We start from the raw sequence: 49,457 nt of genomic DNA on the forward strand, positions 1-49,457 counted from the left end.
AAGATCATCCTCAACGGCCGCGCCCTGCTCGGCTCGGACGTCTCCATCCGCCGTGGTCACCTGCGCCTTCCCGACGGCCACGTGTACCAGCTCGTTCCCGGCGAGTCGCAGCGCTTCAAGGCCTACCGCGTCCAGCACAACCAGGCCCGCGGCCCCTACAAGGGTGGCATCCGCTATCACCGCGAGGTCTCCCTGGATCTCTTCAAAGCGCTCGCCGCGGAGATGACCTGGAAGACCGCCATCTCCGAGGTCCCCTTCGGCGGTGGCAAGGGTGGCATCCAGATCGACCCCCGCGCCTACGGCAAGGAGGAGCTGGAGAACATCACCCTGCGCTTCATGTACAAGCTCAAGGGACTCATCGGCCCCAACATCGACATCCCCGCTCCCGACGTGGGGACGAATGGGGACATCATGGCCCTCATGTACCGCCAGTACTCGGACGGCGAGCGCGAGCGGCACAACCTGCGCGGCATCGTCACCGGCAAGGACGTGCGCATCGGCGGCTCCGAGGGCCGTGCGGCCGCCACCGGCCAGGGCGTGGCCTTCTGCATCGAGGACTACTACGCCGAGAAGGGTGAGACCCTCAAGGGCAAGAGCTTCATCCTCCAGGGCTTCGGCAACGTGGGCAGCCACGGCGCCGCCATCCTCCAGAAGATGGGCGCCCGCCTGCTCGCGGTCAACGACGCCGACGGCACCATCTACAACGGCGACGGCATCGACGTGCCCGCGCTGCTCGCCTACGTCAATGATCCGAAGAACCTGCGCCGCAGCGTGCTCGGGTTCCCCGGCGCCCAGAAGATCGACAAGAAGGACTTCTGGGAGGTCCAGGCGGACATCTGCTTCCCGGCGGCCCTCGGTGGCGAGATCACCGCGGACATCGCCGAGCGTCTCAAGGTGAAGCTGGTGGCCGAGGGCGCCAACGGCCCCACCACCCCCGAGGCCGACCGCGTCCTTCAGAAGCGCGGCATCGACATGATCCCCGACATCATCGCCAACGCCGGTGGCGTGACGGTGAGCTACTACGAGTGGATCCAGAACAAGCGCATGGAGCGCTGGAGCGAGGCCGAGGTCAACCAGCGCCTCGAGCACGCGATGAAGCGCAACTACCGCATCATCCGCGACATCTCCCGCAACCAGTCGCGCCGCACGGACTCGCATGACAGCCGTCCGTTCTGCATCGGCAAGGAAGTGGATCCGCGCTGCGCCGCGATGATCCTCGCCCTCAAGCGCATCGAGGCCCACTACCTCCTCGAGGGCTTCTCGCAGTAACTCCCGGTCAGCGCCGGAAGCACGAAGGGCACGGCTGCTCCTGGCGGCCGTGCCCTTTCGCTTTCGCACCGCCCTCCCCCACCGCCTCAGTGCATGACGCGCTCGCGCGCCACCAGCAGCAGCGGTGCGTCCTCCTGCACCTCGTACGCGACGATCCTCAGCCCCACGCCCCGGGTGTTCCCCTCGCGTCCGTCCTTGCGCCCGTACGCCAGCGCCACCTGGTAGCGCACCTCGCACAGGCACGTGATCTCCGTGCCGTCCTCGCCCGCGAACGTCACCTTCACCCGCTCGCCCAGCGACAGTTGCTCCCGCGTCTCCACGAACATGCCCTGGGCGCTGATGTTGCGTCCGATGCCTCGGCTCAATCCCCCCTCCGTGGAGAGGTAGATGGTGAAGACCTTGTCGAACCGCAGGTGCGTGCGCCGCTCTCGGACCTGAACTTCCGCCAAAGGGTGCCTCCGGGTAGGTGGACGGTGACGCAGAAACTACATGGTGCGGACATGTAGGCAAATTATCCACCACGCCATACCACCACGTACCGCTACGTACCCGCATCCGAAGTGCCCGGAGACGTGACGGGGTGGCACCATCGGCCCCGTCCCTACCCCTCCATCAGGAGCATCCCCCTCGTGAGAAGACTCTTCCTGGCCGCCCTCCTCCTTGTGCCCGCGCTCGCCCTGGCGGACGTGGATGCGCGCTTCGCCCGCCTGAGAGATCAGGCCGAGCCCCTGGGCAGCCTCACGTCCTTCCTGGAGAAGTACATCGGCGAGTGCTCCAGCATGTTCTCCGGCCCCAACTGCCGGGCCAGCTCCGAGGAGTTTCGCGGGAAATACGAAGGCAAGAAGCTCTACATGATCATCGGAGAGGAGGCGGCGACCATGCTCAGCCCGGGGCCGTACCAGCCCGGCTCGGGCAACTACACCATCCAGGTCGTCCCCTACTTCCCCGGGGGCTCCTACGCCCTCACCCAGGGCCTGCCCACGCAGACGGACGCGGACGGCAACCCGCTGCTGCCGCTCATCCGCATCGCCGGCACCACCCCCGAGGGGTGGACGGCCATGGACTTCATGCGCCTCTTCTCCTCGCGGCAGGTGCGCGCCCAGCTCATCTTCACGCCGCAAGGGGTGTGGAGCCTGCCGCGCAAGCGGGGGGTGGGGAAGACGACCGGAGTGGCCGCCCGCCTGGAGGCCATCCTCCTCACGCACGCGCGCACCGGCGACACGCTCGGCCTGTGGTTCGCCGAGGAGCCGCCCGCCGCCACCGGGGGCGCGAAGAAGCCCGCCAGGAAGAAGTAGCCGGGGGGCTCAGGGCTCCAGCACGACGTACTGCTGCACGTCCCCACGCTGCACCCGCAGGAGCACCGTCGAGCCCGCGCCCTTCTCCAGCGCGCCCTTCACCGCCGCGATGTCCTTCACCTTGCGGCGGTTGACCTCGGTCACCACGTCCCGGGCCCTCAGCCCCGCGCGCGCCGCCGGGCTGCGTGGTGTCACTCCCGACACCAGCACCCCCTCGTAGGGCTCCAGCCCCATGGGCGCCGCCACCTCGGGGGAGAGATCCCTCAGGAGCAGCCCGAGCTCCCCGAGGTTGCCCGGGCTGGCCAGCGCCGCCAGCACCTCCTGCGCGGGACGGGCGGCCAGCTTCAGCGTCACCTCCTGCTGGGCGCCTCCGCGCACCAGCGTCAGCTTCGCCTCCGTGCCCGGCGCCAGCATCGCCACCTTGCGCAGCAGCTGCTGGTACGAGTCCACCTGCCTGCCGTTCACCGCCACCACCTGATCCCCCACGCGCATCCCCGCCTGTGCCGCCGGACTGCTGGGGTACACCTCCTTCACCACCGCGGCACGCTGCTGCGGAGTGCCTACCTGGGAGCGCTCGTCGATCACCACGCCCATCCAGCCCCGCTGCAGCTGGCCGTTCTTGCGCAGGTTGGGCAGCAGATCCTTCACCATGTTGATGGGCACCGCGAAGCCGATGCCCTGCCCCTGGCTGATGATGGCCGTGTTCACCCCCACCACCTCGCCCCGCATGTTGAAGAGCGGCCCGCCCGAGTTGCCCGGGTTGATGAGCGCGTCCGTCTGGATGAAGTCGTCGTACGGCCCCACGCCGATCACCCGCTCCTTGGCGGAGATCATCCCGTGCGACACCGAGTGGTCCAGCTCGAACGGGCTGCCGATGGCCACCACCCAGTCGCCCACCTCCAGCCGGTCCGAGTCTCCCAGGTACACCGCCGGCAGGCCCGTCAGCCCCTGGCCCATCAGCCGCAGCAGCGCCACGTCCGTGGAGGAGTCCCGGCCCACCACCTCGGCGGGGAACTCGCGCCCGTCCGCCAGGCGCACGACGATCTCCCCCGCCACCGAGTCCCCACGCGCCACCACGTGGTTGTTCGTCACCACCAGCCCGTCCGGTGTCAGGAGGAAGCCCGAGCCCGTGTTGCTCATGCGGGCCAGCCCCCGCAGGGGATCCTGCGTCGTGCCCTCGGCCTTGATGTTCACCACCCCCGCCTCCACCGCCCGGATCAGCGGCGCCAGCGAGGTGGGCGGCACGAAGCCCGGCAGCATCGGCTCCTTGGAGACCCACTCGCGCCACAGCCCCATCGGACCACTGCGCACCCGAGTGGAGTCCTCCACCCAGGACGCGTGCTCCCGCGCACGCGCCTCGAGCCATGGGGCGAGCGGCCCCTGCTGCTGCGCGCCCGCCCGGAGAGCGGGCACCAGCGCCAGCAGCGCGAAGAGGAAGAGGAGGGGAAGGGAACGGCGGATGGGGGCCATGGCGAAGGGTCGAACAGTCACTCCCTCCGCCTATTTCCCGGAGTGTCCGGGTTCACGTTCCTGGTACGGAGGGGCGAGGGGGTAGACCCTCACCCTAGCCCTCTCCCAGAGGGAGAGGGAACAAACACGGATCAGGCCTGCGCGGGGGCGACGTACTTGGCCACCTTCACCCGCGCCGGACGGATGATCCGGTCCTTCAGCCGGTATCCCGCCCGGGCCTCCGCCACCACCTTCTGGTCCTCGTCCGGATTGGGGGTGAGCTCCATGTCCGTGGCCTCCGCCGTGTTCGGATCATACGGCAGGCCCACCACCTGGATGCGCTCGATGCCCGTCTGCTGCAGCTTCGACAGCAGCCCGTCCCGGATCATCTTCACGCCCTGCGCCAGCGGCGAGGACGTATCCTCTCCGCTCATGGCCAGGCAGCGATCCAGCTCGTCCACCGCCTCCAGCAGCGTCGTGGCCACGTTGCCGCGCTCCACGTCCATCATCCGCTCGCGCTCGCGTGTGAGGCGCTGCTTGAACTCCTCGCGATCCTTCATCAACTCCTGGTAGGCGCGCGCCAGTTGGTCCACGCGCTTGCGGGTCGCGTCGAGCTCCGCCTCCAGCCGCTGCCGCTCCGCGTCCACCGCCGGAGCGGCAGCCTGGGCCGACTGCTGCTCGGTGGACGTCTCGGGCGTCGCGGTGGCCGCGGCGGCCTCCTGTCCCTGTTCCTCCTGGGGCGGACCGTCAGTCCGGGGATTGCCATTCATGCGCCGAACGTAACCAGCCCCGGAGGTGTGTCAACGTACGGACTGCGGCGCTAGTGCTCGGCGGGTGCGGAGGGTGGCTCGGACATGAAGCCGTGATCCACCTGGCCCGTCACCTCGTCGACGATCTCCACCTGGGCCGCCCGGAGCGAGTAGTACAGCAGCCACCTCTCGGCCGCCGTGAGGGTACCGGCGGGCAGTGCCTTCTCGATCTCCTGCACCGTGAGACGCCCCTCGCGCAGCCCCTTCGCGAAGAGTGCCTTACGCGCCGTATAGCTCTTGCCGATTCTATTCTCCACGGCCACTCCCTCCTTCCCGGCCAAGATAATTTCGCCCTTCCAACACCGCAGAACATGCAGCGTGGAAGGGCGATGGCAAGGCCGGAGGGCAGGCGGCCAGGCGCCTGCTGGGACTCAGGCGCTCGGCGGCTTCCCGTCGGTGTGCTGGATGCCGGGAGGAGGCGGCTCCTCACCGCCAGCCGGGTGCGCGGAGATGACCTGGCGGGCCTCGGGGTGCAGCAGGCCCCTCACCGCGACGGCCTTGGGGCCGAGCAGCTTGGTGATCTCCTCCTCCTCCACCACCTCGACGGCGAGCAGCCGGGCGGCGAGCGCCTCCACCTTGTCCCGGTGCAGGGTGAGCACCCGGCGGGCCCGGTCGAGCGCCTCGGAGACCATCTTGCGGATCTCCTCGTCCACCATGCGCGCCGTCTGCTCCGAGTACGTGCGCACCTCCGGACCCAGGGCCGAGCGCAGGAAGGCGTTCTGCTGGTCCGCCCCCAGGGCCACCGGCCCCAGCGAGCTCATGCCGTAGTCGCGCACCATCATCCGGGCGATCTCCGTGGCCTGCTTCAGGTCGTTGGAGGCACCCGTGGACACCTCGCCGATGAAGATCTCCTCCGCGGCGCGCCCGCCCATCATCGAGGCCATCTTGTCGCGCAGCTCGTCCAGCGACATGAGGTACCTGTCCTCGAGTGGCATCGACATGGTGTAGCCCAGCGCGGCGATGCCGCGGGGGATGATGGAGATCTTCGTCACCCGCTCGGCGTGCGGCAGCATCCAGCCCACCACCGCATGACCAGCCTCGTGGTGCGCGACGATCTCCTTCTCGCGCTCGTTCATCCGGCGGTTCTTCTTCTCGAGCCCCGCCACCACGCGCTCGATGGCCTCCTCGAACTCGGCCCGGGTGACGTTGTCGCGGTTGCGGCGCGCGGCCAGCAGGGCCGCCTCGTTCACCACGTTGGCCAGATCCGCGCCCGCGAAGCCCGGGGTGCGCGAGGCGATGGACTTGAGGTCCACGTCCGGTCCCAGCTTCACGCCCCGCGAGTGGATCTCCAGCACCCGCTCGCGGCCGCGCTTGTCCGGCCGATCCACCAGCACCTGCCGGTCGAAGCGGCCCGGGCGCATGAGCGCGCTGTCGAGGATCTCCGGACGGTTGGTGGCCGCCAGGATGATGAGGCCGGCACGGCTGTCGAAGCCGTCCATCTCCGCCAGGAGCTGGTTGAGCGTCTGCTCGCGCTCGTCATGGCCGCCGGCCACGCCCGCGTTGCGGCTCTTGCCGATGGCGTCCAGCTCGTCGATGAAGATGATGCACGGCGCCTTGGCGGTGGCCTGGGCGAAGAGATCCCTCACCCGGGCGGCGCCCACGCCGACGAACATCTCCACGAACTCGGAGCCGGAGAGGCTGAAGAAGGGAACCCCGGCCTCCCCCGCCACCGCGCGCGCCAGCAGCGTCTTGCCCGTTCCCGGCGGACCCACCAGCAGCACACCCTTGGGGATGCGGCCGCCCAGCCGGCGGAACTTCTCCGGCGTCTTGAGGAACTCGACGATCTCCCGCAGCTCGTCCACGGCCTCGTCCACACCGGCGACGTCCTTGAAGCCCACGCCGGTGTCGGCCTCGGCCTGCACCTTGGCGCGTGTCTTGCCAAAGCTCATGACGCTCTGCGGACCCTGGCCAATGCCTCCGGCCATCCGCCGCATCATGAAGCTCCAGAACAAGAAGGCCAGGCCCAGGGGCAGCAGCCAGATCCACAACACTTCGGAGAAGCTGGACTGGGGCACGGCTTCGTACTGGACCCCCTGCTGCTCCAGCAGCGGGACCAGCTCCTCGTCGCCCTGGACGCGGTAGGCCAGCCATGGCAGGGCGCTGGGCTCGCTGCGCAGCGGCCCGGCACCGGTGGAGGTCTGACTGTCGGCCGGAGGCTGGGTGGAGTCCTTGAGGATCCCCTTGACCCACTCCTGCGACAGCTGCACCCGAGAGAACTTCCCCTCCGTGATGGCTTCACGGAAACGGCTGTAGCTCACCCGCTGTACACCGGCGTCCTGGAAGACGTTGCGGAACAAAAAGAAGCCCAGGACGAGCAATACGATGTATCCAAGCGGAGAGCCGAACCTGAAGCCCTTGGTGGGAGGTGGTGGCTTTTCCTGCTTCTTTCCGCGAGGGCTGATCCCCGGCGGTAGCGTGTTCTGAGGCTTCATCGTCTGCGCACTCCCCCTCCCCCATTCCACGCACCCCAGGTGGTACGTGGTACGACGGCCCTGCGGGCAAAAGATGTTCACACTCGCCCGTCGGTCAACCCGATATGCAATGCCCATCCGGGTATTTGGGGTAACGCTGGAACAGCCCTCGTCCATCCGGCCAGCAGCACTGCCCACCAGCCAACACCCTCTCCACGGAAGCACCGCTCAGCGGCAGTCCACCCGGTACAGGAGTTGGCCAGCGAACTCGGAGCCGAGCACGAAGGAGCGGCCACCGGGCAGGTAGGTGATGGCCTCGGATTGAGCCTGGCTGGGGCCGGGCACCTCCGCTATCTGTCCCTGGACGAGCTCCTCCAGGCCGTTGGCGCCGGGACGGCGCACCTCCCACACGCGGGTGTAGGTGCGCAGCACCAGGCGCTGCCCCGACTCGTGCAGGTCCGCCGCGGTGGTCCGGAAGTCGACGTTTCCCGGCGAGCGCAGCTCGCCCAGGCGCGTGGCCTTGGCCACCGTGCCCGGCGCGAGCCCGTCCAGGGCGAAGACCACTCCCAGTGAATCGCGCGCCTTGGTGATGACGGCCAGCCGGGCGGTACGCGCCTCCAGGACGAGCGCCTCGGCGTCGTGGGGCTTGTCCGGATAGGTGAAGGGCAGCGTCTCCACGGGGACGGTGGCGTCGGCCACCTCCTCCGGCTCGGGGAAGCGGAAGACGCGCACCTGCGCGCGGCGCTCGAAGTTGTCGCCGGTATCCGCCAGGTAGATGCACGAGCGCTGCTCGCCCGGGGCGCACGGCCCCACGGCGATGTCCTCGAGATCCATCCGGGGAACGTCCCCGGGCTCCACACCGGTGAGCGTCAGGGTGGCGCGCACCGTGCCCAGCTCATCCAGGGCGAAGACCTGGAAGGCGTTGCCGGAATCATTGTGCGTCCACAGCACGCCCGGGTGGCGGGAGCTGGCGGCGAGGCCGGACATCTCGGCCAGCACCAGGGGGACGCGGCCCGCGTTGGGGGGCTGGCCCGTGACATGGGGCTCCCCATAGAGCCGGCAACCGGGCAGGCCCTCCGCGGGTGGGTAGCGAGAGTCGGGGGTGTCGAGGGCCGCCTCGGGGCTGGACGACTTCTTCGTCGTACAGGCCCCCAGCAGCAGCCCCGCGAGCACCAGGGCACGGCGGCCCACGTCAGGCTTCCAGGCCCAGCAGCTTGGCCAGCGTCTTCGCATCCGCGTCGGGGAACTGGTACTTCGACATCTCATCCAGCGCCACCCAACGGTGGTCATGCACGCGCAGGTGCTGGATGGCGGATTCGGGGCTGGTGAGCCGGCAGTGGTAGACGCGGAAGTCGATGTCGTACGTGGGGTACTCGTGATGGGTGTGGAGGGCCTGCTCCCCCACCTCCACCTCCACCCCCATCTCCTCACGAATCTCCCGGGCGAGCGCCTGCGGATCCGATTCCCCTTCCTCCACACGGCCTCCAGGGAACTCCCACAGCAGGGGCAACGTCGCCTTGGGAGGGCGCTGGGTGATGAGGTAGCGGCCCTCGGCATTCTGAAGCATCGCGCCGACGACGCGGATGTGACGGCGAGCCATCTCCGGACTCCTTCTCGCGGAAGCGGGAAGGCGGCGGACTAACACGGCCCGGGGTCCGAGGCCAAGCCTCAGGGCTCCCTACCAGGCCCCCCGCGACGTCCCCGGGATGAACCCTTGCCCCGTTTCGAGCGGCTGGAGTCCTCCAGATCCCCCAGGGAGGCGGCACGCAGGGCGGACACCTCCGCCGCCAGCTCGGCGCGCCCGAACCGGTACCCGGAGCGCCACAGGTAATCGCGGAGCGTCTGGCCCACCTCCGCCGCCGTTTCATAACGGTCCTCCCGCCGCCGCGCGAGCATGCGGTGGAGGATGGAGCGCAACCCCTCGGGCAGCGAGGCCGTCGCCGCCTCCACCTCCGGCCTGTCCAGCTGGCGCAGCCGCTTCATCAGCTCGCCGGTCCGCGAGGGACCCAGCTCCTCGATGGTCGCCACGCGGCTCGCGCCGGCATCCCCGCGCGTGCGCAGCATGCGGCCGAGCAGCTCCGCCTCGTGGCGCGCGGTGGCGTCCAGCAGGTGCCTCCCGGTGAGCAGCTGCAGGAAGACGAGGCCCAGGGAGAACAGATCCGACCGCCCGTCGAGCGGCTCCATCATGGCGCGCTCCGGGGAGCTGTAGGCCAGCTCGCCGATGTCGCTGTCGCCCTCGGTGGAGATGCGCCCGTCGAGGCGGGACCAGGCCGCCCCGAAGTCCATCAGCTTCACCTCGCCGTGCTGGCCCAGGATGATGGACTGGGGTGACACGTCCCGGTGGACGATTCCCAGGTGCGCCCCCTCCTCGTCGAGGAGCGTGTGCGCGTATTGGAGCGCATCCGCCACCTCCGAGGTCACGTGGCAGCAGAAGGCCTCGGAGAAGGAACGGCCCGATTTCGCCGCCAGACGCAACAGGTCACCCAGCGGCTCGCCCTCGACGTACTCCATGAGGAGGAGCGGCTCCGCCGGGGGACCGGCCAGCAGCTGGACGGCGGTGATGTTGGGGTGGCGCAGCTTGCCGCCCAACCGCGCTTCCTCCACCAGACGCTGGTAGTCCTCCTGCCGCACGACGCGGTTGAGGCGTTTCAGGACGGTGAAACCACCCGTGCCTTGGAGGTAGCGCTGGCGCGCCAGCACCAGTTCTCCGTGATGGCCCTGGCCCAGCGAGCGTACGTATTCGTAACTCGCCAGCCCAGCGGCCAACACCACCGGAGAAGTGGTGCGCTGAGGGTTCTCATGGGACGACCGGATCGACATACGTGGAACTCCTTGAGGGGGTGTCGGAGAGATGACCCGGAAGGTAAACCCAGACCCCTGCGGTCACCAAGAACGATGACGCGGGGGGTGCGGAAAAGTTGGGCTCTGACCTCGAAAGTCGGGTCTACCTCGCAGATGACTCTTGAAGTCACCACTTTTCCGGTTATCTTTGAAGTCAGGTCGGTCCGGATGATCCGGGCCACGCACCTCTTTCCATCAACACCTACTTCAGGACTGTACGGTATGGCTCTCCCACGAGGACTGGCGGCCACCATAGGGACCGCGGCGCGGGCGGCACGAATTCGAGCCAATCTCACCCAGGAGGACGTGGCCGAGCGCGTGGGGCTGGCCACGGAGGTCTACGGACGGCTGGAACGCGGCGGAATGCTGCCCAGCGTGCCCACGCTCAAGAAGCTGTGCGAGACCCTGAGCATCCCCTCGGATGTGTTGTTGGGGTTGCAGCCAGCCCAGGAGAACTTCTGGACCAAGGAGGCTCCGGCCCGTCCGGTCGAGGAGCCCGCGGAGATCCGCCGGCTGGTGCGGACGGTGAAGAAGCTGGAACCCGCCGAGTTCCGCCTGCTCAGTCTCATGGCCACCGGCCTGGTGAGACTGAGACATATGAGACAGAGCCGGGGACAGGAGGGTGCCTCGCCCTCCCAGTAGGCCTCCCTCTCACCCCGGGCGGCGGGCGGACGGGCGATGAAGTCGCCCCCCTGCCCTCGGGTTTCCCTGGGCAACACCCGGCTTCTGACGATAGGTAGGCCGGACCCCGGGTAACCCATGACCGCCGCCCTTCTCTCATTGACGCTCTTTCTCGCCTCGGGCCAGTTCGCGCCCCAGCAGGCTGGGAGTGAACCCCTCGCGCCGCCCTTGGAGATGCGGGTGCAGAAGCTCGGCAAGGAGCTGCGCTGCGCCGTGTGCCAGGGCCTCTCCGTGGCCGACAGCCCTTCCTCCATGGCTCGCGCCCAGCTGGACAAGATCCGCGAGCTGGTGGCCCAGGGCCAATCGGACCAGGAGGTCCGTGACTACTTCGTGGCCCGCTACGGCGAGTGGGTGCTGCTGCAGCCCACGGCCGAGGGCGTCAACCTGCTCGTGTGGGTGGGCCCGGTGCTGCTGCTGCTGGGCGGCGCCTACGTCATCTTCCGGCAGGTGAAGCGTGGAGAGCCGTCCGCCCCGGCGGCCGCGACGCCCGCGCAGCCCGCGCCCCACACCGAGGACACCGTGGACCCATACCTTCAGGCCGTGCGCCGGGAGTTGGATCAATGAACCCGCAGACTCCCACCAACTGGCTCCCCGGACTCATCGTGCTCGCGGTGGGCTTCGTCGCCGCGGCGCTCTTCCTCCTCACTCAGCGCCGCAAGGGCGGGACCGCGCAGGAGCCCGCGAGGGATGGAGCGCTCGAGGATCTGGATCGGCGCTACCAGTCGTTGATCGAGCAGCTCAAGGAGCTGGCGGCGGACAAGCACACGCTGGCGCCGGAGCGTTACGAGGCGGAGCGGACGCGGCTGGAGCAGGAGGCGGTGGCGGCGCTGCGCGCCAGGGACGAGCACCAGAAGAAGCAGGGCGCGAAGACGTCCGAGCCGCGGACGGCGCCGGTGTCCACGGGCTTCCTGTCGCCCCAGCTCAAGGGAGCGCTGTGGGGCGGAGGCATCGTGCTGTTCTTCGGGACGCTGGGCTACACGCTGGTGTCCGAGCAGCGCACGCGAGGCGAGGACGACGCGGCGACGGGCCGGGTGCCACCGGGGATGGGAGCGAACGCGCAGCAGCAGCAGCCGCAAGAGGACGCGGAGCTGACGCAGGCGTGGGAGCGGCTGAAGGAGAACCCCTCGGACCTGGAGGCGGCGGCGCTGCTGAGCCACGAGTTGATCCGCCGGCAGATGTACGAGGACGCGGAGAAGGTGACGCAGCGAGGGTTGGCGGTGGATCCGTTCAACGTGGAGCTGCGGGTGCACCAGGGGGTGCTGAGGGCGGTGCGAGGGGACGAAGCGGGAGCGGAGAAGGAGCTGCTGACGCTGGTGGACATGTACCCGGACGCGCAGGAGTCATTGCTCTTCCTGGGAGCGCTGGCGATGAAGCAGGGGAACAAGGAGAAGGCGCTGGAGTACTTCGAGCGCTTCGCGGTGGAGGTCCCCGCGAACCTGCAGCCGCCGCCGTTGCTGGCGGCGATCCAGCAACTGCGAGGAGAGCTGGGAAGATAACCCTCTCCATCTGGGAGGGGGACGGGGTGAGGGTATCGAGAATCCCAGGTTGATCCCGTGAATGCCCCCTCTCCCTCTGGGAGAGGGCTGGGGTGAGGGTCTACGAACCCGGCCCCGAGCTGTCATCCCCTGGACCTGGAGTGGCACGATGGAACCCGTGCTGGCGAAGTCCTACAGGTCGCTGCGGAAGCTGTCGGAGGGAGGAATGGGAGAGGTGTTCCTCGCCCTGACGACCAACCCGCTCCGCAAGCACATCGTCCTCAAGAAGCTCAAGCTGGACCCAGAGGATCCGTACGCGAGGGAGCGCTTCCTGGACGAGGCGCGGATCACCTGTGCGCTCCGCCACCGGAACATCGTGGAGGTGTACGACGCCTTCGAGAACGGGGGCGAGCTGTACCTGGAGATGGAGTGGATCCGCGGGAGGAGCGTGCGGCAGGTGCTGGACATGCAGCGCCAGCAGCCGGTGCCGCCGCGCGTCGCGGGGGCGATCATCCACGACGTGTGCCGGGCCCTGGACGCGGCCTACCGGACGGAGGGGCGGGACGGACGGCCGTTGGCGGTCATCCACCGGGACATCACACCCAACAACGTGATGGTCAGCTTCGAGGGCGTGGTGAAGGTCATCGACTTCGGCCTGGCGAGGGCGGCCAGCACGCTCTCGGGGACGGCGGGGGTCGAGCGAGGGACACCCGAGTACCTGTCTCCGGAGCGAGCGGAGGAGATCCTCCGATACACGGATCCCCAGGGCGAGCTGGCCTCGAGAGGAGCACGGGAACCAGAGCCGCTCGATGGGCGGAGCGATCTCTTCTGCGCGGGCCTGTTGCTCCACGAGCTGCTCACGGGCAGGTCCCTGTTCGGCGGACAGCCGCCACGAGGGGACCTGTCCCCCGAGGAGATGAGGGTCTGGCAGAACGCGGCGCTGCACCGGATCGTCCGGTGCGAGGAGCCGCTGGTGGGACTCCCCCCGGAGCTGGAGCCCATCGTCCGCAAGGCGCTCGCGAAGCAGAGGGAGGAGCGCTACGCGACAGGCCAGGAGATGGCGGACGCGCTGCGCGAGGCGGTGGGAGGGGTGGAGGCCGCGGAGCTGGCGGGCTTCCTGCGCCAGAGCTTCCCGGATGGCCCGGAGAAGCTCGCGGCGCTGGAGGCGGCGATCGAGGCGGAGCCCCTGCGCCTCGTCCCGGTGACTCCGGCGCCCCCGGTGCCGGAAGTAGCGCCAGTCCCAACGGCGCCACCCAGAACACCCGAGCCGCCGCCCAGGCCGGCCCGTTCACGAGGCTGGCTGCTCGCGCTTCCCGTGCTGCTGGCCCTGCTCGCGGGCGTGGCGTGGTGGCTCTGGCAGGGCGTCCAGCCGAGCGCGCGGCATTCCACGGTGGATGTGGTGGTGGCCGACCCGCGCAACCTCGTGGGGAGCAAGGTCACGGTCATCGTGGGGGTGAATGACGCCAAGGGCCGGCCGCTCCCGGAGCAGCAGGTGTGGCTCACGGTGGTGGGCGCGTCCGGGACCTCGAAGCGACTCCAGGGAGTCAGCGAAGGCACGGGCACGGCCCGGTTCGAGTTCTCCTGGCTGGCACCGGAGAAGGTGACGCTCTCGGTGCTCCTCAACCCGGGCTCTCGCGAGGTGCCGTTGGAGGCGCGGCCGGTGACCTTCACGGCCGGCCTTCCGGACGCGGAGAACTCCTCCTTCATCGAGGTCTCCAAGAAGGCGCCCGTTGGAGAGGAGGCCGTCTTCAAGGTGGCGCTCCGGGATGCGGGGAACCACCCGACGGCCGGCTGGGAGGTGACCTTCACCGTCAAGGGCGGCGACGACGCGCGGGAGACCCAGGTGAAGGCGGATGAGCGGGGCATCGCGGAGCTCCGCTACCGGACGAAGTGGGCGGGCTCCCGGAAGGTGGGGGCGAGCGTCGTCACGGAAGGCGGGCGGAGGGAGCTGCAACCGGTGGAGGTGCTCTTCGAGGCCGGGCCACCGCACGCACGGGAGTCCACCCTCGAGGTGCGCGTCCCGCCGAAACCCGCCGGGCGCGAGCAGCTACCGGTCGCGGACGGGCAGGAGCCGGTCGAGTTGGAGGTGACGGCGCGGGACGAGTACGGCAACGCCGTGTCCGGCTGGCCGGTGCGGCTCGAGGTCCCCGAGACGGAGGGGTACACCGTGGAGCAGCCCGTGGCCACGGATGAGCAGGGCCGCGCGAGGGGCATCCTCCGCGCGACCCGGACGAAGCCGGTCCATGTCCGGGTGCTGCTCTCCGAGGGCCCCCGGCCCGTGGAGCTGGGAACGGATGTGACGTTCGCCCCCGGAGCTCCCAGCCAGAAGCACTCCGGCTTGTTGGCGAAGCCAGCGAAGGTCACCCTGAGCGGGAAGAACCGCGCGGTGCTCACGGCCACGGTGCAGGATGCGAACGGCAACCCCATCCCGGGGCTGGTGGTGCGCTTCGAGGCCAGGGGAACGAGCAGCCGGGTCGAACCGAAGGAGACGTCCTCCGACGAGGAGGGACGCGCCTCCATCAATCTCTGGTCCACGCGCATCGGCAAGAAGTCCGTGATCGCGACCATCCACCGCCCCGGGCGGCGTGAGGTGCTGTTCCCGTTGCAGACGGAGGTCCTCTTCGAGGCGAGCGCGCCCGGCGCGGACAAATCGACCCTGAGCGCCAGCACGGAGACGGCCACGGCGGACGGGAAGGAAGCCATCACCGTGACCGCGGTGGTGCGGGATGCGAACGCCCATCCCGTGCAGGGCCGGTACGTCCTCCTCTCCTCCAGTGATGCCGAGGGCCAGTTCGATCGGCGTCTGGGCCCCACGAATGCGCAAGGGCTCGTCACCACGAGCCTCACGTCCACTCGCGCCAAGGAGATCACCTTCTCGGCGGTGATCGAACCCCTGCGTCCCGAGGAGCAGGCGATGCCCCTCGGCGATCAGGTGACGGTGCGGTTCGTCTCCAGCCCCCCCGACGCGAACGCCAGCCGCCTGACGGCCTCGAAGAGCTCACTGACGGCGGGAGACACCTCCACGCTCCAGTTCGAGGTGATGGACGCCAAGGGCCGCCCCATCCCCGGCGCGAAGGTGCAGTGGAAGGCCTCGGATGCGAAGGCGCGCTTCCAACAGCGCGACCTCTCCACGGATGAACAGGGGCTCGCGAGCGCGATCGTCCTGCTCACGAACGCCGGGAAGACGCGCATCACGGCCACCGCCGAGCTCGAGGGCCGCACCGCGACGAAGGACGTGGAGCTCACGGTGGGCAGCGGGCCCGTGGACTCGGTGGCCCTGACGACGGATGCGTCCGGGCTGCCCGCGGATGGGCTCGCCACCGCGACCCTCACGCTCCTGGCGAAGGACCGCTACGGCAACCCGGTGGAGAACCAGGAGATCGTGGCCTGGGAGGGAGTGGAACCGGAGGATGGGTTCGAACCCGCCTCGTCCACGACCAACGCGGCGGGCGTGGTGACCGCGACGCTCGCCACGAGCAAGGCCGGCCGGAGGTCCCTCAAGGCCGTGGTGGGCCGGGGTGACCAGGCCCTGTCGGCGGAGTGCTCTCTGACCTTCGAGGAGCCGGAGAAGCCCGCCACTCCCAGCCAGGACCCCGCGCCTCCCGCACCGGAAGGCACGTCCCCGGAAGAGGAGGAATCGGAGGCGAGCAACGCCCCCGTGCCCTAACCGCGCACCGCGGCCTTCCTGCGCCGCCACCGGCGCACCCGCTCGACCATGTCCTGGGGCAGCACGCGCTTGGCCACGTCCCGCACCTGCTTCATGGCCTCCTCGCGCCGCACGAGCCACTCCCCTCCCCCGCCCGGCGACAGCACCCGCACGGACACCGTGCGCCGCTGCTGCGTCGTCCAGTCGGACTTGTAGGACTCGGTGCCTCGGAGGAAGTCGTACTCGGTGAGCCCGGACTCGATGGCGTCGCGGAACGTCTCTCCCACGAGCACCAGCCCCACGCTGCGGTTGCGCCAGGCCGGGTCATACCCGGACTGGAAGTAGATGAACGAATCCCGGTGGAGGATGCCGTACACCGAGGCCACCGCCTGGCCGCCCACCTTCATCGTATAGAGCCGCAGCCGGCCCCGCTCCGCCAGCAGCTGCGTGGCATCGCGGTGGAAGGACTCGACGCCACTCCCCTTGATGCCCTGCGAGCCCCCGTCCGACGCCCACCGCATCGCGTGCAGCCGGAAGAAGTCCGTCAACGGCCCGGCCAGCTCACCCGGCGCCTCCGTCTTCTCGATGCGGTAGCCCTCCTGCTTCTCCAGCCACTTCTTCCGGCGCAGGTAGTTGTCCCGCCGGCTCGTACGCCGCAGGAAGGCATCGAAGGACTCGCCCTTCGGCAGCGGCTCGTACGGGCACACGTATCGCGTCGACAGGCTCAGCTCCGCCCGCGTCTTCTCGAACGTCTCCCGCAGCACCCGCACCGTCACCGAGTCCTCTCGCAGGTCCGTCAGGTCCAGCACGTCCCACTGATCCCTCAGCTCCCACAGCGCCGTGGCGAAGAGGCGCGCCACTTCTTCCTCGCGCCCCCTCCTCGCGACCACGTCCAGGTAGTCGCTGCCCACGTGCGTCTCGCCCAGGAACGACAGCCGCCGCACCGGACGCCCCAGCACCCACTGGTACTCGAAGCCCAGTGGCATCAGCCCCACCAGCGCCCCCGTCCGATCCTTCGCCTGCAGGATGAAGGGCTTCCGGTCCGGTGCGATGCGCCGGCACCACGGGTACAGCCACTCCCACGCGTTGAAGGGGCCCGCGTTGCTCCCGTCGAGCAGCGCGTTCCAGGCCCGCCTCAGGCCCGCGATCTGTGACACCTCCCGCACCGCTCCAACGTCCAGCCACTGCGCCGGGCTCGGTGTGGGGGACAGTTCCGCTTCGTGAATCACGGTCTCGACCTCGTGTTTCGAGATACCCTCACCCCAGCCCTCTCCCAGAGGGAGAGGGCGGGTGTCTCCGTCTCAAGCTCAGCCCGCGTGCTTGCGGTTGCGGCGATCCTGCGTCAGCGCGCCTCGCACCACCCCGGCCACATCCGCCATCACCTCCGGCGAGAGATCCTGGTGACACGGAATCTCCACGATGCTCCGCCTCAGCTGCGCCACCTCCGGGAACGCCGACGCGTCGCACGCCGGGTGGAAGTGCCGCCAGAAGTCGATCGCCTCGATGCCCTTCGCGTGCAGCCTCGCCAGCACCTCCGCCTTGTCCTCCACCACCAGCGGGTAGAAGAGCGGGCTCACCCCCGCCGGCAGCTGGTTGAACAGCGGTTGTGATACGTCGCGCAGCCGCCCCAGCAGGAAGAAGTAGTTGCGCCGCCTCCGCTCGACGATGGCCTCCAGATCCTGCGCCTGGGCGATCCGCTTCGCGAACGGGCTCATCCCCAGGTCCACGTGCCGCCGATCGAAGTGCTGCGTCCCCGTCGCCACGCGCTCGATGTCCGCCGCCTTCACCGCCCCCTTGCCGAGGCTCCGGATGAAGCGCCGCAGACCACGGCCGAACGAGCCTCCGCGCAGCTCCAGGTTCTGCAGCAGCGCCGACACCGTGTGGCTCAGCGTGGACGTGAGGGGCGGCCTGGGCGGCTCGGGCAGGCTGTACTGCCGGGGGCCATTGACGGTGAGCGCCCCGCCATGCGGCAGCGGCAGCGTCTTGTAGAGGCAGAAGATGCCGATGTCTCCCGTCGTCCCCAGCGGCACCGAGCCGTCCGCGCTCAGCAGCGACAACGCGCAGTCCTCGATGAGCGGCAGGCCGTGCTTGTCCGCCAGCCGGCGCATGTCGTCCACGGGGCCGGGGAAGCCCGCGTAGTGGGTGAGGTAGAGCGCCTTCGTCTTCGGCCCGATGCGCCGCTCCACGTCCTCCACGTCCACGTCCCAGCGGCTGCCCACCCGGTAGAAGCGCGGCGTGGCGCCCGCGTCCGCCACGGCCTCCACCTCCACTCCGTGGTGGTAGGCCGGCATCAGCACCTCGCCCTTGTCCAACCCCAGCATCTTCACCGTCGTCCAGACGGCGTTGCGGGCGAAGTAGAACCAGCGGACGTTGGACGCGTGGAAGGGCATGAAGCCGCTCGGCTCCCGGTGGCCGAACAGCATGCCCGGCCAGAGCGTGGGCAGAGCGGGGACGAACAACCTCGAGTTCTTCACTTCTTCCATCGCGCCACCACCTCCCTGGCCACGGGGGCCCACCGGAACTTCGCCGCGCACAGCGCGCGGCCATATGCCGTATCGTTGAAGACGTAGAGCCAGGTGTGCCGGCGGACCTCGTCCGTCCAGTCCCGCTTCCACACCATGTCCGGCCCCAGGAAATCGAACTCGCGCAGGCCCCGCGCGATGCACTCGCGCAGCACCTCTTCCATCAGCAGCTGGCCCGGGCTGCAGTCGCTCAGCGACTCGTCGTAGCCGGGCTTGAGCAGGAAGTAGCGCCCGCCGTACTCCAGCCCGTACTGGAAGGCCACCGCGCGCCCGTCCAGCCGCAGGTAGTACAGCGCCAGCCGGCCCGCGTACCCCGCCTCGCGCGCCAGCTCCGAGTAGAAGCCCCGGGTGCGCCCATCCTGCGCCATGGCCGTGCCGCGCCGGCCCTTCCACCCGCTGGCCTCCAGCTCGAAGCCCTCCTCCAGCTTCACCTCCAGATCCAGCCCGCCTTCCACGCGCTCCACCGTGACGCGGCCCTTCTCCTCCAGCTTGCGGCGCCGGCGGCGGCAGTTGGCCTTGAACTTGGACTGCAGCGTCTGCTGGTACGCCTCCCACGAGCCCGGCAGCGGGATGTAAGGCGATTGCAGCGACTCCCACGTCCCCACGGGGAACCCCGCCGCGCCCGCCGCCTCGTGCAGCTTCCAGCCCGTGCCTCCCTCCGGCACGTCCGTGAGCAGCAGAACGTCCCAGCTCTTGTCCTGACGCAGGTGCTCGAAGAACGCCGCCGCGGCGGCCTCGGGCTCGCGCGCAACCAGATCGAAGCGGCACGAGTGCGGGTTGGCCGTGGCGGACAGCTGCCGCACCGGCACCCCGTACATCGAGGCCTTCCCGGCCATCAGCGGCAGGGCCGCGGTGAGGCGCCCCTCCTCGTCGCGCCGCGTCAACACGCGCAGCCGGGACTCCGGGGCGAAGTTGTCCACCCAGATCCGGAAGAACTCATGACGGTAGAAGGGCTCGTTGGCCGTGGACTCCACGAGCGCGTTCCACTCCGGCTCCAGCCCCATGAAGGCGGTCCGGTCCGTCGCCTCGACGACGCGCGGCGCGGGAGTGAGCTGTCTGGCTTCCATGTGTTGTGTCCGGCTCCTGACGGCGCGGGGCCCCCGAGGTCCCGCGTGGGCCGCAAGGTGGTAACGGACGTGGCCGCCAACAACCCGCGCGCGTCGTTTCGCCCGGAGCAGCCACCGAGCGGACAAGCGGGTCCCCTCTTCTGTCGGACAGCCGAAACTCGGAGGCGGTACGTGCCGGGTTACCCGATTCGACTCCACGGCGGAGGTCGCCTAGAATCCCGGTACCTCTTCCCAGTGCTGAGGATCACATGAGCACTCCGGACTCCCGTTCCTCCACGCCGGCCGGCGGGCACGCCGTCGTCTACGGAGGCAGCATGGCCGGGCTGGTCGCGGCGGGCGTGCTGTCCCGTCACTTCGAGCGCGTCACGCTGGTGGAGCGGGACCGCTTCGAGGACGGGCCCCAGCCGCGCAAGGGCGTCCCCCAGGGGATGCACGTCCACGGGCTGCTCACGCGCGGAATGAACATCCTCCGTGACGTCTTCCCCGGCTTCCGGGAGGATCTCGAGGCCGCCGGGTCCCGGTGCCTGGACATGACCGGGGATCACGCCTGGTACATGTCCGGCATCTGGCGCCCGCGCTTCCAGAGCGGCATCTCCTTCCATGCGCAGAGCCGGCCCCTGCTGGAGTGGGTGACACGCAAGCGGCTCCTGGCCCTGTCCAACGTGCGCCTCGTCGAGGGCCGCGAGGTGACCGGCTTCCTGACGAGCGCGGCGCACTCCCGCGTCACTGGCATCCAGCTCCGGGCCCCGGGTGGCGGCGAGGAGGAGACGCTCGAGGGCGAGCTGGTGGTGGATGCCAGTGGCCGCGGCTCGCGCACCCCCCAGTGGCTGGAGGCGCTGGGCTACCCCCGGGTGGAGGAGACGCGCATCCACGTCGACGTGGTCTACGCCAGCCGGCTCGTCCGGATGCCTCCGGGCTTCAATCCCGGCTGGAAGATGCTGAACATCGCGCCCGAGCTGCCCAGGGAGCGGCGGCTGGGCTCGTTCGTGAACATCGAGGGAGACCGCTGGCTGATCTCCATGTGCGGCTGGCTGGGCGATCACCCGGCCCTGGACGACGCCGGCTACCTCGAGTTCGCCCGGAGCCTGCGCGATCCCTACCTCCATGAGGTGTTGCGGCACACCGAGCCGCTCTCCCCCATCACCGTCTTCCGCTTCTCCCACAACCAGCGGCGCCACTACGAGCGGATGCCGCGCTTCCCCGAGGGCCTGGCGCTGGTGGGAGATGCGTCCTGCTCGTTCAACCCCGTCTACGGCCAGGGCATGACCACGGCCGCGCTGCAGGCCCAGGTGCTGGGCGAGTGCCTGCGTCAGGGTCTGGGCGGCGCCTCTCAACGCCACCGGCAGCGGGTGGGCCAGCTCCTCGAGGTGCCCTGGTCGCTCGCCACCAGTGGAGATCTCCGCTTCCCGGAGGTGGAGGGCACACGCTCGCCCGTGAGCGGACCGCTGAACTGGCTCGGAGATCGGCTCCACCGGCTCGCGAGCCACGACGAGGAAGCACTCCGCGTCTTCCTCCGGGTGATGCACATGCTCGAATCACCCGCGGCCCTCTTCTCCCCGCGGATGGTGCTCAAGGCGCTCACCACCCGGCCCGACGCCGCCGCCCTGAAGCGGAGGCCGGAGCCGGTCTCCGTCTCCCAGTCCCGGGCGGCGTGAGGGGCCCCGGAGCCGGGGCCCCACCCCACTACAGGCCGCTGCGCGCCATCTTCATCAGGCAGCGCGCCACCTTGCCGCTGTCGTGCCGGATGCGAGGGCCCTCCTTGAGGAGGTCCGCCTCCACCGGCACGACGCCCGCGCTGAGCAGGGCGCGGCGATCCACCCGGACCGGAAACGAGCCCTTGAGCGCATAGCGGCGGGCGGCCTCCTCGGAGGGCGCGGTGCCGTTGAGCAGCACCGCGTCCAGCACCGGGCCCACGTGGTCGATGACGGCGCGCACGTGGTCCAGACAGTCCATGCCGTCCGTCTCGCCCGGCTGCGTCATCAGGTTGGCCACCATCACCTTGAGCGCCCGCGTCTCGCACAGCGCCCGGGCCACCCCGTCCACCAGCAGGTTGGGCATCAGGCTCGAGTACAACGAGCCCGGGCCGATGGCGATGAGGTCCGCCGTGTAGATGGCCTCCAGCAGCCCGTCCACCGGCGGCGGCGAGCGGGGGCTGAGCAGCACCTTGCGGATGCGGCCATGGGCGCGGCTGATGTTGCGCTCGCCCACCACCTCGGTGGAGTCCTCCATCTGCGCCACCAGCTGCACCGGCGACGTGGTGCTGGGCAGCACCCGGCCCTTCACCCCCAGCAGCTCCCCGGAGACGCGCACCGCCTCCAGGAAGTCGCCCTTGAGCTCGGCGAGCGCGGCGATCAGCAGGTTGCCCACCGCGTGGCCCGCCAGCCCCTTCTTCCCGCCGAAGCGGTACTGGAACACCTCGCTCAGGGGGTTGTTCGTCTTCCCCCCGGCCAGGGCCACCAGGCAGTTGCGCACGTCCCCGGGGGGCAGCACCCCGCGCGTGCGCCGCAGCCGGCCCGAGCTCCCTCCGTCATCACTCATCGCCACCACGGCGGTGATGTCCAGGCCCGGATCCCCCACCTTCGGCGAGGCCCGGCGGGCCAGGCCCTTGAGCACCATGGGAAGTCCCGTCCCTCCGCCCATGGCCACGATCCGCGTCGGCCGGACATCGAGCGCCTGAAGCAGCTCGTTCCGGTTCGCCGTCCGGCGCTCCGCGCGCGCATCCCTCTCCCACGCCTCATCGAGAGACGATTCCGACTCGAGCATGTCCCCTACCCCTCTCCAACGCCCATCCGACACACCCACCGCCGGGCCCTCCCCGGCGGTGCCAGCCCCGAGCCCCTCCGGCCCGTCCTACCGCGCTCCCCGCGCCAACAACACGTGCCTCACCGTGTGGAAGATGATGCCCATGTCCAGGAACAGCGAGCCGTTCTTCACGTAGTACAGGTCGAACTCCAGCTTGTTCCGCGCATCCTCCACCGACGCCCCGTACGGGTAGCGGATCTGCGCCCACCCCGTCAGGCCGGGCTTCACCGCCTCGCGCAGCCCGTAGAAGGGAATCTGCTGCTTGAGCTGCTCGACGAAGACGGGGCGCTCCGGCCGCGGCCCCACGAAGCTCATGTCCCCCATCAACACGTTGAAGACCTGGGGAATCTCGTCGATGCGCGTCTTGCGGATGAATCGGCCCACCCGCGTCACGCGGTCGTCATTGGCCCGGGCCCACACCGCGCCATCCTTCTCCGCGTCCGTGCGCATGCTGCGGAACTTCCACAGCCCGTACGGCTTGCCTCCCAGGCCCGTGCGCTCCTGCCGGTAGAAGATGGGGCCCTTGGAGTCCAGCTTGATGGCCAGCACCACCAGCACCAGGAAGGGCGCGGCGCACAGCAGCAGCACCGAGGCCACGAGGATGTCGAAGACGCGCTTGGCCGCGCGCCGCACGGGCGAGACCGTCAGCTCGTCCGCGAAGGCGAAGTCGCTGGTGCGCAGGTGCGCCACCGGAATCCGGCGCAGCACGCGCTCGCAGAAGCCCGTGGCGTCATACACCCGGCGCCCCGCCAGGCGGCAGCGCAGCAGCGCGTCCATCCACTGGCCCCCGCGCATGTCGTCCATGGCCTGCACCACGAATCCGGCCTTGTACCGCTCGGCCACCACGTCCACCGGATCCGGCGCCCGCCCGTTGGCCAGCGGCGCGCGCGGGTCCACCAGGGCCACCACCTGGAAGGCGTCCTCGCCCCCCTGCTCGATGAGCGTGGCCACCGCGCGCGCCTTGAGCCCATCGCCCACGATGAGCACCCGGCTGGGGTTGCCCACCACCGCGCGCAGCGAGGCCCGCACCAGCAGCGTCCCCGCGAAGGCCCCCATGCCGCCGCCCAGCAGCGCGCCCGGAGGCAGCTGCACCGGCAGCACCGCCGGCGCCAGCATCATCAACACCCCGACGACGGCCGTCGTCACCCCCGCGGCCTTGAGCAACCGCGCCCCCCGGCTCCGGTCCTCCGCCGCCACCCGCAGGTCGTACAGATCCATCAGGTAGAGCGAGAACTGGAACGTGGGGACGAAGGTGGCCCCCAGCAGGATCAACGCTGGCACGGACTGGGCCAGCGGCATGTGGCTGTTGGCCGGCGCCAGAATCGTCGCGCAGCCCACCGCGCCCATCAGACAGGTGAGGGCGATGGCGACGCTCTCGATCACGAAGAGCGCCAGCTTCCTGGATGAAAAGTAATGGTGGAAAACCCGAAGCACGTATCTCCCTCCGACCGCCTCACCATCGCCCGGTGCCACGACATCCGGCCGCGCGTCCCCTTCCCGCGCGGCCGGATGTGGACCCACTACTTCCTGACGTAGTTCTTCAGATACGGGGTGTCGCTCAGCTCCGCCCCGTTGAGCACGCAGCCCAGGATGGGCGCGCCGCCCAGCTGCTCCACGGCCTGGTTGACCGCCCGGGCCGGGGTGACGTTGGCGCGCACCACCATGAGCAGCCCGTCCGTCTGGTGGCCCAGGATGGCCGAGTCCGCGAAGGGCAGCGTGGGCGGCAGGTCCACGTACACCTCGTCGAAGTGATCGCGCACCACCTTGAGGAACTGCTTCATCCTCGCGCTGGCGAGCGCCTGGGTGGGCTCCTCGGGCGTGCCGCCCGCGGTGATGACGGCCATGCGGGTGGCCTGGAAGCGGCGCACCAGGTCGCGGATCTCACACTCCCCGGCCAGCAGCTCCGACAGGCCCGGCCGGCCCCTGATGCCCAGCACGTCCGCCACCTGGCCGCGGCGCAGGTCCGCGTCGATGAGGAGGATGCGCCGCTCCGGATTGGCCCGGGCCGCCGCCAGGGCCAGGTTCACCGTCGTCACCGTCTTGCCCTCGCCGGGCATGGCCGAGGTGACGCCCACCACCTTCAGGGGCCGCAGCTCGCGCATCCGCTCCAGCCGGTAGTAGAGGCTGCGGTACTGCTCCGCCGCGCTCGAGGCGGGCGCCGTCAGCGACACCACCCGCTTGTCCACCGCGTTCGGCGAGCCCGCGGCGTCGTCAACGCGAGGAAGGAAATTTCCCGCCCTCTCCATGGTCTGTTCCATCTTGTTCCTCTCCGATTCCGCGTTGTTCACCCGAAGACCCCTAGTTCAGCGGCGAGTCCGACGAAGACGGGGGCACGACACCATTTCGCACTCCGGTCGCGGGCATCAGCACCCGCTTCTCCGCCTTGCCTTGCATGTTCGGGACCACCGCGAGCACGGGGAGGGGCAGGCGGTCGCGCAGCTCCTCGGTGTCGCGGATGCTGTCGTCACGCATCTCCAGCACCACCGTGATGAGCACCCCCAGGCCCAGGGCCACCAGGAAGGCGATGATCATCCCGCTCACCCGGTCCGGCCTGGCGGCGATCGTCGGCACGCCCGCCGGGGACACGACGTGGAAGAGGCTCTCGGCGCTCTTCATCTCCAGATCCTGGGCGATCTCCGCCTCCACGCGGCGGGACACCACGCTCTGGTACTTGGTGCGGGCGATCTCGTAGTCGCGCTGCAGCACGCCCAGCTCGTGGGCCCACTGCGGGGTGCGGTCCAGCCGCTTCTGGTAGTCACCGGCCTGCTGGTGCAGGGCGTCGATGTCCTTCTGGATGGTGGCGATGAGGTCGCTCACACGAGCGCGCTCCTGACGCTCCACCCACTGGCGGCTCTCGGCGTCCTTGCGCCTCTCACGCATGGAGGAGAGCTCCTGGGACAGCCGCTTCACCTCGGGGTGATCCCCCGTCCACGAGGAGCGGGCGGCCACCAGCTGCTGGGTGAGCGAGTGCTCGGCGGACTCGAGACGGCCCGCCTCGCTGTCCGCGGCATTGCGAGCCCGCGCCAGCTCGGAGCGGCGGGCCTCGGCCACGCGCAGCTCCTCGGACTTCGTCTGCAGCAGCGCGCCCACGCGCTCCAGCCCGCGCATGTTCATCTCCAGCTGCTCGGGCAGCTCACCCAGGTGATCCACCTTGAACTGGGCGATCTTCCGCTCCCAGTCGGTGACGCTCTTGGAGAGCGACGTCAGCTCGTCCTGGAAGAGCTGCGTGGCCCGGGCCGCCTGCTCCTGGCGCGACTTGAGCGCCTGCTCGGAGAACAGCTGCGGCAGCCGGTTGGCCACCTGCGCGGCCACTTGAGGATCATGACTCGCGTACGTCAGCTCGAAGGCGCTCTCCCCCTCCACGCGCACGGTGAGATCCTTGCGCATGCGGGTGACGGCGGCCTCGATGCCGTCCTCGGAGACGATCTCCGGATAGAGGTTCATCTCCTCGATGGCCCGCTGAAGGACGGGGCGGGACATCAACTCCTGGCGGACGGTGAGCAGGCGCTGCTCCACCAGCTCACTGACGGTGCGCTGCACCATCTCCTCACCCGGCCGCTGCGGCTGCACTCGCACCACCGCCGTCGCCTCGTACACCTTCGGCTGGCTCAACACGATGGCGGCTCCCACCGCGAACACTCCCAGCACGATGGCCCCGACCAGCACCTTTCGGCGCCACAGTGCCTTCAGCACCTGGTCTGCCGTCATCCCACGCTCCATGTGCGCTCCTCCTCCTCGCTCCACCTTGTCGCTCCAGCTCAACTACCAGGCCGTCATGTGCAGGCGGACAGCCGCGACATTCCGGGTCAGGTTCACGTCCTCCGCGGCCTCGTCCACGCCCACCTGGGCGATGCGATCCACGGCACCCTGCATCGACACATACCGATTGATCTTGAACTCGACTCCCGCTCCCAGTGCGTAGCCCTGGGCCACTCGCGGGCCTCCATTGAAGGTGAAGGCCCCTTCTCCCGGCGCCCGCCCGTTGCGGAAGAAGCTGGCGGCGCCATAGACGGACAGCCGTTGGCTGAAGTGGTGGTTGAACACCATGCCCGCGTAGTCCGCCCACAACACGTTGGCGAAACCGCTCGCGCCCACCAGGTCATGTCCCGCGATGACGCCCAGGTCGAAGCGCCTCGCCTCGTGCAGCAGCTCCAGCTTCACCCGGGGCACCAGGCCGCGGGTGCCATCCCCACCGAGGAAGGACACCGGACCGCCGCGGGCCGTGAAGGTGGTCTGCCTCGTGAGCCGGTAGCGCAGGGCCGCGGAGACTCCGTGCGACTGATCGAAGCTGTCGCCGAAGATGAAGCCCTGATAGCGGTACTCCGCGCCCAGGGAGAGCCTGCGCGTGGTGCGCAGCCAGATCTCCGCGTACGGGTTGTGCACGAAGCCGGGGGTCCGGTCTCCGTACAGCATCCGCACGCCCTCGAACCCGTAGCCGGCGCCCACGTCCACCTGCCGGCTCAGCCGCCCCGAGACATACATCCGCGTCTGTCCATAGAGGACGGGCTGGGCGGCGCGCGCCACGCTCTCGCGAGGCAGGGAGGCGGGATCCGTCACCCGGTAGATGCCACCGGAGACCTCCACCCGCAGGCGGCGCGACAGCAGCTTGCGCACCGACAATCCCAGACGGTGGTCCAGGGACACCTTCCCGGAACCATGCCGCATGAGCAGGTCCGCCGCGTAGAAGCTCTCCAACGTCAGCGTCGGATCCTTCACGTCCAGCCCGAACCGCGGCGTCAGCTTCGTCATCAGCTGACCATCGATGTCGCCCGTCTCACTCAGACGGAAGTCATCGTCGTAGCGCTCCTCGAGCGACAGCCTGGCCCGAGGCTCCACCACCGTGGCCGCGAGCGCGGCCGGAGCGGCACCACACACCACCGCCGCCGCCACCCATCCCTTCCATGAACGTCTCACGGCACCCTCCATCCCCGCACTCCGACCCCGAAACGGCACGCTCCGGCCCCTGCCTCCGCACTACTTGACGATGACGGTGTCCCCCGGCCGCAGGATGAGCGGCTCGAACTTGTCCGGCTCGTCCACCAGCTCGCTGTAGCTCACGGGGATGTAGTTGCCGTCCGAGCCCGTGCGGCGCAGGACGACGATGCCCTCGCGATCCGCGAAGTCCGTGAAGCCACCCGCCAGGGCAATGGCCTGCAGGATGGACACGCGGCCACGCAGCGGGTAGGCGCCAGGGTTGGCCACCTCCCCCGTGATGAAGACGCGGCTGCTGTTCACCTCGCGGACGATCACCGTCACCCGGGGCTCCTGCACGTAAGGCTTGAGGGCCTCGCGCAGCTCATCGGCCAACTCGGTGGGCGTACGGCCCTCGGCCTTCACCTCGCCCACCATGGGCATGGAGATGAAACCGTCCGGGCGCACCGGCAGGGTGCGCGAGAGATCCGCGTCACGCCACACCGCCACATCCAGGATGTCCTCACGGCCGATGCGGTACGGCTGGTCCGAATTGTCCACCCGCGCCGTGGCTCGGTGGGCGCACCCCGACAGGAGGAGCAACCCCAGCACCACCCACCACCTCGCGCTCGTTTTTCCCATCGCTCGCCTCTCCCCAACGTCCCTGTCATCCATCGGAAGAACAGGAACCATGTGTTCGGGGAGGGCCTTAGCAGCGGGTGTGCCAAAGGCCTCACGATGGCAAAGTCCCCGGATCGTCGTGGGTTACGCGCTACAGCCAGTCGGAAGCGGGGCGGATGTCCGGGAAAAAATTCCGGCATCGGCCGCGGGGGTGGGAGCGAAGAACAGCCCGCGGTGCCCTCGGAGGGGGAAAGACTTTTCTCACGGTGTGCCGGGGTTTTGCCCATTTTCTCGGGGCGGAGCGCGGCACGCCGTTTGTATCTGGTTCCAGCGGAGCCCGTACTGGGAAGGGACGGGGCACCGAGGAGAGTGGACGGCGGCTATGAGTAAGGCGGCGGGAGCGGTGATCGCGATGTTCACGGTGGGGGCGGGGATGATGACGCTGCTCGGTTCGGTGCTGGGCACCTATGCGGAGGCGGCCACGCTGGCACTGGTGGGCGTGGGCCTGCTCGCGGGGAGCTCGGTGTTGAGCGGTAGCAAGGAGGTGGCACCGGCCGGGGTGGCGAAGGAAGCCTGAGCTGGCGAAGTCGAAGTAGAGATTTCAGTACGGGGGGTGGGAGGGTCGCTCGAGGTGTCGGGCGCCCTCCAGACGACGAACAGGCAGGCAGGCACTCGACGCCCCTGGCGGGGCGCCGGGAGTGGCGAGGCTTTCCCCCCTTCGTGGGACTGCGCACCCTGTACCTGAGTACATCCCGCTTCTGCCTGGGAGGATCCCGTGGGGACCGGAAGCTTCCAACTCACCCTGGGCGCGCGCCTGCTCGATGATGGCCGCACCCATTTCCGGGTGTGGGCACCGCGGCGCCGCCGGGTGGACGTCTGTGTCCACGAGACCAGCGGCCTACGCTACCTCCCCTTGGAGTCCTCGGGACGCGGCTACTTCGAGGGGACCCTCCCCGTGCCCGTGGGCAGCCTCTATAAATACCGGCTGGATGGGGGAGAGGCCTTTCCAGATCCCTGCTCCCGGTTCCAGCCCGAGGGCCCGCATGGCCCCTCGCAGGTAGTGGATCCCTCGCGCTACGCCTGGAAGGACGGCGGCTGGCCGGGCGTCACGCTCGAGGGCCAGGTCCTCTATGAGCTGCACGTGGGCACCTTCACGCCCGAGGGAACCTATGAGGCGGCGGCCCGCAAGCTGCCCCTGTTGAAGGAGCTGGGCGTCACCACGCTGGAGCTGATGCCTCTGCACACCTGCCCGGGCCGCTTCAACTGGGGCTATGACGGCGTGCAGCTCTTCGCGCCCCACCCGGCCTATGGCCGCCCGGATGATCTGCGGCGCCTGGTGGACGAGGCCCACCGGCTGGGGCTCGGCATCATCGTGGACGTCGTCTACAACCACCTCGGGCCGGACGGGAACTACCTGTCCCAGTACGCCGAGGGCTACTTCAACAAGAAGTACCCCAACGAGTGGGGCGACCCCACCAACTTCGATGACGGAGAGGCGGCCGGCCCCTCGCGCGACTTCTTCATCCAGAACGCCTGCTATTGGGTGGCCGAGTACCACTTCGATGGGCTGCGCCTGGACGCCACGCAGAGCCTGTACGACGCCTCGCCCCGGCACATCGTGGGAGAGCTGATCGAACGGGTGCGCGAGGCGGCGGGCAGGCGGCGCGTCCTGCTCATCGGGGAGAACGAACCGCAGGACGTGAAGCTGGTGACGCCGCCGGCGCAAGGAGGGTACGGAGCGGATGCCCTCTGGGTGGACGACTTCCACCACTCGGCGAAGGTGGCGTCGACGGGCCGCTCCGAGGCCTATCTGGTGGACTACTGCGGCACCGCGCAGGAGTTGCTGTCGTGCGCGCTGCGCAACTCGCTCTACCAGGGGCAGTACTACAAGTGGCAGAAGAAGCCCCGGGGCTCGCCGCTGCTGCACACCGAGGCGAAGCACGCCGTCTTCTACCTGCAGAACCACGATCAGATCGCCAATGCCCTGAAGGGCGAGCGGCTGCAACAACAGACGGGGCCGGCGAGGGCGCGGGCGCTGACGACGTTCTTCCTGCTGCTGCCCCAGACGCCCATGCTCTTCATGGGGCAGGAGTTCTTCTCCTCCTCGCCCTTCCTCTACTTCGTGGACCACCACTCGGAGCTGCAGGAGCTGGTGCGCAAGGGGCGCAATGACTTCCTCTCGCAGTTCCCGAGCGCCCGCCAGGCCCTGGAGGTGGAGGGATACAAGGTGCCCTTCGGCGAGGAGGCCTTCCGCCTGTCCAAGCTGGACTGGGCCGAGCGCGAACGGAATACGGAAGCGCTGGCGCTGCACGGGGATCTGCTGAAGCTGCGGCGGGAGGATCCGGTATTCGCGAGACAGGATCTGAAACAGCTCGCGGGGGCGGTGCTGTCGCCGCACGCCCTGGTGTTGCGCTATTTCGGAAGCGAGCAGGAGGGCGACCGCCTGGTGCTGCTCAACCTCGGAACGGAGCTGGAAGTGGCCCCGTGCCCCGAACCGCTGTTGGCGCCGCCCGCGGGAAATAAGTGGAACCTCCTTCTGGCTTCTGAGCAGGTCCGCTACGGCGGAATGGGAGCTCCGGACTTCCTGGACGGAGCGCGCATGCGAGTGGCCGGGCAGACGGCGCTCGTGTTCGAGAGTGAGGAGACGAAGACGTGAGCCCTGCTGGAACTGAGAGCCCCGCCCTGCCCCGGATCGCCTTCGAGTGGCCCTCGGGGGCTGACTCGTCGGACATCATCACCCGCGAGTGGCTCGTGACCAACGGACGGGGTGGATACGCCTCGGGCACGGTGGCGCGGAGCAACACGCGGCGCTACCACGGGCTGTTCATCCCCGGCGTGGAAAAGCGGGGCCGCACGGTGCTGCTGGCGCGGCTGAGCGAGCACGCCGTGGCGGGCGGCAGGACGTACCGGCTGGACGCGGAGGAGCACGCGGACGGGACGCAGGTAGCCGAGTGCGCCACGCTGCTGCGAGGCTTCCACCTGCACGGACTGGTGCCCCACTGGCTCTACCAGGTGGGCGAGACGCGCCTCCAGCGCAAGCTGGCGCTGGTGCACGGGGAGAACACGCTCATCATGGTGTGGGAGCACCTGTCGGGGCCGGAGCTGACGCTGCGGCTGCGGCCCTTCCCCGCCTCGCGCATGCATGACGACAAGCTGCACCAGGCGCCGCTGGAGCCCATCGTTCAATTGAGGGGCTCTCTCGTGGAGATACGGGCCGATGACCACGCACCGCCCATGCGGATGCGCCTCTACTCGCGACATGCCACCCCCTTCGTGGGCCTCACCGAGGAGAGCGCGCCCCAGTTCTACCGGGTGGAGAAGTCCCGCGGGTACGACTCGGTGGAGACGCTGACGAGCCCGGGCTACTTCGAGTGCACCCTGAAGCCGGGTGAGCACCTGGCCATGGGCATCACCACGGAGGACGCGGTGGTGCTGGAGCGGGATCCCCTGGAGTCGCTGGAGCTGGAGTACGAGCGCGAGCGGCGGCTGCTGACGCGGGTGCCGGAGGAGGCCCGGACGGGAGTGCCGGCGCGGCTGGTGCTGGCGGCGGATCAGTTCATCATCGACCCGATGCGCCCCGCGGACGATGCCTGGGCCCGGGCGGCGGGCCAGGACGCGCGCTCGGTGATCGCCGGCTACCACTGGTTCACGGACTGGGGCCGGGACACGATGATCTCCCTGGAGGGGCTGACGCTGTGCACGGGCCGGCACCGCACGGCCTCCGCCATCCTGCGCACCTTCCAGCACTACGTGCGGGATGGCCTGCTGCCGAACCTCTTCCCCGAGGGTGGAAACGAGGGCCTGTACCACACCGCGGACGCGACGATGTGGTTCTTCCACGCGGTGGACCGGTACCTCGAGCACACGAAGGACGAGGAGCTGCTGCGGGACTTCTACCCGACGCTGGTGAAGATCATCGAGCACCACCAGAAGGGAACGCGCCACAACATCGGCGTGGATCCCTCGGATGGCCTGCTGAAGCAGGGCCAGGAGGGCTACCAGCTCACCTGGATGGACGCGAAGGTGGACGGCTGGGTGGTGACACCGCGGCGCGGGAAGGTGGTGGAGATCAACGCGCTGTGGTTCAACGCACTGCGGTTGATGGTGGACTGGTCGGAGCGGCTGGGGAAGGACGCGAGGCCGTACGCGGCGGCGGCGGAGCAGACCTACGTGAGCTTCAACCGGCGCTTCTGGAACCCGGAGCAGGCCTGCCTGTTCGACCTGGTGGACGGCGAGGACGGGAAGAACGATCCAGCCGTGAGGCCCAACCAGGTGTTCGCCATCTCACTGAGACACCCGGTGTTGAGACGGGACAAGTGGGAGCTGGTGCTGGAGAAGGTGCGCAAGGAGCTGCTGACGCCGGTGGGCCTGAGGAGCCTGGCGCCGGGGCACGCGGACTACAAGCCGACGTACGACGGCGATCTGCGAGCGCGCGACGCGGCGTACCACCAGGGGACGGTATGGGGCTGGCTGATCGGCCACTACGTGGACGCGACGCTGAAGGTGAACGCGGACAAGGGAGCGGCGAGGGCACTGCTCAAGGGACTGGAGGCCCACCTGGAGCACGCGGGCCTGGGGCAGATCAGCGAGATCTTCGACGCCACGGAGCCCTACCGGCCGCGAGGGTGCATCGCGCAGGCCTGGAGCGTGGCGGAGGCCCTCCGGGTCTTCCTCAAGACCAGAGTGCACTGAGTCCCAACCCCCCTCCCCTCTCCCTCCGGGAGAGGGACAGGGTGAGGGTATCGCGAGGAAACGGGTTGCCGGCTCTCAGCCCGCGTGCTTCTCGATGAGCTTGCCGACGCGGGGAACGGCGGCCTCGACGTTCTTCTTGGCGGTGCCACGGAGCTTCTCGTAGGTGCCCTTCACGAGGCCGCTCTGGGCGCGCTTGACCTTGCCGTCGGTGATGGTGAGGAGGGCGTCGGCGACGCGGCCGGAGTTGGAGGCGAAGTAGCCGGAGATCGGCTTGCCGGCGGTCCTGGCCTCCTGGAAGAGAGGCTCGAGCGCGGCCGCGAAATCGGGGAGCAGGTCGATGACGGCGTGGCGGATGAAGCCGGGCTTGATGCCCTTCACGGCGCCATAGCCCGCCTTGATGGCGAGACCCGAGATGCCGCTCTTGTCGGCGACCTCGGCGTCGATGAGGGCGCAGCAGTCGTCGACGACCGCCGTCTTCTTGGTCTCGTTGGTCAGTGTCTCGGTGAGTGACGCCATCGAATCCATGCCTTTCATTCGCCGGGAGAAAGGGCCCCGGCATTGGAAGTCCCATCCGGCCCGGACGGGCGCATAGCACACCCCAGGCGCGGTCGCGCCGTCGATGCGGAAGCTGCGCACGGGAAGTGAACAGGGAAAGTCAGGGCGGACCGTTGTAGGTGGGGTCGTCGCCGGGCACGTAGTTCTGGCCCCGGACGTCGTAGGTGCACTCGAGCCGCGAGCCGTCCTCGAAGCGCGCGTCGAACCGGCCCTGGAGGTTGTTGGCGTCCACGAGCTCGACGGAGAAGGTCCCGCCCGTCAGGCGCGGGGCGTCGGACGGCACCGCCACCTTCCAGAGGGACACCGCGCCTTCCTGGGGCAGCCGTTGCGCCCACTCCTCCTCGGTCATGACGAGAGGTAGCTCCGTCAGGTCCTGGTCCGCCGGAAGCTTGAGCTGCACCGCCAGATCCAGCGCGCCATCTCCGTATCGGAGGTGGAGGAGCGCCCCCCGGACGAGCGCCCCCTCCTGCCGGGGCCGGAATGTCGTCGGGCGGATGTCGAGCAGACTATCCCCATCGATGCGGCCCCGGATGGGCGTGGAGCCCACGAAGCCCTCACACTCTCCGCTCGGCCCGCAGCCGGCGAGCAACGTGGCACCGAACAAGATACAGATGAAGCGAACCATCCGGATCCTCCTCTCGCGAGCCTCTCAAGGAGGAGTGCATGGCACAAGCAGGCAATTCCTCTCCTGTTGCCCCGAACGCAGCCGGCCCGGACTAAAGTGGGGCCTCATGAAGAACGTGTTGATCACGGGAGTGTCCACGGGGATGGGCCGCGCGGCGGCCGAGCAGCTGGTGGCTCGGGGCTATCGGGTCTTCGGCAGCGTCCGGCGTACCGCGGACGCCCAGGCCTTGAGCGAGCGGCTTGGGGGCAACTTCATCCCCCTGGTGTTCGACGTCGCCGACGAGGCCGCCGTGAAGGAGGGGCTCGCCCAGGTGACGGAGACACTGGCGGGCGCGGGGCTCGATGCGCTGGTCAACAACGCTGGCATGGCCGTGTCGGGGCCGCTCATGTACCTGCCGGCGGAGGAGCTCCGGCGGCAGTTCGACGTGAACGTGTTCGGGCTGATGAACGTGACCCGGGCGGCGCTGCCCCTGCTCGGCGCGCGCGAGGGGCACGCCCATCCTCCGGGGCGCATCCTGAACGTCAGCTCGATCGGCGGGCGCCTGGCGTTCCCGTTCATCGGAGCCTACGCCGCCAGCAAGCACGCCCTCGAGGCGCTGTCGGACACGCTGCGGCGGGAGCTGCGCATCTGGGGCATCGACGTCATCGTCCTCCAGCCGGGCGCGGTGAAGACGGAGATCTGGGACAAGGCCGAGTCGGAGGACCTCGGCCCCTATGCCCGGACCCCGTATGGACCCATCCTCGAGAAGTTCCGCGAGCTCTTCGTCGCCCAGGGCCGCAAGGGACTCGCGCCGGAGGTGCTGGCCCGGCTCATCCAGCATGCCATCGAGACGCCCCGGCCCAGGGCCCGCTACACGGCGGTCCCCGCCTACGTCACCGGCTGGGTGCTGCCGCGCCTGATGCCGGACCGGTGGATGGACGTGCTCGTCGGCAAGCAGCTCGGCCTGGAGCGGCGGCGCCCCTGAGCCCCGCTCAGAAGCGGATCACGTGGGCCATGGCCGCGAAGCCCGCGCCCATGCCCAGCATCAGCATGCGGTCTCCCCGCTGGAGCTTCCCCTCCTCCGTCAGCTCCGCCAGGCAGATGGGAATCGACGCCGACGAGGTGTTCCCGTACCGGTCGGCGTGAACGGGGTGCTGCTCGGGGGCGAAGCCCAGCTCCTTGCGGAGCACCTCCAGCATGTCCACCTGCGGCTGGTGGGAGACCAACCAGCGCACGTCCTGGACGCCCACACCGGCCTCGGCGAGCGCGCGGTGACACACCTCGATCGGGAGCCGCAGGAACGCACTCACGATGCCCCGCTCGTTGGCGTAGAGGATCTTCCCCGGGGGAATGTGGGGGAACTCCGGCATCGGCTCGTAGTTGGAGCGGAACACGCTGCGGCACTGCTCGGGCATCGTGGCGCGCCCCGTGCCCTCCACGCCCGGCGCCTCGCCGCGCTCCAGCAGCACCGCGCCCGCGCCGTCTCCGAGGATGGCGGCGAACTTGTGATGCTGGCCGTCCGCTCCAAGGTACACGTGCCGGGACTGGACCTCGCTCGACACGATGAGCACCCGTCTGGCGGCACCGCCGCGCAGGTACTGGTTGGCCAGGTCGAGGGCCAGGACGAACCCCGTGCAGGCAATGGCGATGTCGAAGGCCACTCCAGGCCTCAGCCCGGTCAGGTGGGCGAGGTTGAAGGCCCCCCCGCTCACCTCGCAGGTGGACGACGTCATGATGAGCACGTCGATCGATTCCGGAGCCACGGACGTCTTCTCGAGGAGCTGGCGGATCGCCGCGGCCCCCAGGGTCAGCGTCGTCTCCCCGGGACTGGCGAAGCGCCGCTCGCGGATGCCGGTGGTGCTGCGCTCGAACCACTCCAGCGGGAAGGGAAAGCCGTGGGACTCCACGAGGTCGCGGTTGGTGACGACCTTCTCGGGCAGATACCGGGTAGCGGCGATGATGCGCGTGTGATGCATGTCGGACTCCATTCCCCGCCTCAGCGGAAGCGCACCTGAAGCGACTGCAGGGAGCGCACGGACAGGTTCTGCTGCCATTGGGGAGGACCCTCGCTCTCCAGGCGCAGCCCGGACACCCGGCGGCACAGCTCGCCGAAGACGATCGACGCCTCCAGGTGGGCCAGCGTCGAACCCGGGCACGTGTGGATCCAATGACCGAACGCGATGTGTTGGGTGCTGTCGCGGGTGATGTCGAAGCGATCCGGGTCGGAGAAGATCGCCGGATCCCGGTTGGCCGCCGAGGACATGAAGAAGATCAGATCGTTCCTGCGGATGGTGCGGCCGCGCAGGACCAGGTCGCCGAGCGCCATCCGTGACAGGCGCTGCACCGGGGTTTCGTAGCGGAGGATCTCGTCGACGGCACCGCGCATCAGCGACGGCCTGCTCCGTAGCAGGGCGAACTGCTCCGGGTGCTTCGCGAGCAGCAGGATGCCATTGCCCAGGAGGTTGCAGGTGGTCTCGAAGCCGGCGAAGACCATCAGGATGCAGGTGGCGATGATCTCGTCGTCCTCGAGGGCTTCCCCCGCCTCCCGGGCGGCGAGCAGGCCGCTGATCAGATCCGGGCGAGGCTCCCGCTCCCGCTCGCGGATGAGGTCGCGCAGGTGGTCGGCGGTCTCGAGGACGGTGCGCATGGCCACGTCGGCGGTGGGGAGATAGGTGGCGGGCGGAGTGCCGAAGAAGTTGACGATGTCGAGAGCGCAGCGCTTGAGCAACCCGATGCTCTCGCGCGGCACGCCGATGATCTCCGCGATGACGTAGAGCGGCAGCGGCAGGGCCAGATCGGCCATGGCCTCCATCCCGCCCCGGGCGATGGCCTCGTCCACCAGCTCGCTCGCGATGCGCTCGATCATCGGCCGGAATCCCATGATGATGGGGCGGGTCATCGCCTTGGTGATGAGCGTGCGGAACCGGTTGTGGTCCGGCCTGTCCAGCATGAGCGCCCACATCGACAGCAGCCGGGTCAGTGGCCGGAACTTGGGCCGGTGGTGCTCCGGGAACTGCAGCAGGCGCGGGCTGATGCGATCGGCGGAGATGGAGGAATGGGCCAGGCCCGTGAGCACATCGTCATGGCGGGTGACCACCCAGGCCTGGAGCTGCTCGCTGAAGTGGACTGGCTCCTCGGCACGCAGCCGGTGCAGCACCGGATACGGATCCTGCCGGAAAGAGGGAGACAGGAGGTCGTACTCGTCATCGGGCGACCAGCGCTTCAGCGGCAGCATGGGAGCTCCTTCCGGCTCGCGTCCCACTCCATTCGGGTGAGGGAAGAATCATTTTACCTGCGAGTAATTATTTGTCTGAAGGTCAGGGATTTCCCGACCTCTTATCCCCCTGTTCTGTTTGCTGGCTGACGTGACGAGACGAGCAAGGAGGCTGGAAAATTCCAATCATACAACATCTCCCTCGAGCATGCATCCGCCACATCCCGTCCCCGAGTCCCGTTGCAGCACTTGGTGCATTCGGTCTGCACTCCAGTCCAGGTGAGTGAGGAGACCCCTCCACAAAAACCCGAAAAATCAGGCGCTTGACTCTCTCCGTGCATCCGAACTCCAAAGGGAGAAGAGCCGATGCACCTTCTGAGAAATCAACAGACACGCCAGGGCACTCGCGGAATGATGTTCGCCGCCGTGCTGTCGGTGGTGGTGCCCTCGGGCGCGAGCCTGGCTGGGACAACGGATTTCACGGTTCAATACCAGAACTACAATGCCGCCAGCCCGAGCGACAACATCATCGAGGCCGGAATCAAGATTCGAAACAACACCGCGGCTTCCATTCCGTTGAGCAATGTCGTCGTCCGGTATTGGTTCACGAAGAACGGCGCCACGACGGTGTCACCCGTGTGCTGGTGGTGGAACCCGGCCTGCTCCGCGCTGGTGGTGAGGACCGGGAGCGTGTCCGCCACGGGGGCCGATCAGTACGTGGAGATTGGCTTCACGAGCAGCGCCGGGAGCCTGGCTCCGGGGGCGTCGACCCAACCGATCGATCTCGGAATCACGTTCGGTGGCACCAACGTCAACGAGACCGATGACTACTCCTACGCCAACCAGCTCTCCTTCGCCGACTGGAGCCGGATCACCGTGCACGACGCGGGCTCCACGCCCCTGGGTGGCCTGCGGGGGGGAACCCTCCCTGGCGGTGGCGGCGGCGGCGACCCGGTGTCGGCCGAGTTCTTCGATGACTTCAGCTACACGGGGAACAGCGATCCCAACTTCACGAACTGGTGGTCGATCCGGACCTACGCGGGGAAGCCGGGGGTCGACGGCGCGCAATGGCTGGCATCCAACGTCTCGATGGTCGCCGACCCCTCGTCCTCCAGCAACAAGCTGATGCGGCTCCGGGCGAGCACGAGCGGCACCGGAGCGAGCACCTCGCATGTCGAGGTCCTCTCCCGTTCCAAGAAGTTCCAGTTCGGCACCTACGCCACCCGGATGAAGTTCAATGACATCCCGCTGTCCGGCTCACGCTTCTTCGCCGACAAGCCCATCGAGACCTTCTTCACCATCACCAACTACGTCGAGAACGATCCGAACTACTCGGAGCAGGACTTCGAGTACATGCCCAACGGCGGCTGGGGACAGGGCAACACCAGCACGATGTGGCTGACCTCGTGGGAGACCACGGTCGTGAGGACCTCGTACCCGCGCGCGGCGAGCCATGACGGCTGGCACACGCTCGTCCTCCATGTCTCCAACGCGGGCATCAGCTACTACATCGACGGCGTGCTGTGGGCGTCGCACGCGGCCATGTACGCCCCGGAGGCGGGCCAGTACCTCGCCTACCAGCTCTGGTTCGACGAGCTCGACACCACCCAGGGCAGCACACGGACGTATTACGAGGAGACGGACTGGGTCTACTTCGCCAAGGACGCGCTCCTGTCTCCCAACGAGGTCGCCGCGAAGGTGTCCGGCTTCCGCACCTCCGCGGTGACCCGTAAGGACACGGTGCCCTAGGGCAGGGTCACCGCCTGCTCGAACGCCTGTTGGATCTGCGGCAGCGCGTAGGGCTTGGGCAGCACCACCACGCCCTCCAGTGGCGCTTCTCCCCTGGGAAGCGCCACGTGCCCATGGCCCGAGGCGAGGATGATCTTCATCCCGTTCTTCTTGCTCGCCACCTCGCGCGCCAGGTCCACGCCCGACGAGCCCGGCAGCGACACGTCCGTGAACAAGACATCGAAGCTGCTGGCCGCCATGGCGCCCTTGGCCTCCTCGGCGCTGGTGACCGCCAGCACCTCGTGCCCCAGCAGATCCATCAGCTCGCACGCCGAGGAGCGCACGTCCTCGTCATCCTCCACCAGCAGCACGCGCAACCGGCGCGACGCGGCGGGCACGGGGGCACGCTCGGGCGTGGGGGACGCGGGCGCCGCGCGGGGAGGCCCGCGGACCGCCAGCCGCTGCTGACGGTTGTCGAGCAGCTGCCGCAGCTTGCGGGCCAGGTCCTCCCGGCTGTAGGGCTTGCTCAGCAGCTGCACCCCCGGGTCGAGCCGTCCGCCATGCACGATGGCGTTCTCCGTGTAACCCGAGGTGAAGAGCACCTCGATGTCTGGGATGAGCGCCTTGGCCTGCCTGGCGAGCTCGGGGCTGCGCACCGGACCGGGCATCACCACGTCGGTGAACAACATCTCGATGGGGACGCCGCTCTGGAGGATGACCAGCGCGCTCTGCGCGTCCACGGCCTTGAGCACGCGGTAGCCCAGCTCGCTCACCATCTCCACCACCGTGGCGCGCACCTCGGCGTCGTCCTCCACCACCAGGATGGTCTCCGTGCCGCCCGAAATGGGACCGGTGACGACCTGGGCGTCCGCCGACTCGGCCTCCATCGCGCGGGGCAGGTAGAGCTTGATGGTCGTGCCGTGCCCCACCTCGCTGTAGAGCTTGATGTGACCGCCACTCTGCTTGACGAAGCCGTACACCATGCTCAGGCCCAGACCCGTGCCGCGGCCCTCGGGCTTGGTGGTGAAGAACGGCTCGAAGGCGCGCTCCATCACCTCCGGCGTCATGCCGCTGCCTGTGTCCGACACGGCCAGCAACACGTACTGGCCGGGCAGGACCTCGGGGTGCAACCGGCAGTAGCGGTCATCCAACATGGCATTGTTGACCTCGATCGTCAGCTTGCCATTGTTGTCCATGGCGTCACGGGCGTTGATGGCCAGGTTGAGGATGACGTTCTCGAGCTGGTTGGGATCGATGGCCGTGTTCCACAGCCCTCCGGCGGTGACGGTCTCCAGCTGCACGTCCTCGCCCAGCGTGCGGCGCAGCAGCTCATCCATGCCGCGCACCAGCCGGCTCAGGTTGACGACGAGCGGTTGGAGCGGCTGGCGGCGCGCGAAGGAGAGCAGCTGGGAGGCGAGCTTGGCGCCACGGTCCACGGCGCGGGCCGCGGTCTGGACGCGGTTCATGGCACGCTCGTTGCCTTCCACTTCGCGCTGAAGGAGCTGGAGGTTGCCGGCGATGACCTGGAGCAGGTTGTTGAAGTCATGCGCCACACCACCGGTGAGCTTGCCCACCGCTTCCATCTTCTGGGACTGGTGGAGCAGCGCCTCGGTCTTGCGCCGCTCGGCCTCGCTCTCCTCGAGCGCGCGGGTGCGCTCGCGGACCAGTTCCTCCAGGTGCTCCTGATAATGGCGCACCTGCTCCTCTGCGCGTGCCCTCGCGGTGACGTCCTGGCCGTAGACGAGGATGGCCTGGACGGGCCCTCCCGGCACGCGCACGGGCCGGTAGTCGAAGTCGATGACCAGGTCTTCGATCGGGCCGTCCACCTTCAAGCGGAGGGGGACCTTGAAGCTCCGCACGCTGACCGGCTCACCCTGGTAGAACACCCGCTCGAGCATGTCGAGAATGGCCTTGTTGCCCTTGAGCTCCGGACGCGCCTCGAACAGGGGCATGCCGACAACGTTGCGGAAGCCGAGGAACGGCAGGTAGTTCTCGTTGACCATCTCGAAAACGAACTCGGGACCCCGGAGGACGCCAACAACCCCGGGGAACACCTCGAGCAGCTGGCGGAGGTAGCGGCGCTCCTCATCCAGGGTCTTGTTGTTCTCCTGCACCGCCCACATCTGGCCGATCAGGGTGGCGAGCTGCTCCGGGGAGAATCCCTCCTGCTGGCCCTCTTTCGCCCACTTCGCCAGGTCCGTGGAGCGCAGGTCCGTCACGTCCAAGGAGTGCTGGAGGATGAAGGCCACATTGCCCGACGAATCGAGAAGGGGCTTGTGGGAGTAGCTCCAGAAGCGCTCCTCGCGCACCGGTCCCTCCTGGGTGGAGCGTACGATGGACTGAGCCAGCATCGGGATGAGGTCCGGCAAGCGGCTGGTGAGCACCCGCTCGAAGGACTCCCGGAGCTGACGCGCGCCGTCCTGGCCCTCGGAGCTCTCCGGCCGGGGGAGCACCTCGAAGACGTTGCGGCCGACGACCTCGTCGAGTTGCAGCGAGGTGGCCCGCAGGTAGGCCTGGTTGGCCGTGACGTACTTCAGCTCCCGGTCCAGCACCATGAGGGGAGCGGGGGCGGCATCGAAGAGCTTCTGGGAATCGATCGTGTGGGACATGGCGGACGGCGGGATGGTACCCCTCGGTAGACTTTTCGGGTGGCGAAATACGGTGGGCACGCAAGGCCGCCGGGCATGCGGCCACCCCTACATGCCGGGTGACGCATCCATCAAAGCGCGACCAGCGCCTTGAAACCGCCGTAGACCATCCTCTTGCTGTCGAGGATCTTGGCGCTCGGGTCCATCATGGTGGCCATGCGTGGGTCTTCCATGACCTTCTTGTTGACGCGGTCTCGATGCGCGCGCGACTTGTACACGATCCACGAGAACACCACGGTCTCGTCCGGCTTGAGCTTGACGCTCTGCGGGAATGACGTGAGCTTCCCCGGCTTCACGTCGTCGCCGACGCATTCGATGTACTCGAGCGCGCCGTGCTCCATCCAGATCTTCCCCGCCTTCCGGGCAAGGCGGCGATAGGCCTGCACGTTCTTCTTGGGTACTGGCAAGACGAAGCCGTCGACGTATCTCATGGACTCCTCCTCCGCCAAACGTGCTCCGGGTTCGAGCCGTCGCTCAAGCACCGGTCGCGACCATTTGCCATCTCCAGGACACCCATCACCCCCGTGCCACCTAAGGAGCAAGGAAACAAGAAAAGCAGCGTGCATGGGCCGGCCCGTGACATCGAGGGCCCTCCTCATCGCTTGACCCTCAATCATCCGGCCGTTAGGTAGGCGTCCTTTTCCACGAACCGACGGGGCGCGGCGGGACGAGCCGGTCTGGATGTTGAGCGTCCTCGAGCTCGCGGGCCGTCACACCCTCCACCCACCCCTGTCGCCGTCCAGGTCCTGGACTGCCCCAGGAACGCTCCATGTACTCCGCTCGAACCCGGACTCTCCTCTTCTCGATCCTCGCGCTCGTCTCCGTCCTGGGGGGCGCTGCCTGCAAGTCACCCGAAGCACCTCCCCCGGCCGCTCCTCCGGCCGTGGAAGTGGGAACGATCACGGTGCGGCCCGCGACCATTCCGGTGCTCGATGAGCTGCCGGGGCGCATCGCTCCGACGCGGGTCGCCGAGGTGCGTCCGCGCGTGTCCGGCATCATCGTCGAGCGCGTCTTCCGGCAGGGCGGCAGCGTGAAGGCGGGGGACGTCCTCTTCAAGCTCGACGCGTCCATGTACGAGGTCGAACGTGCCAGCGCGAGGGCCGTGTTGGCGAAGGCCGAGGTGACGGCCGCGGAGGCCCGCCAGCAGGCGGAACGGGGCGAGAAGCTCCTCGCCAGCGGCGTCATCACCCAGGAGCAGCACGAGACGCTCCAGGCGGCGCTCCGGCGCGCCGAGGCCGATGTGGCGGCGGCCCGGGCGGCGTTGCGCCGCGCGGAGCTCAACCTGGAGTACACGACGATCCGGGCGCCGATCAGCGGAAGGATTGGCCGGGCCCTGGTGACGGAAGGCGCGCTCGTGAGCGCGGGAGATCCCACGGCGCTCGCGCTCATCCAGCAGCTCGATCCGGTCTACGCGGACTTCACCCAGCCCGCGATGGAGCTCCACCGTCTGCGCCAGGCGCTCAAGGACGGGAAGATCCAGGGCGTCACCCCCGAGCAGGCGAACGTCCAGCTGGTGCTCGACGATGGCTCCCTCTATGCGAAGGAGGGGCGGCTGCTCTTCTCGGACGTGACGGTGGATCCCGGCAGCGGCCAGGTGACGGTGCGCGGGGAATTCCCCAATCCGGACGCCGAGCTCCTTCCTGGCATGTATGTGCGGGGACGAATTGAACAGGGCACCCTGAGCGAGGCGCTCGCCGTGCCCCAGCAAGCCATCCAGCGAGACAACGCGGGCAAGTCCCAGGTCTTCGTGGTCGCGGGCAACGGCACCGTCGAGGTGCGCCCGGTGCGGACCTCTCGCGTCTACCAGGATCAGGCGGTCATCCAGGAGGGCTTGAAGGCAGGCGATCAGGTCATCGTCGAGGGCTTCCAGAAGATCGGCGCGGGCGCACCGGTCAAGCCGGTGGCCTGGACCGCGCCTGGAACCGGCCTCAACCCCTCCCAGCCTCGATAGGGCCCACCGCCATGCCTCGTTTCTTCATCGACAGGCCCATCTTCGCCTGGGTCATCGCGCTGTTCATCATCATGGGAGGCGTGCTCGCCATCCCCAACCTGCCGGTGGCGCAATACCCCAACGTGGCGCCGCCACAGATCACCATCTCGACCTTCTATCCGGGCGCGTCGCCCGAGGATCTCTACCAGAGCGTCACTCGCATCATCGAGGAGGAGCTCAACGGCACGAAGTCGTTGCTCTACTTCGAGTCGACCAGTGAAGCGACGGGTGCGGTCACCATCACCGCGACCTTCGCGCCAGGGACGGACCCCGCCCTGGCCGCCGTGGATCTCCAGAACCGGGTCAAACGGGTCGAGCCGAGGTTGCCGCTCGCCGTGTCGCAGCAGGGTCTGCAGATCGAGGAAGCGAGCAGTGGCTTCCTCATGATGGTGACGTTGCGGTCCACCAACGGCGCCTTCGACGAGATCGGCCTCGGGGATTACCTCTCGCGCAACGTGCTCAATGAGTTGCGGCGCATCCCCGGCGTGGGCCGGGCGCAGCTCTTCTCCTTCGAGCGCGCCATGCGCATCTGGGTGGATCCGAACAAGCTGCTGGGACTGGGCCTGACCTCCCAGGATGTGACGAACGCCATCCGCGCGCAGAACGCCCAGGTCGCGGCCGGCTCGCTCGGCGCGCAACCCGGGCCGGCGACACAGAAGGTGGCGGCGACCGTGCTGGTGAAGGGGCAGTTGACCTCGCCGGAGGAGTTCGGCGCCATCGTGCTTCGCGCGAACGCGGATGGTTCCTCCGTGCGCCTGCGGGACGTGGCCCGCGTGGAGCTGGGCGGACAGAACTACTCCATCGCCTCACGTCTCAATGGCCAGCCGAGCGCGGCGATCGGTATCCAGTTGTCTCCCACGGGCAATGCGCTCGCGACCTCGACGGCCATCCGCGCGAAGATGGGGGAACTGTCCCGGTTCTTCCCGGCCGGCATCGAGTACGACATTCCCTATGACACGGCCCCGTTCGTGGGAGTGTCCATCCGGAAGGTCCTCCAGACGCTCGCCGAGGCGGTGCTCCTGGTCTTCCTGGTGATGTTCCTGTTCCTCCAGAACATCCGCTACACGCTCATTCCCACCCTCATCGTCCCCATCGCCCTGCTCGGCACCTGCGCGGTGATGTTCGCCATGGGCTTCTCCATCAACGTGCTCACCATGTTCGCCATGGTGCTGGCGATTGGCATCCTCGTGGACGACGCCATCGTGGTGATCGAGAACGTGGAGCGCATCATGAGCGAGGAGGGCCTGTCTCCGCGCGAGGCCACGCAGAAGGCCATGAAACAGATTACGGGCGCCGTCATCGGCATCACGCTCGTGCTCAGCGCCGTCTTCGTGCCCATGGCCTTCTTTCCCGGCTCCGTCGGCGTCATCTACAAGCAATTCTCGCTGACCATGGTGGTGTCCATCCTGTTCTCGGCGCTGCTGGCCCTGTCCCTGACGCCGGCGCTCTGCGCGACCTTCCTGAAGCCCGTCACCCGGGGGCACGCGCACGCGAGCACGGGGTTCTTCGGCTGGTTCAACCGCGGCTTCGAGCGCACGTCCCACGCCTATCGTGGACTCGTGGGCCGCACCCTGCACCGCGCGGGCCGGTTCATGCTCGTCTACGCCGCGGTGTTCGCGGCCCTCGGCTGGCTGTTCGTCCAGCTCCCCTCCTCCTTCATCCCGAGCGAGGATCAGGGCTACATCATCCTCGGGGTGCAGGCGCCGCCGGAGGCCACGGTCCACCGGACGCTGGACGCGGTGGTCCAGATGGAGAAGACACTGCTGGCCGAGCCGGGCGTGGACCGGGTCGTGGCCATCCTGGGTTTCAGCTTCTCCGGCCAGGGACAGAACGCGGCCTTGAGCTTCGCGACCCTGAAGCCCTGGTCGGAGCGGGGAGCCCAGGACAGCGCGGAGGCCATCGCCGGGCGTGCGAACGCCGCCTTGTCCGCGGTGCGGGATGCCTTCATCTTCGCGCTCTCCCCTCCTCCCGTCGAGGGACTGGGGACGACGGGCGGCTTCGCCTTCCGGCTGGAAGACCGGGCGGGACTGGGACAGGAGGCGCTCGCCGCCGCGAGGGATCAACTGCTGGAGGCCGCCGCCCGGAGTCCCGTCCTCTCGGGCGTGATGTTCGAGGGTCTCTCGAACGCGGCGCAGATCGATCTCCGCATCGATCGCGAGAAGGCCAGCGCGCTCGGGCTCACGTTCGCGGACATCAACGAAACCCTCTCCACCAACCTTGGATCGGCCTACTCCAATGATTTTCCCAACGCGGGCCGGATGCAGCGGGTGATCGTCCAGGCCGAGGGAAACCGGCGCATGCAGGCGGAGGATCTCCTCGCGCTCAATGTGCGCAACCGCCAGGGCACCCTGGTGCCCTTCTCCGCCTTCTCCACGGTGGACTGGCGGGTGGGCTCCGCCCAGGTCGTCGGCTACAACGGCTACCCTGCGGTCCGCATCAGCGGCAACGCGGCTCCCGGCCATTCGAGCGGTGAAGCCCTCCAGGAGATGGAGCGTCTGGCGAGCCAGCTCCCTCGGGGATTTGGTTTCGACTGGAGCGGGCAATCCCTGCAGGAAATCCAGTCGGGCTCGCAGGCGCCGTTCCTGATCGCCCTGTCCATGCTGTTCGTGTTCCTGTGCCTGGCCGCCCTCTACGAGAGCTGGTCCATTCCCCTGGCAGTGATGCTCGTGGTTCCCCTGGGAGTGCTCGGCTCGGTGCTGGCCGTCATGCTCCGGGGAATGAACAACGATGTCTATTTCAAGGTCGGACTCATCACGATCATCGGCTTGTCGGCGAAGAACGCCATTCTGATCATCGAATTCGCCAAGGATCTCCGGGCGCAGGGCAAGCCGCTCCTGGACGCGGCGCTCGAGGCCGCGCAGCTGCGCTTCCGTCCCATCCTCATGACCTCGCTCGCCTTCACGCTGGGCGTGGTCCCGCTCGCCATCGCGAGTGGGCCCGGCGCCGCCAGCCAGCGAGCCATTGGCACGGGAGTGCTCGGGGGAATGCTGTCCGCCACGGTGCTCGCGGTCATCTTCGTGCCGGTCTTCTACGTCTTCATCATGCGGCTGCTCAGCCCGCGAACCGTGAATACCGGAGAGGTGCGTATCCCAGAAGCCACGAATTGAACGAGGGCCGGGGCGTCGCTACACTTGGTGCCATTCCCATGCACACCGCCCCTCCCTTGGACTGTTTCGTACGGTCTGGTGCGTCCGCGCGCCCGCATCGCTGGCCCACCCTCCTCCTGTCCCTGGCCCTGGTGGCCACCACGGGCTGCCCGGACCCGAAGCCGCCCCCCGAGCCCCGTTACCGGGCCACCATCCGCCGTACCGACCACGGCATTCCCCACATCACCGCCGCCAACCTCGGCAGTGTGGGCTTCGGTCAGGGTTATGCCTTCTCGCAGGATCATGCCTGCACCCTGGCGGATCAGATCATCAAGGTCCGCGGCGAGCGCGCCCGCTTCTTCGGGGCAGGTCCCGGGGACGCCCACATCAGCAGCGACCTCGCCTACCACGCCCTGGATCTGCTCGAGCGCGGACGGGCCGGCCTCGAGGCCCAGCCCGAGGACTCCCGCCAGCTCCTCGAGGGGTTCACCGCCGGCTACAACCACTTCTTGAAGAGCCCCGGGGCCACGCGGTTGCCCTGCGCCGGGCAGCCCTGGCTGCGCCCCATCGGCGCGGACGAGATGGTGGCCTACCTGATCAACATCACGCTGACGGCCAGCAGCTACCGCCTCGTCGACGCCATCGTCGCGGCGCAACCTCCCAGCCCGAAGGGCGTGCAGGCCGTGCCGCCCGCCTTGCCTCCGCGCGAGGAGGCGGGCCTGGCCAGCAACGGCTGGGCGCTGGGCGCCGAGCGCACGGCCAGCGGGCGCGGCATGGTGCTGGCCAACCCGCACTTCCCCTGGGAGGGCGAGCTGCGGCTGTGGGAGAGCCACCTCACCGTGCCCGGCCAGCTCGACGTCTACGGCGTCTCCCTGCTGGGCGCGCCCGGTGTCCTCATCGGCTTCAACAAGGACGTGGCCTGGACGCATACCTTCTCGTCCGGCTCGCGCTTCACGGCCTATCTGTTGAAGCTCGTCCCCGGCAAGCCCACCACCTATGTGTACGAGGGCCAGGAGCGGCAGATGACGGCCCGGACCTTCACCGTCCAGGTGCTGCAGGCCGATGGCTCGCTGAAGGACGTCTCCCGCACCCTCTACAGCAGCCACCATGGGCCCCTGCTGGCCCTGCCCGGTCTGGGGTGGAGCGAGACGCTCGCCGTCAGCTACCGGGACGCCAACCTCGACAACACCGCCTTCCTCTCCCAGTTCCTGGGCATGGGACGGGCCACCAACCTCCAGCAGTTCCAGGACGTCTTCGCCCAGGTGCAAGGCAGCCCCTGGGTGAACACCATGGCCGCGGATCGCGAGGGAAACGTCTGGTACACGGATGCCTCGGCCACGCCCAACCTCAGTGCCGAGGCGCTGACGAAGTGGAGTCAGGCCGCCGCCACGCCCGGCACGCCGCAGGCCGCGCTGCTGGCCCAGGGCATCGTGCTGCTCGACGGGAGCAGCGCCGTCAACGAGTGGGTGGAGGAGCCCGGAGCGCGCAGCCCGGGGCTCGTTCCCTACGCGAAGGTGCCGCGGCTCTCCCGCCGCGACTTCGTCTTCAATGCCAATGACAGCTATTGGCTGGCCAACCCGGCGGAGCCGCTGGAGGGCTTCTCGCCCCTGCACGGCTTCGAGCGCGTGCCCCAGACGCCCCGCACCCGGATGAACCTCGTCCGGCTCACCGAGGTCCGCGAGGGAGGCGCCTCCGGACCCGATGGCCGGTTCACCCTCGAGGAACTGCAGACCACCGTCCTCGACAACCACAGCATGACGGCCGAGCTGCTGCGCGCGCAGGTGGTCCAGCGCTGCCAGGCCAACCCCACGGGCACCGCCCGGGGCCAGGATGTGGACCTCACCCGGGCCTGCGCCGTGCTGGTGGCGTGGAATGGCCGCTACGACCTGAACAGCGTGGGCGCGCCCCTCTGGCGCGAGCTGATGGGCGTCTACGGCTCTTCGGCCCTGCAGAACGCGGGCACCCTCTTCGCCACGGCCTTCTCGCCCGCCCGGCCCATGGAGACGCCGAACACGCTCGTGCCGGCTCCCGCGGCGGGGGCGGATCCGCTCCTGGGCAGGCTGGCCGAGGCCGTGCTGCGCCTGGGAGATGCTGGCATCGCGGTGGATGCGCCACTGGGCCAGGTGCAGTTCTCGCCACGAGGTGGCGCGCGCACGCCCCTCCACGGTGGCACCACCGTGGACGGCACGATGAACGTCGTCAGCTACCGCACCCTGAAGTCCACGCTGGACGAGACGACACCGCGAGGCAGGGTCATCGGGACCCAGTCGGGCCTCTCCACCGATGGCTACGTCATCAATTACGGGACGAGCTTCCTCATGGCCATGCACTACACCGACAGCGGCCCGGAGGCCCGGGCCCTGCTCACCTACGGCGAGTCCGAGGACCCGGCTTCGTCCCACGTCAACGACCAGCTCCAGCTCTTCTCCCAGAAGCAGTGGCGGCCCATCCTCTTCTCCGAGCAGGAGATCGCCAACGCTCCCAGCCTCGAGACGACGACCGTCACCGCGGATTGAGCTGACCGCCGCCTCCACTGGAAGTTACCCGCCACTCTGAGCCGCGCCCTCTCCTGTCGAGGGGGCGCGGTTTGCTTTTTCGGCTTGCTCCGGAATCGGTGATCGCGATGGTCCGGTGCACGCAAGTAGTGCCGCCACCCCATCCGGCCGGAGGAAAAACCAACCTACCCGATGGGCTTTTCAGCACCTCACCAGACCCGACAGGTGCGGCAATGTCCAGGCATTCTGTCGATACTCGCCCCGTGGACACACAGCGGCCCCTGCGCGCGGGTGCGCTGGCCCTGGCGGCGCTCATGCTGGTTACAGCGTGTGCCACGGGGGCCCCCATGGGTGGAGGGTTGACGGCTTCCCGTTACCGTCCAGCCGTGCCGCATGACTCGCCCGAATCGTGGGCGTTGGAGTCGGAAGCGGAGGGGGAAGGCCAGGGAGAGGCTTTCTTTGCCAGGCTGCCCACGGACTTCGCACCTGTGCAGGTAAGCGACGCCGAGTTTTCGGCCGCCATGACAACGCTTTGGCTCAACATGCCGCTTCGGGTGGCCGCGTCCCGTCCCCCGTTGTATGTCGGCCGTAGGCTGGCGTTGGCTTCCGCGCCCTTGAGTGGCGAAGCGTGGCAATCAGACCTGGC

The 49,457-nt window shown here is 68.8% G+C and carries 38 protein-coding genes and 1 pseudogene (1 of these 39 running past the window's edge); 16 read left to right on the forward strand and 23 right to left on the reverse strand.

Annotated elements, in window-relative coordinates:
- Nucleotides 1–1,269 carry the 3' portion of a Glu/Leu/Phe/Val family dehydrogenase gene (locus tag NR810_RS03465; RefSeq protein WP_257447643.1) on the forward strand. The gene continues 282 nt to the left of window position 1, outside the view, so the window shows 1,269 of its 1,551 coding nt (coding positions 283–1,551); the start codon falls outside the window, past its left edge; its stop codon occupies nucleotides 1,267–1,269.
- Between the two features lie 86 nt (nucleotides 1,270–1,355).
- On the opposite strand, the gene NR810_RS03470 is transcribed toward NR810_RS03465, so the two are convergent.
- Nucleotides 1,356–1,718, reverse strand: a complete 363-nt coding sequence (locus NR810_RS03470; protein ID WP_257447645.1) for a PilZ domain-containing protein — start codon at nucleotides 1,716–1,718, stop codon at nucleotides 1,356–1,358.
- 180 nt (nucleotides 1,719–1,898) lie between these two features.
- Here NR810_RS03470 and NR810_RS03475 point away from each other — a divergent pair, with 180 nt between their 5' ends.
- Nucleotides 1,899–2,564: a DUF6066 family protein gene (locus tag NR810_RS03475; RefSeq protein WP_257447648.1), complete on the forward strand. Its 666-nt coding sequence runs from the start codon at nucleotides 1,899–1,901 to the stop codon at nucleotides 2,562–2,564.
- Nucleotides 2,565–2,573: 9 nt separating this feature from the next.
- On the opposite strand, the gene NR810_RS03480 is transcribed toward NR810_RS03475, so the two are convergent.
- The 7 genes from NR810_RS03480 to NR810_RS03510 all read right to left on the reverse strand — a co-directional run bounded on the left by NR810_RS03480 (nucleotide 2,574) and on the right by NR810_RS03510 (nucleotide 10,053).
- Nucleotides 2,574–4,034 carry a trypsin-like peptidase domain-containing protein gene (locus NR810_RS03480; RefSeq protein ID WP_306817859.1) on the reverse strand — a complete coding sequence of 487 codons (1,461 nt, stop codon included), beginning with the start codon at nucleotides 4,032–4,034 and terminating at the stop codon, nucleotides 2,574–2,576.
- 131 nt (nucleotides 4,035–4,165) lie between these two features.
- The gene (locus NR810_RS03485; RefSeq protein ID WP_257447654.1) at nucleotides 4,166–4,783 is read right to left on the reverse strand and encodes a nucleotide exchange factor GrpE; all 618 of its coding nucleotides are present in this window, start codon (nucleotides 4,781–4,783) and stop codon (nucleotides 4,166–4,168) included.
- A 50-nt stretch (nucleotides 4,784–4,833) separates the two neighbouring features.
- A complete protein-coding gene (locus NR810_RS03490; RefSeq protein ID WP_204219522.1) occupies nucleotides 4,834–5,079 on the reverse strand; it encodes an RNA polymerase sigma factor region1.1 domain-containing protein in 246 nt (81 codons plus the stop codon).
- 114 nt (nucleotides 5,080–5,193) lie between these two features.
- Complete coding sequence (gene ftsH / locus NR810_RS03495; protein WP_257447660.1) at nucleotides 5,194–7,254, reverse strand: ATP-dependent zinc metalloprotease FtsH; 2,061 nt, start codon at nucleotides 7,252–7,254, stop codon at nucleotides 5,194–5,196.
- A gap of 207 nt (nucleotides 7,255–7,461) precedes the next feature.
- Entirely contained in the window at nucleotides 7,462–8,424 is a 963-nt protein-coding gene (locus tag NR810_RS03500; protein WP_257447665.1) for a hypothetical protein, read from the reverse strand.
- A 1-nt stretch (nucleotide 8,425) separates the two neighbouring features.
- Nucleotides 8,426–8,833, reverse strand: a complete 408-nt coding sequence (locus NR810_RS03505; protein ID WP_204219525.1) for a (deoxy)nucleoside triphosphate pyrophosphohydrolase — start codon at nucleotides 8,831–8,833, stop codon at nucleotides 8,426–8,428.
- 68 nt (nucleotides 8,834–8,901) lie between these two features.
- Entirely contained in the window at nucleotides 8,902–10,053 is a 1,152-nt protein-coding gene (locus NR810_RS03510; RefSeq protein ID WP_257447672.1) for a serine/threonine-protein kinase, read from the reverse strand.
- Between the two features lie 243 nt (nucleotides 10,054–10,296).
- Here NR810_RS03510 and NR810_RS03515 point away from each other — a divergent pair, with 243 nt between their 5' ends.
- From NR810_RS03515 to NR810_RS03530, 4 genes are all read left to right on the forward strand, one after another.
- Nucleotides 10,297–10,716: a helix-turn-helix transcriptional regulator gene (locus NR810_RS03515; RefSeq protein ID WP_257447674.1), complete on the forward strand. Its 420-nt coding sequence runs from the start codon at nucleotides 10,297–10,299 to the stop codon at nucleotides 10,714–10,716.
- 117 nt (nucleotides 10,717–10,833) lie between these two features.
- Entirely contained in the window at nucleotides 10,834–11,319 is a 486-nt protein-coding gene (locus NR810_RS03520; protein WP_257447677.1) for a cytochrome c-type biogenesis protein, read from the forward strand.
- Nucleotides 11,316–12,251 (forward strand): tetratricopeptide repeat protein, encoded by a 936-nt coding sequence (locus tag NR810_RS03525; protein WP_257447680.1) that lies wholly within the window; start codon nucleotides 11,316–11,318, stop codon nucleotides 12,249–12,251. The genes NR810_RS03520 and NR810_RS03525 overlap by 4 nt, the downstream gene beginning before the upstream one ends.
- 148 nt (nucleotides 12,252–12,399) lie before the next feature.
- Complete coding sequence (locus tag NR810_RS03530; protein WP_257447683.1) at nucleotides 12,400–15,897, forward strand: Ig-like domain-containing protein; 3,498 nt, start codon at nucleotides 12,400–12,402, stop codon at nucleotides 15,895–15,897.
- Here NR810_RS03530 and NR810_RS03535 read toward each other — a convergent pair.
- From NR810_RS03535 to NR810_RS03545, 3 genes are all read right to left on the reverse strand, one after another.
- Nucleotides 15,894–17,105: a GNAT family N-acetyltransferase gene (locus tag NR810_RS03535; RefSeq protein WP_257447686.1), complete on the reverse strand. Its 1,212-nt coding sequence runs from the start codon at nucleotides 17,103–17,105 to the stop codon at nucleotides 15,894–15,896. The genes NR810_RS03530 and NR810_RS03535 overlap by 4 nt on opposite strands.
- Nucleotides 17,106–17,183: 78 nt before the next feature.
- Complete coding sequence (locus NR810_RS03540; RefSeq protein WP_257447688.1) at nucleotides 17,184–18,359, reverse strand: DegT/DnrJ/EryC1/StrS family aminotransferase; 1,176 nt, start codon at nucleotides 18,357–18,359, stop codon at nucleotides 17,184–17,186.
- Nucleotides 18,347–19,465: a GNAT family N-acetyltransferase gene (locus NR810_RS03545; protein WP_257447691.1), complete on the reverse strand. Its 1,119-nt coding sequence runs from the start codon at nucleotides 19,463–19,465 to the stop codon at nucleotides 18,347–18,349. Before NR810_RS03545 ends, NR810_RS03540 begins: the two co-directional genes overlap by 13 nt.
- 248 nt (nucleotides 19,466–19,713) lie before the next feature.
- Here NR810_RS03545 and NR810_RS03550 point away from each other — a divergent pair, with 248 nt between their 5' ends.
- Nucleotides 19,714–21,120, forward strand: coding sequence for an FAD-dependent oxidoreductase (locus NR810_RS03550; RefSeq protein ID WP_257447694.1), 1,407 nt, complete (start codon nucleotides 19,714–19,716; stop codon nucleotides 21,118–21,120).
- A gap of 28 nt (nucleotides 21,121–21,148) precedes the next feature.
- Here NR810_RS03550 and NR810_RS03555 read toward each other — a convergent pair whose 3' ends face one another.
- From NR810_RS03555 to NR810_RS03580, 6 genes are all read right to left on the reverse strand, one after another.
- Nucleotides 21,149–22,228: a gluconeogenesis factor YvcK family protein gene (locus NR810_RS03555; protein ID WP_257447697.1), complete on the reverse strand. Its 1,080-nt coding sequence runs from the start codon at nucleotides 22,226–22,228 to the stop codon at nucleotides 21,149–21,151.
- A gap of 87 nt (nucleotides 22,229–22,315) precedes the next feature.
- On the reverse strand, nucleotides 22,316–23,701 hold the full coding sequence (locus NR810_RS03560; RefSeq protein WP_257447700.1) for a sugar transferase: 1,386 nt from the start codon (nucleotides 23,699–23,701) through the stop codon (nucleotides 22,316–22,318).
- 86 nt (nucleotides 23,702–23,787) lie between these two features.
- Nucleotides 23,788–24,525, reverse strand: coding sequence for a CpsD/CapB family tyrosine-protein kinase (locus tag NR810_RS03565; RefSeq protein WP_257447703.1), 738 nt, complete (start codon nucleotides 24,523–24,525; stop codon nucleotides 23,788–23,790).
- A gap of 40 nt (nucleotides 24,526–24,565) precedes the next feature.
- Nucleotides 24,566–25,987, reverse strand: coding sequence for a GumC family protein (locus tag NR810_RS03570; RefSeq protein ID WP_257447705.1), 1,422 nt, complete (start codon nucleotides 25,985–25,987; stop codon nucleotides 24,566–24,568).
- Between the two features lie 42 nt (nucleotides 25,988–26,029).
- Nucleotides 26,030–27,181, reverse strand: a complete 1,152-nt coding sequence (locus NR810_RS03575; RefSeq protein WP_257447708.1) for a hypothetical protein — start codon at nucleotides 27,179–27,181, stop codon at nucleotides 26,030–26,032.
- A gap of 60 nt (nucleotides 27,182–27,241) precedes the next feature.
- Nucleotides 27,242–27,820 carry a polysaccharide biosynthesis/export family protein gene (locus NR810_RS03580; RefSeq protein WP_257447711.1) on the reverse strand — a complete coding sequence of 193 codons (579 nt, stop codon included), beginning with the start codon at nucleotides 27,818–27,820 and terminating at the stop codon, nucleotides 27,242–27,244.
- A 361-nt stretch (nucleotides 27,821–28,181) separates the two neighbouring features.
- On the opposite strand from NR810_RS03580, the gene NR810_RS03585 reads away from it, so the two are divergent.
- The 3 genes from NR810_RS03585 (at nucleotide 28,182) to NR810_RS03595 (ending at nucleotide 32,491) form a co-directional block, all read left to right on the forward strand.
- The gene (locus tag NR810_RS03585; RefSeq protein ID WP_257447713.1) at nucleotides 28,182–28,376 is read left to right on the forward strand and encodes a hypothetical protein; all 195 of its coding nucleotides are present in this window, start codon (nucleotides 28,182–28,184) and stop codon (nucleotides 28,374–28,376) included.
- Nucleotides 28,377–28,574: 198 nt separating this feature from the next.
- Complete coding sequence (treZ, locus tag NR810_RS03590; protein ID WP_257447715.1) at nucleotides 28,575–30,455, forward strand: malto-oligosyltrehalose trehalohydrolase; 1,881 nt, start codon at nucleotides 28,575–28,577, stop codon at nucleotides 30,453–30,455.
- On the forward strand, nucleotides 30,452–32,491 hold the full coding sequence (locus tag NR810_RS03595) for an amylo-alpha-1,6-glucosidase (RefSeq protein WP_257447717.1): 2,040 nt from the start codon (nucleotides 30,452–30,454) through the stop codon (nucleotides 32,489–32,491). The genes treZ and NR810_RS03595 overlap by 4 nt, the downstream gene beginning before the upstream one ends.
- Before the next feature lie 75 nt (nucleotides 32,492–32,566).
- Here the strand turns inward: NR810_RS03595 and NR810_RS03600 are convergent, their stop codons facing one another.
- Nucleotides 32,567–33,016, reverse strand: a complete 450-nt coding sequence (locus NR810_RS03600; RefSeq protein ID WP_257447719.1) for a DUF6918 family protein — start codon at nucleotides 33,014–33,016, stop codon at nucleotides 32,567–32,569.
- A 130-nt stretch (nucleotides 33,017–33,146) separates the two neighbouring features.
- Entirely contained in the window at nucleotides 33,147–33,671 is a 525-nt protein-coding gene (locus NR810_RS03605; RefSeq protein WP_257447722.1) for a hypothetical protein, read from the reverse strand.
- A gap of 106 nt (nucleotides 33,672–33,777) precedes the next feature.
- Here NR810_RS03605 and NR810_RS03610 point away from each other — a divergent pair, with 106 nt between their 5' ends.
- Nucleotides 33,778–34,635 carry an SDR family oxidoreductase gene (locus NR810_RS03610; protein ID WP_257447724.1) on the forward strand — a complete coding sequence of 286 codons (858 nt, stop codon included), beginning with the start codon at nucleotides 33,778–33,780 and terminating at the stop codon, nucleotides 34,633–34,635.
- A gap of 7 nt (nucleotides 34,636–34,642) precedes the next feature.
- Here NR810_RS03610 and NR810_RS03615 read toward each other — a convergent pair whose 3' ends face one another.
- Nucleotides 34,643–35,626: a 3-oxoacyl-ACP synthase III family protein gene (locus NR810_RS03615; RefSeq protein WP_257447726.1), complete on the reverse strand. Its 984-nt coding sequence runs from the start codon at nucleotides 35,624–35,626 to the stop codon at nucleotides 34,643–34,645.
- Nucleotides 35,627–35,646: 20 nt separating this feature from the next.
- Nucleotides 35,647–36,885 carry a cytochrome P450 gene (locus tag NR810_RS03620; RefSeq protein WP_257447728.1) on the reverse strand — a complete coding sequence of 413 codons (1,239 nt, stop codon included), beginning with the start codon at nucleotides 36,883–36,885 and terminating at the stop codon, nucleotides 35,647–35,649.
- 345 nt (nucleotides 36,886–37,230) lie between these two features.
- Here NR810_RS03620 and NR810_RS03625 point away from each other — a divergent pair, with 345 nt between their 5' ends.
- Nucleotides 37,231–38,613 (forward strand): cellulose binding domain-containing protein, encoded by a 1,383-nt coding sequence (locus NR810_RS03625; protein WP_257447729.1) that lies wholly within the window; start codon nucleotides 37,231–37,233, stop codon nucleotides 38,611–38,613.
- Here NR810_RS03625 and NR810_RS03630 read toward each other — a convergent pair.
- Entirely contained in the window at nucleotides 38,610–41,201 is a 2,592-nt protein-coding gene (locus tag NR810_RS03630) for a response regulator (RefSeq protein ID WP_257447730.1), read from the reverse strand. The genes NR810_RS03625 and NR810_RS03630 overlap by 4 nt on opposite strands.
- A 110-nt stretch (nucleotides 41,202–41,311) precedes the next feature.
- Complete coding sequence (locus tag NR810_RS03635) at nucleotides 41,312–41,671, reverse strand: DUF1428 domain-containing protein (RefSeq protein ID WP_257447731.1); 360 nt, start codon at nucleotides 41,669–41,671, stop codon at nucleotides 41,312–41,314.
- Between the two features lie 338 nt (nucleotides 41,672–42,009).
- On the opposite strand from NR810_RS03635, the gene NR810_RS03640 reads away from it, so the two are divergent.
- The 4 genes and pseudogenes from NR810_RS03640 to NR810_RS53015 form a co-directional block, all read left to right on the forward strand.
- Nucleotides 42,010–43,191: an efflux RND transporter periplasmic adaptor subunit gene (locus tag NR810_RS03640; protein WP_257447732.1), complete on the forward strand. Its 1,182-nt coding sequence runs from the start codon at nucleotides 42,010–42,012 to the stop codon at nucleotides 43,189–43,191.
- Nucleotides 43,192–43,202: 11 nt separating this feature from the next.
- Nucleotides 43,203–46,337: an efflux RND transporter permease subunit gene (locus NR810_RS03645; protein WP_257447733.1), complete on the forward strand. Its 3,135-nt coding sequence runs from the start codon at nucleotides 43,203–43,205 to the stop codon at nucleotides 46,335–46,337.
- 38 nt (nucleotides 46,338–46,375) lie between these two features.
- Complete coding sequence (locus tag NR810_RS03650; protein ID WP_257447734.1) at nucleotides 46,376–48,832, forward strand: acylase; 2,457 nt, start codon at nucleotides 46,376–46,378, stop codon at nucleotides 48,830–48,832.
- 212 nt (nucleotides 48,833–49,044) lie between these two features.
- Nucleotides 49,045–49,457: pseudogene (locus NR810_RS53015) on the forward strand (AHH domain-containing protein); the annotation flags it as partial.

This window comes from Archangium lipolyticum (assembly GCF_024623785.1).
GTDB classification, from domain to species: Bacteria; Myxococcota; Myxococcia; order Myxococcales; family Myxococcaceae; genus Archangium; species Archangium lipolyticum.

Bases quoted from the DNA above. Each gene is read 5' to 3' on its own strand.
- NR810_RS03640 (WP_257447732.1), top strand. From the start codon at position 42,010: ATGTACTCCGCTCGAACCCGGACTCTCCTCTTCTCGATCCTCGCGCTC.
- NR810_RS03515 (WP_257447674.1), top strand. From the start codon at position 10,297: ATGGCTCTCCCACGAGGACTGGCGGCCACCATAGGGACCGCGGCGCGG.
- NR810_RS03620 (WP_257447728.1), bottom strand. From the start codon at position 36,885: ATGCTGCCGCTGAAGCGCTGGTCGCCCGATGACGAGTACGACCTCCTG.
- NR810_RS03520 (WP_257447677.1), top strand. From the start codon at position 10,834: ATGACCGCCGCCCTTCTCTCATTGACGCTCTTTCTCGCCTCGGGCCAG.
- NR810_RS03630 (WP_257447730.1), bottom strand. From the start codon at position 41,201: ATGTCCCACACGATCGATTCCCAGAAGCTCTTCGATGCCGCCCCCGCT.
- NR810_RS03530 (WP_257447683.1), top strand. From the start codon at position 12,400: ATGGAACCCGTGCTGGCGAAGTCCTACAGGTCGCTGCGGAAGCTGTCG.
- NR810_RS03585 (WP_257447713.1), top strand. From the start codon at position 28,182: ATGAGTAAGGCGGCGGGAGCGGTGATCGCGATGTTCACGGTGGGGGCG.
- NR810_RS03610 (WP_257447724.1), top strand. From the start codon at position 33,778: ATGAAGAACGTGTTGATCACGGGAGTGTCCACGGGGATGGGCCGCGCG.
- NR810_RS03605 (WP_257447722.1), bottom strand. From the start codon at position 33,671: ATGGTTCGCTTCATCTGTATCTTGTTCGGTGCCACGTTGCTCGCCGGC.
- NR810_RS03570 (WP_257447705.1), bottom strand. From the start codon at position 25,987: ATGGAGCGTGGGATGACGGCAGACCAGGTGCTGAAGGCACTGTGGCGC.
- NR810_RS03635 (WP_257447731.1), bottom strand. From the start codon at position 41,671: ATGAGATACGTCGACGGCTTCGTCTTGCCAGTACCCAAGAAGAACGTG.
- NR810_RS03645 (WP_257447733.1), top strand. From the start codon at position 43,203: ATGCCTCGTTTCTTCATCGACAGGCCCATCTTCGCCTGGGTCATCGCG.
- NR810_RS03510 (WP_257447672.1), bottom strand. From the start codon at position 10,053: ATGTCGATCCGGTCGTCCCATGAGAACCCTCAGCGCACCACTTCTCCG.
- NR810_RS03540 (WP_257447688.1), bottom strand. From the start codon at position 18,359: ATGGAAGAAGTGAAGAACTCGAGGTTGTTCGTCCCCGCTCTGCCCACG.
- ftsH (WP_257447660.1), bottom strand. From the start codon at position 7,254: ATGAAGCCTCAGAACACGCTACCGCCGGGGATCAGCCCTCGCGGAAAG.
- NR810_RS03480 (WP_306817859.1), bottom strand. From the start codon at position 4,034: ATGGCCCCCATCCGCCGTTCCCTTCCCCTCCTCTTCCTCTTCGCGCTG.
- NR810_RS03615 (WP_257447726.1), bottom strand. From the start codon at position 35,626: ATGCATCACACGCGCATCATCGCCGCTACCCGGTATCTGCCCGAGAAG.
- NR810_RS03555 (WP_257447697.1), bottom strand. From the start codon at position 22,228: ATGCTCGAGTCGGAATCGTCTCTCGATGAGGCGTGGGAGAGGGATGCG.
- NR810_RS03600 (WP_257447719.1), bottom strand. From the start codon at position 33,016: ATGGATTCGATGGCGTCACTCACCGAGACACTGACCAACGAGACCAAG.
- NR810_RS03650 (WP_257447734.1), top strand. From the start codon at position 46,376: ATGCACACCGCCCCTCCCTTGGACTGTTTCGTACGGTCTGGTGCGTCC.
- NR810_RS03525 (WP_257447680.1), top strand. From the start codon at position 11,316: ATGAACCCGCAGACTCCCACCAACTGGCTCCCCGGACTCATCGTGCTC.
- NR810_RS03505 (WP_204219525.1), bottom strand. From the start codon at position 8,833: ATGGCTCGCCGTCACATCCGCGTCGTCGGCGCGATGCTTCAGAATGCC.
- NR810_RS03565 (WP_257447703.1), bottom strand. From the start codon at position 24,525: ATGGAACAGACCATGGAGAGGGCGGGAAATTTCCTTCCTCGCGTTGAC.
- NR810_RS03580 (WP_257447711.1), bottom strand. From the start codon at position 27,820: ATGGGAAAAACGAGCGCGAGGTGGTGGGTGGTGCTGGGGTTGCTCCTC.
- NR810_RS03550 (WP_257447694.1), top strand. From the start codon at position 19,714: ATGAGCACTCCGGACTCCCGTTCCTCCACGCCGGCCGGCGGGCACGCC.
- NR810_RS03545 (WP_257447691.1), bottom strand. From the start codon at position 19,465: ATGGAAGCCAGACAGCTCACTCCCGCGCCGCGCGTCGTCGAGGCGACG.
- NR810_RS03625 (WP_257447729.1), top strand. From the start codon at position 37,231: ATGCACCTTCTGAGAAATCAACAGACACGCCAGGGCACTCGCGGAATG.
- NR810_RS03485 (WP_257447654.1), bottom strand. From the start codon at position 4,783: ATGAATGGCAATCCCCGGACTGACGGTCCGCCCCAGGAGGAACAGGGA.